The organism is Sulfitobacter sp. DSM 110093 (assembly GCF_022788715.1).
Classification (GTDB): Bacteria; Pseudomonadota; Alphaproteobacteria; order Rhodobacterales; family Rhodobacteraceae; genus Sulfitobacter.
In genome coordinates this window covers 1-57,671 of the sequence record NZ_CP085170.1, presented here as the reverse complement: position 1 = coordinate 57,671, position 57,671 = coordinate 1, and the positions used below count along the sequence as shown (strand labels likewise).

Here is a 57,671-nt window from a genome sequence, read left to right as displayed (position 1 = left end):
CAATGTCGACGCGGCCAAAGATCTGCCAGATGGTGCCGACCACGTTCCACGGGATCAGCAGCGGCAGCGACATGAGCACCAGACAAAAGCTGGCCCAGAACCCGTTTTTCGGCATGTTCAGCGCAACAAAGATGCCCAGCGGAATTTCGATCGCCAGAATGACACCCGAAAAGATCAACTGACGGCCAAGCGCATCCCACATCCGGTCGCTGTCGAGCATGTCGGAGAACCACTCAAGCCCGGCCCAGAAGAACTCATTCCGGCCAAAGGTGTCTTGCACCGAGTAGTTCACCACGGTCATCAGCGGGATCACAGCCGAAAAGGCCACGAGGATCAGAACGGGCAGGACAAGGAACCATGCCTTTTGGTTGACGGTCTTGTTCATGCGGCCTCTCCCTCTGCGCTGATGCGCCAATCGTCGGCATAGACATTGATGCCCGCCGGATCGAAACTGATCGCGGTGTTTTCACTAGGCACGGATGCGCCTTCTTCGGCGATGGCGCTGACCGGTTGGCCGGCCACATCAAGGCGGATGATCTTGTGGCGGCCCACGTCTTCGACGCGGGTTACCTTGGCAGGCAGGCCCAGCCCTTCGCCGTTGAGGCGGATAAACTCGGGCCGGACACCTAGCTGGGTTTTGCCGCCCTTAGGGGCGTAAGTTTTATTCAAGTTGATGCTTTTGCCCGCGACCTGCGCGGCATTGCCCGAGATCTGCGCATCAAACAGGTTCATCCCCGGCGAGCCGATGAAATAGCCCACGAAGGTATGCGCGGGCCGCTCGAACAACTCTTGCGGCGTGCCGATCTGCACCACCCGGCCATCATACATCACCACGACCTTATCGGCGAAGGTAAGCGCCTCGGTCTGGTCGTGGGTCACATAGATCATTGTGTGGCCAAACTCGTGGTGCAGCGATTTGAGCTGCGTGCGCAGCTCCCATTTCATATGCGGGTCGATCACGGTCAGCGGCTCATCGAACAACAGAGCGTTCACGTCTTCGCGTACCATGCCCCGGCCCAGCGAAATCTTCTGCTTGGCATCCGCCGTGAGGCCGCGTGCCTTGCGATTCAGCTCGTCTTCCATGCCGATCATCTGCGCGATCTGCTGCACGCGCTCTGCAACATAAGAGGCATCCGCGCCCCGGTTGCGCAGCGGAAAGGCGAGGTTATCGCGCACGGTCATCGTGTCGTAGACAACCGGGAACTGGAACACCTGTGCGATGTTGCGCTCTGCCGTCGGCGCGTGGGTCACGTCCACGTCGTTGAACAGAATGCGACCCTGCGAAGGCTGCAACAGGCCCGAGATGATGTTGAGCAGCGTGGACTTGCCGCAACCGGACGCACCCAAAAGCGCATAGGCTTCGCCGTCGATCCAATCGTGGTTCAATTCTTTGAGGGCGAAATCATCCTCACTGCTCGGATTGGGCAGATAGGAATGCGCGAGGTTATCAAGCGTGATCTTGGCCATTATGCCGCCTCCGCATAGGGCGCGGCAGAGACGAGCGCCCCGTTCGCGTCAAAGAGATAAATATGTGCCGGATCCAGATAGACCGGCAGCGGCTGGCCGGGTTGCAGATGCTGGATGCCATGCACCAGCCCGACCCATTTCGCGCCGTGATAGTCGAGGTGGACAAACGTCTCCGAGCCCGTGATCTCGGTCACATTCAGCACCGCGTCAAAGCCGATCGCCTCAGGAGCCTGCGCGCTTAGCGTCAGGTGGTTGGGGCGGAAACCGGCGGTATATTCACCGTCTTTCAGACTTGCCATCGTGGCAGGCGCGGGCATCTCACCGCCGTCAAACCGCAGCGTGTTGCCCGATTTGGTCATGCTAAGGAAGTTCATCGGCGGGTCGGAGAAGACCCGCGCCGTCGTGGCATTCTCAGGCCGACGGTAGACGCTTGGCGTCAGGCCGAATTGCGTGACGCGGCCCTCCCAAAGCGTCGCGGTGTTGCCGCCCAAAAGCAGCGCCTCTTCCGGCTCTGTCGTGGCATAGACAAAGATCGACCCGGCGCGTTCAAAGATGCGCGGAATCTCGGCGCGGAGTTCTTCGCGCAGCTTGTAGTCGAGGTTCGCCAACGGCTCATCCAGCAGCACGAGACCTGCGTTTTTCACCAGCGCCCGCGCCAAGGCGCAGCGCTGTTGCTGACCGCCCGAAAGCTCCAGCGGTTTGCGGTCGAGCATCGGGGTCAACTGCATCAGTTCAGCCGTCTCGCGCACGGCGCGGTCGATCTCGTCCTTTGACTTACCGACCAGCTTCATCGGCGAGGCGATGTTGTCGTAAACGGTCATCGAAGGGTAGTTGATGAACTGCTGGTAGACCATCGCCACCTTGCGGTCTTGGACGCGCATCCCGGTGACATCTTCGCCGTTCCAGATCACCTGCCCCGTATTGGGCACATCAAGCCCCGCCATCAGCCGCATCAACGACGTCTTGCCCGCAGATGTCGGCCCCAAAAGCACGTTCATCGTGCCCTTTTCCAAGGTCAGGTCGGTCGGGTGAATATGCGTTTGACCGCTCACCGTTTTCGACACGTTTTTTAGGATCAAACTCACGTTCGTCCTCCCCTCATTCCGCTGCAGAGGCGGCTTGTTTCGCCGCGCGCATCTGCATCCATTCATCAAGACGCGCGATCTGCGCCTCATCCATTCGCAGGCCCAGCTTGCTGCGGCGCCAAACGACGTCTTCTGCGCTGAGAGCATACTCTTTGTTCATCAGCCAAGCGACCTCACGCGCCGTGAGGGTCGCGCCGAAATGCTCCCCCATGTCCGCGAGCGTCTTGGACTCACCCAGCAGCACCCATGCATCTGTACCATAGGCCCGGATCAGCCGCGCTGCCCAGCTTTCATCTAGGAAGTCGTAGTCCGCTTTCAGGCGCGCGATCAGTTGCGCTACCCCATCCACCGGAAAATCACCGCCCGGCAAGGCAACGCCAGCGGTCCAATGGCCCGACAACTCGTCGAAATGCGGGGCGATCAGATCCAGCGCGTCTTCGGCCAGTTTGCGGTATGTGGTGATCTTGCCGCCAAAGACATTTAGGATCGGCGCGCCGCCCGTTTCGTCCACCTTGAGCGTATAGTCCCGCGTGGCCGCCGTGGCGCTGCTGGCCCCGTCATCATACAGCGGGCGGACGCCGGAGTAGGTCCAAACGATGTCAGCGCGGGTGATGTCCTGCTTGAGATAGCCGTTTACGAAGTTGATCAGGTAATCCTGCTCTTCGGGGGTGCATTCCGGGGTGACGGATGGATCGGGGTGGTCCGCATCCGTGGTGCCGATTAGGGTGAAATCCTGCTCATAGGGGATCGTGAAAATGATCCGCCCATCGGTGCCTTGGAAGAAGTAGCATTTGTCGTGATCGTAAAGCCGTTTGGTCACGATATGGCTGCCGCGCACCAGCCGCACCCCTTCGGAAGAGTTCAGCCGCGCGGTGTTGTGGATGATCTCGCCCACCCACGGGCCGCCCGCGTTGACCAGCATCTTCGCTTGGATCACCTCTTGGGGACCGTCTTGGCCATGCTCAACCGTCACGGCCCAGCAATCCGCTTCGCGTTGGGCCGAGATTACTTTGGTCTGCGTCATAATGCGTGCGCCGCGCAGTTCTGCGTCGCGGGCGTTCAGGACCACAAGGCGCGAATCCTCGATCCAGCAATCGGAATATTCGAACGCCTTTTCAAATCGGTCTTCCAGAGGCGCGCCCTCTGGAGTGCCCTGCAATGACAGGCTGCGCGTCGCCGGAAGAACCTCGCGTCCACCCAGATTGTCGTAAAGAAACAGACCCAAGCGGATAAGCCAAGCCGGACGGCGGCCCCGCATCCACGGCATGAACAACCGCAGCAGCTTGGAGGTCGGCGTGTCCCCTTCAAACCGCATGTCACGGTGATAGGGCAGCACAAACCGCATCGGCCAAGAGATATGCGGCATCGCTTTCAGCAGCACTTCACGCTCGGTCAGGGCGTGGCGTACGAGGCCAATCTCGAAATATTCAAGATACCGCAGACCGCCGTGGAACAGTTTGGTCGATGCCGATGATGTTGCAGACGCTAGATCGTTCATCTCGGCCAAGGTCACGCTAAGACCGCGACCCGCGGCGTCGCGGGCGATACCGGCACCGTTGATTCCGCCGCCGATGACGAAAAGATCGACCGGAGCCGTGGCCACATGGCTATCGGGCTGTTGGTTCACGATCCGGCCCTCCCCCAGCACAGATTGGTGTAATTCGCTGCCAGTGTTACGAAACGACTCTCAACTGCACAAGATTTATTTTCGTTTATGTTCGTTTTGACGATATACCGAACATGTTATGCGCAACAAGGCGCGCGATTGCTTGCGTTAGTCGAAACACTGGAGATAATGCACCGACAGCAGGCAGGAGCTACGCCATCTCACAGACATTCCGCCATCCAGACATACTTGAAATCGCCCGGCGCGAGGGCAAGGTCACCGTCGACGGGCTGGCCGAACATTTCGGCGTCACCCATCAAACCATCAGACGCGACCTCACCGAACTGGCAGATAGTGGCAAGTTAGAGCGGGTGCACGGCGGCGCGGTGCTGCCTTCGGGAGCAAGCAACATCGGCTATGCCGAGCGGCGCAACCTGCATGAAGACGCCAAAAACCGCATCGCCCGCGCCTGCGCCGAACATATTCCGGATGGCTGCTCGGTTTTCTTGAATATCGGGACAAGTACCGAGGCCGTGGCCCGTGCGCTGTTGCATCACCGCGATCTGATGGTGGTGACGAACAACATGAATGTGGCGAACATCCTTGTCGATAATCCCGAGTGTCGCATCGTATTGACGGGCGGTGCACTGCGCCGCGTCGACGGCGGGCTGGTTGGCAACCTGACGATTGAAACGATTCGACAGTTCAAATTCGATATCGCAGTAATTGGCTGTTCGGCGATGGATGCAGATGGAGATCTGCTCGACTTTGACATTGAAGAAGTGGGCGTAAGCCAATGCATCATCGCACAGTCGCGCAAGACGTTTTTGGTGACCGATCATTCAAAGTTCAAACGCTCTGCGCCTGCGCGCATCGCCTCTGCCCGAGAGGTCGATATGTTTTTTACCGACCTTCCCCTGCCCACGGGACTAATGGACAAATGCACGAGTTGGGAGACTGAGGTGATCTATGCGCCAGAGGTGTGATAAAGTTCGCTACGCCTCTGACCACTCTCGTACCGGAGGTTTCACGACCAGCATCGGTGCGCAGTTTTTCAACGCCTGAACATAGGTCTGGCTCCAGCGGTTCACATCCGTGGCGCGCACTTGTGCCATGCAACTTGCATGACGGCGTTTGCGTTCTTCCAGTGGAAGGGCCAGTGCCGTCTTTAGCGCCTCGCTCATATCTTCGATGTCATAGGGGTTGACCAAGATCGCATCGGTTAAATCTTCGGCGGCACCGGCCATATGCGAAAGGATCAGCACTCCGGGGTCTTCGGGGTCTTGCGCAGCGATATATTCCTTCGCCACAAGGTTCATCCCGTCGGCAAAAGGGGTGACGATCCCCACACGCGCGCGGCGGTAAAGCCGCGCCAGCAGGTCGCGATCAAGGTTCCGGTGAATATAGCGCAACGGGGTCCAGTCGATCTCTCCATGTTCGCCATTCACGCGGCCAACCAACTCTTCCAATTCGTAGCGAAGCTCACGATACGCTGCGACTTCTTCGCGGCTCGGTGGGGCGATCTGCACCATGCTCACGCGGCGCTCACGTTCATCGCGGGTTTCCAGATAGCGGCCGAAGGCACGGAACCGATTGGGCAAGCCTTTGGAATAGTCCAGCCGGTCAACGCCGATGACGATGTCACCCGCCATATCGTCTGCCAGCCGGTCTTGTTCGCTGCCGCCCTGCGCGGCTTGAACAAAGGTTTCCACGTCGATCCCGATGGGGAAAGACCGCACCGCCACTGCCCGCGCGCCGCATTTGATCGTGCCGTTCATCAGGAATTCGGAATCCGTCTCGGCGCGGAACATCTCAAGACAGCGCGCCACGTCAGCGCGGGTTTGCAGACCGACAAGATCATAATCCGCCAACCAATGCGCCAAATTGGCCTCACGCGGGAGGGCGCCCATATCACCCAAGGCGGGGAAGGGAATATGCAGGAAAAACCCGATCTTACCAGTAAAACCAAGCTTGCGCAGCTCAGTCGCCAAAGGGAAGAAATGATAGTCATGGACCCAGATCATATCTTCCGGTCCGGCGATCTTTATCACCTGCTGCGCAAGGCGCGCATTAACGGCGCTATATCCCCGTTCAAACCCTCGGTCGAGCTCGACCAGATCACCGCGGCGGTGGCAGACCGGCCAAAGTACGGAATTGGAAAAACCAAGGTAGAAGTTTTGGTAATCTTCTGGGCTTAGGCTGAAGCTGAACCGCGCGTATTCGCTTTGGTCGCCATATTTCGTCAGGCTTTCGGCTGGGTTATCTGTCGTCTCAGGGTGCGATCCAATCCAGACGCCGCCGATTTTGCGCAGGGTTTCGTGAAGCGCAAAGACCAATCCACCAGAAGGGGCGGCCTCTGAAGGGATGCGATTTGAGATTACAATTAATCTGCCAGCCATTTTTTGTGCCTCGGGAACAATCAATTTCGGCCGCCGAGCCTGAATAGACGGAACGCCGACCACCACTAACGGGTTAATGGTTCAGTTCGCTAAAGGTTCCCAGCTTGGACTGAGATGGTCAAACATTTTGCAGGCGCAGCATCGCAATGAGGGGTGATTATCTTTTCAGCGCCCAATAAAGAACCATGCAACACCCACAGGCAGCAGAGACATCAGGATCATTGCCAAGATCACCACCCTACCGTCACGCATAAGATAGCCCGCGGCGAATATGGCGATCATGGCCGATGCAATGGAACCCGACGTGGGGACGATCTCCATGAACGGCATGAACATAGTGAGCAACAGGACCATGATCAGTGGCAGGTAAATCCATGGGCGATGGAGCAGGAACGTCGTACGCTCGTGCAAAAACCGGTCAACAAATCTCACCGGACGGCGTAGCCATTTAACACCTTCGCGGAGCTTATCAGCCGCGATATCACGGCGCATGACAAACCCCGGCAGCCACAAACTATCGCGGCCCACGATCATCTGCACCACCAAGAACATGACCACCAGACCAACGAAAGCCGTAACTCCAGGTATGCCACTGGCGGGCGATGTAGAGATTAGGCTGAACGCAAGTATGGTCGAAGCAAAAGAATGTTTGCCAAGGCAGTTAATAATCTCTTCCACCGTGATCTGCCGATCATCGCCGCCGGAAAGATTTTCCATCTGGTCAAGCACACCGTCAAGAGTAGGCCCATCTGTGTCGCTCATGAAATTCTTTTCCTTCTGATACCGGGCCGCAGCACTGTTCATGTTAACAATGCGCGAGCGCGGTGAAAGTTCGAGCGCACCGATGAATTGCGCTCAGCCCCGCGCGCGCAAAAATGCCAGTAATCCGCGTTCGGCCTGGGTCATATCATCTATATCGGGTGGCTCAGGCAAGTCTTGAGGGTGCAGGCAGAGGTCAATCACCTGCGGATGGATATAGCTGTTACGCGCAATGGTGGGAGTGTTGTGCAATCTCTCTGCTGCCGCTTCGGCCATGCCCTTGATGGTAGGCTTTTCTTGGGCCTGCGCTACGCCGAATGCCGCGACCGATCCTGCCCAAGTGCGAAAGGTCTTGGCCGAGAACCCTTCTATGCCAGCGGCATCGGCGATGTAATCATTTAGGGCCGAGGAGGACAAACTGCGCGGCTCCCCCTCTTCATCAAGCCATGTCAGTAGATCAGCGCCCGGCAGGTCGCGGATCTTTTCCAATGCGCGCATGAGGGTTCGGTGAGCAATCTGTCGGCGCACCCGCTTGCCGCCCTTTGCGATGAAAGACGCCTGCAACTTGCCCTCCCGTAGCACCAGGTGTCGCCGTTTCAGCGTTAACGTGCCATACGTGCGGTTCGTTTTGGTATAGACCTGATTGCCCACCCGAAGCGACAGACGGTCAATCATCGCCACGGCGGCGGCCAGCGCGAAGTCACGCTCCCCCAACTCTCCATTCAGATCACGCCGCACGCGTCGGCGCAGGCGGGGCAGCGTCTCGGCGAAATCGGGCAGGCTCGCGTATTTCTCTTGTGCCTGCGCCTCTGACCAGAGCGGATGATAGCGGTACTGCTTACGTCCCCGTGCATCGAAACCTGTGGCCTGCAGATGGCCATTCACATGCGGGCTGATCCACACCTTTTCATAGGCCGGAGGCACCGCCAATTGTGTCAATCGATCGCGTTCAGCCTTGTCCTTGATGCAACGCCCATCGACCGCATGGTAGGAAAACCCCCGCCCACACCGCCGGCGGGCGATGCCGGGCTTGCTATCGGGGTAATACATTAGCGTGGATGGTGCGTTCATTTGCATTTCCGGGGAAGCGACATGTTTCGGTTAATGTGCAGCAAAGAGATCGGCGGCCCGAGGCGCTGTGCAGATTAACGCCCCTGCTTTACATGGGTTCCCAAGGCGTCCTGCGCACATCTCTGCGCAGTTGCAGCATAAATGCTTTGATTTCGCTGCGGTGACGCATAAGTTTCCTATTGAAATGCCCGTATAATGAGACGGATAGACCAGACCCTATGGAAAGCACCCCCTTGCCGCACCGCAGTCTGCCGCCGTTGATCACGGCCCGGCGCTACGCGTTTTTTCTGGACCTCGACGGCACCTTGGCCCCCATTGTCGACAACCCCGAAGATGCCTGCCTGCCCGAACGCACCCGGCACCTGTTAACCCGCCTTGTGGCCGCGACCGATGGCGCTGTTGCAGTAATCTCAGGCCGGGCGATGGCGGATGTGGACCGCATCTTGGGCGCGCTGCAACTTCCGGTTTCAGGGTCGCACGGGCTGGAACTGCGCGTTGGTCCCGCGACTGGAGAAACCTCGCAAGACATTCAAGGCATCCCCGCCACTGTGATAGACTGGGTTGAGGAATTCGCCGTGCTGCATGGCGTCACCTCAGAGCGCAAGCCGGGCGCGATTGCCCTGCATTATCGCAAATCCCCTGATCAAGGGGACGCGTGCCGCGCCTTTGTGGATACACTCACGGGCGAAGACCCAAGTCTGCGGGGCTTGCACGGCAAGATGGTCAGCGAAGTGGCGCTGAACGGGGTCGACAAAGGCGGGGCAGTTGAACGTTTCATGGCGTCCCCCGCTTTTGCAGACAGATTGCCCGTAATGGTGGGCGACGATGTGACAGACGAAGACGGTTTTCGTGCGGCACAGGCGCAGGGTGGTTTTGGCATCAAGATCGGCCAAGGCACCACGCTGGCGCAGCATCGGATCGACGATGTTGCAGGTTTTGCCGATTGGCTGGAAGAAATTTTGCGCTGAGCTGGCCCGCCCGGCAGGTGCAATAGAAATAGGAAAGAGGGACGTATGGAACTGGGTGTCATCGGGAACTGCGCAGTCGCGGCTTTGGTCAGTCGCGAAGGGGCGATCAACTGGTTTTGCCTACCGCGTTTTGACGGCGATCCGGTCTTTCACAGCTTAATGGGCCACGGCGCGGGCGAAGAGGGCGATGGTGAATTCGCCGTCGAAATCGAAGGGATGACCGAGAGCGAGCAGAGCTATCTGCCCAATACCGCGATCCTGCGCACGGTCCTGCGCAGCGCAAAGGGCGCGGTTGAAATTGTCGATTTCTGCCCCCGTTTCACCGCCTATGGCCGCAGTTTCCGCCCACAGATGTTGGTGCGCCAAATCCGGCGCATCGAAGGGTCGCCGCGGGTGCGACTGCGTCTGAAACCGCGCTTTCAATGGGGCGAAGTCGCGCCGACCCTGACCCGAGGGTCCAACCATGTCCGCTTTGTCGGGCCAGAGCAGAATATGCGGCTAACCACAGATGCGCCGATTGATCATGTTCTGGATGCACGGATGATCAACCTTGAAGGCGAAATGACGTTCATCCTTGGCCCCGATGAGACGCTATCAGACAGCGCCGAGCAGATCGGTGCAACCTTCCGTACTAAGACCACGCGCTATTGGCAGCGCTGGACGCAGCGCCTTGCGATCCCTTTTGAGTGGCAGGAGGCCGTGATCCGCGCGGCAATCACGTTGAAGCTTTGCAGCTATGAGGCCACGGGCGGGGTTATCGCCGCGATCACAACCTCGTTGCCCGAAGCGCCGGATTCGGGGCGTAACTGGGATTACCGCTATTGCTGGGTGCGCGATGCGTTCTTCACCGTGCGCGCGCTCAACAGTCTCGCCGCGACCCGCACCTTGGAGCATTATTTCCAATGGCTGATGAATGCCGTGGCGGATGCCGAAGGTGGGCATATCCAGCCCGTGCTGGGGCTGGGGCTTGAGACGGCGCTGATCGAGCGTATCTCACCCAGCTTGCAAGGGTTTCGCGGCATGGGACCGGTGAGGATCGGCAATCAGGCGCATGAGCATTTCCAGCATGACACCTATGGCAACATCATCCTCGGCGCAGCGCCCGCGTTCTTTGATCACCGCTTGCCGATGAATACCGGACGGACGGCCTTTGAACAGCTAGAGCCCTTGGGCGAACAGGCGTGGGAGTTGCACGACGAACCTGATGCGGGGATTTGGGAGCTGCGCAGCCGTGCCCGCATTCACACGTCTTCGTCGCTGATGTGCTGGGCCGCCTGCGACCGGCTGGGCAAGATCGCGCAGCATTTGGAATTGGACGACCGCGCCGCCCTCTGGGCCGAGCGCGCCGAGGTCATCCGTGACAAGATCCTCGACAACGCATGGTCAGAAGAACGCGGCGCCTTTGTCGAAAGCTTTGGCGGCAGCACCTTGGATGCCAGTGTCTTGCTGATGGGAGAGGTCGGTTTCCTGCCACCGAAAGACCCGCGGTTCATCGCCACAGTTGAACGCCTGTCCGAAGTGTTGGGCCGCGGCCCCTTTATGCTGCGCTATGAAGAGGCGGATGATTTCGGGGTGCCGGAGGTGGGCTTTAACGTCTGCGCCTTCTGGCGGATTGATGCGCTCGCCCGGATTGGTCGCGAAGATGAGGCGCGCCAGCTTTTCGAAGAACTGCTGGAAGCGCGCAACCATCTTGGCCTGATGTCTGAAGACACGGCATTTGCCACCGGCGAGGGCTGGGGCAACTTCCCGCAGACCTATTCGATGGTTGGTATCATCAACGGCGCGATGCGCCTGTCAAAACGTTGGGAAGCCGAGCTTTAGCGCGAGAAGAGCAGCCGCAGACCCAGAAGCCCCAGAACTGCCGACGCGGCACGGTCAAAATAGATTTTGGTGTGTAGGTAACTTTTGCTTACGGCGGGCCGGCTCATCCCAAAGGCAAGCGCGGTGTAGAACATCACTTCGATGATCAGGTGATTGCCGACGATCAATAGGTTCTCGGTCAGGCGCATCCCTTCGGGAAAGATCACCACCAGCACCGCCGCCGCAAAAAGCACCGATTTGGGGTTTAGAATGTTGATCATCATCCCCTGACGAAACGCGTGGCGCGCGGGCTTTACGGTGGTGGTGATCGGTTCTCGCGCACCGCGCCACATGCTATACGCGACGTATAGCAGATAGACCGCCCCAACCATTTTGACGATAGCGTAGGCCCAGGGGAACGCGAGGAAGACCGCCTCCAATCCCATAAGGGCTGCAAGCGTCCAGAAAGACGCGACAAGACCAAGGCCAAGCCCCACGGCAACGCCCGCCTGACGCCCAGAACTCAGCGTGGTTTTCAGCGCCACCAGAAAAGCGGGGCCGGGGCTGAGGATCGACGCGATAAGCGCGATGTTGAAGGCGATGAGATGCGAAAGCTCCATGGGTCTATCCTCGGTTATCCGATCTCAGCTATGCGCGCCTTCCCACAGCGGTCAACAACGATCGGTGGCTTCGCCGCGCAGCCTAGGCAAACCCAGCGGTTCCCGCACAAGAAATGCGCAGCCCTTTAGACGAAGGAACGCACCGTCGCGATTGCCCCATCGAGCGCTTTGCCTTCGGCATCTTGCAACGCCGCTTCGCGCAGGCGCGCGATCCACTGGGCCGCATCATCGCGCCCACGCAGCATTTCAGCGGCATCCATCACCTTGTCGAACTTACCCAAGCCCCGCGCATGAGTGTCAGAATAGCCTTTGATCAAACGGCGACATTTCACCAGTTCGACCGCGACATCATAATCAGCATCAACCTCAGCCAAGCTACGTGCGAGCCAATCCTCGAGATGCGCCGCCTCAATCGCGTGGCGATGGGTTTTCAGCCGGTAGCCTTTCAGTCCCCCCAGCACATGCAGCATCATGAAAGCCGGAAGTTTATCTGTGCGCAAGCGCCGGCCTTTGTCGAACCAACGGTTCAGCCGCGCCATCCACGTCTCGCTCGCCTCTACCTTCGCGCCAAGACGCGCGGGCATTAAGCCTGCGATCTCTTCGGCGCGCGGGTGAAAATACTCGGTCAACTGCATGAGGTTCGCGTCGCCTGCCCGCATCTCTTGCCGGATATGGGCAAAACGCGGAGCGCGGGTTTTCAGGTCAGCAACGCGGATGATGTCGTCATAGGCCATGGCGTTGGCAATATATTTCGCCGCTTCCGCCGAGAGCTGCCAGTCCTGCGCGGCGCTGTCGCGGGCCAGGACGGTATCGAGCCGATCCAGATAGAGCGTACCATAGGCGCAGTCTTGGAAATTCACAACTTTGGACAGGCCCGCGAATGCCAAATCATGCACCGCTTCGGGCAGCGCGTCGGCGCGGGCGACCAGGGCGTCCCATTGGCTTTGCAACGCCTCTGGTCCGGCGAGGCGGAAGGGCGTTTCCGGCTCGTCCATAGCGATAGGCGCGCTGGTGGGCAAACGGCCCTGCGCTGCATCAAAGCCCACGGCGAAGGCACGCAACGAAGGCTCGACCCCCTTGCCCCCTGCGCGGATCGCGTCCTCATAGGCCTCCCGCCGGAACGGCAGCGCCCCGGACCCGGCCAAAGCGCCAAAGAGCGAAGCGGAAATGACAGAGCCTGCGCCGACAGCCAGCCCTTCCATATCCTCCAACACCAGTTTCTGCGCCGCGATCTCAGCCGCCGCGCGCACTTCATCGGCATTGGCAATGCCGTCACCCGGCGCCATCTTCTCGCTCACCGCAAGGGCGCGGTGGGTCGAGCCGATCAGCGTGGTGCGGTCTGGCGTCACGAAACCGCGCATCACGGCGCGGCCAACCTCCATCATCTCAGCCGCAATCAACACATCGACATCGCCCGCCGCAGGGGCGAGCGCAAAGACCGGCTCCAACGCGCTTTTGCGGGCCATCTCAACATAATAGATCGTAGCCCCGGTACGCTGCGCCACCCCCGCGACCGAGGTCGCCTGACAGACATAGCCTTCGGCCCGGGCCATGGATTCGATCCACCCGGTCAAGACGCCGCCGCCCTGCCCGCCCACGGCCATGACCGCGAGCTTGATAATTTCACCGACACGCGCATCGGGTGTCTTTTGCGGCAGGACCAGATTCACGTCGTCACTCCTTCGCTGCGCAGCCGCTTTGCGTCGCGCCGTCTTTGTAGCCAAGCGATGATCTGGCTGGTTTTCTCGGCACGCCACCGCTCGAAACGGGTGGGGTTATGCACCACATCAGCCTGATAAAAGGACGGGCAGAGCACCGCCGTATCGGCCACTTCGCCGCAGTTGCCGCAGCCCACACAGGTCTGATCGATATGCGCCACCGGATCATCCCGCAGCGGATCGTCGAGGCGTTTGAGCGACAGCGACGGACAGCCCGAGAGCCGGATACATGCGTGATCCCCGGTGCAGACATCCGCATCGACGCCAAAACGCGGCACCTCCATGCGACGGCCTTCTTTGATCGCTTTGTTGCGGAGCGGCTTCTCGCGGCGCTGCTTGTTCAGCATGCATTCCGAGGAGGCCACGATCACCTTCGGCCCCTTGTAATCGGTGGTCAGGGCCTCGCGCAGCACCTCGCGCAGCTTGCCTACGTCATAGGTCCGGTCGATCTGGCGCACCCATTCCACGCCGACGCCCTTAAGCGCCTTGGAGATCGGATTGTTGGTGCTCTTGGTGTCGTTATGCGCCCGCGAGGACATTACGTCCTGCCCGCCGGTGGCGGCGGAATAGTAGTTGTCGACAATCACCGCGACGCTGTCGGATTTGTTGAACACCATGTTCCCGATCGAGGTCGACAACCCGTTATGCCAGAATCCGCCATCGCCAAGAATAGAGATCACGCGCTTGTCGCCGCCGCCGTCGAAGGCCGCATTTGACGCGGGGCCGAGGCCATAGCCCATGGTCGAGCCGCCGATCTCAAAGGGCGGCAGCACGCCGAAAAGGTGGCAGCCGATGTCGCCGGTAATCTGGTGCTTGCCCAGCTCTTGTTCGGTCAGTTTCATCGCGGCAAAGATCGGGCGTTCCGGGCAGCCGGTGCAGAAACCGGGCGGGCGGATCGGCACGGTGTCAGACAGATCGGGGATTGCGGGCGCTTCGGCGTTGGGGGCACGGACCTTGCCGGGCAGCATCTCGGGCGCGGCGACTTTGAGGAAATCCGTCACCCCGTCGAGTAGCACCTGACCGGTGTACTCGCCTGCCATCGGCAGCACATCTTTGCCGTGCAGCTTCACCTTACGTTCGAGTTTGTAGAGGTAGGAGCCGAGCTGCTGTTCGATATGATCCGGCTGGCCCTCTTCGACGACCAGCACGTGATCCTTACCTTTGCAGAAGTCGTCGAACTCATCGCGCAGCAGCGGATAGGTGACGTTCAGCACATAAAGCGGAACCTCGGTCTGGCCGTGGATATCCGCAAGGCCGAGCCGTTGCAGAGCACGGATGACAGAGTTGTACATGCCCCCCTGCACGACGATGCCGAGCGGGGCTTCCTTGGGGCCGAAGAACTCGTTCAGCTTATTTTCGCGGATGAATTTCTCCGCCGCAGGCCAGCGGTTCTCGATCTTGTCCTTCTCATGCAGATAGGACATTGGCGGCAGCACAACGCGGTTGAAATCAGAGCGCGGATTGGCGGCGGCTTCGGCCACGGTGAGTGGCGGACGCTGGTTGTCACGGGTCTCAAAGCTGCCCGTGACATGGCACGACCGGATGCGCACCATCAGCATCACCGGGGTGTTGCTGGCCTCCGAAAGCTCAAACCCATCCGTTACCGCCTTGGTGATGCAGGGCAGGTTTGGGCGCGGGTCGAGCATCCAAAACTGTGATTTCATAGCGAAGCCGTGGCTGCGCTCTTGCATAATCGAAGAGCCTTCGCCGTAGTCTTCGCCGACGATCACCAGCGCGCCACCGGTCACGCCTGAGGAGCTAAGGTTCGCCAACGCATCAGAGGCGACGTTCACGCCCACCGGCCCCTTGAAGGTCACGGCCCCACGAATGGGGTAATGCACACTCGCCGCCAACATCGCCGCCGCCGCCGCCTCAGACGCATTCGCCTCAAACCGTACGCCCAACTCGCCCATGAGCTCTTCGGCATCCGCCAGCACGTCCATCAGATGCGAGATCGGTGCACCCTGATAGCCGCCCACATAGCCGACCCCGTTTTCCAGAAGGGCTTTGGTAATCGCGAGGATACCCTCACCTGTGAAGACGTCACCGTCTCCTTTGCGCAGGTGTTCCACCTCTGCTTTGAACGAACGCTCGGCCATGAGACCCTCTTAAAAATCGTGTTTTCGGATGTTGCGCAGCATGGTGCGCAATGTGCCTACAAAGGCCTCTTTCTCATCGGCGTCGATGCCCTTGAACATCGCGCCATAAGCTTCGGCCATATGCGGCCAGAGCCTTGCATAGGCGTCTTGGCCTTTGTCGGTCAGATAAACGCGGGTGGCGCGGCTGTCATTTGCGTCAGTCTCACGGCGCACCATTCCGTCACGCACCAGTGCATCCAGCGCGCGGCTTAACGTAGATTGCTGCACAACCGCATAGACCGCCAATTCACGGATCAGAATACCGTCGATCACCGACAGAACGGCGAGAGAGCGCATCTGCGGCGTGGTCAGCCCGAGGGCCGCCATTTCCGTGGACAGGGCGGCATTATACCGCCCCATGATCCGGTTCATCAGATAAGGCGCAAAGTTTTCGAGCCCAAGCTGGTCCAACGGCGCGCTATCCGCATATGAGAGAGGTGGTTTCGCCACCGATCAGCCCTTTGGCACCAGTGCCAGCGCCCGTATTGGGCTGCCAGTGCCGTTTTTGATCTTGAGCGGCGCGGCAATCAGGATTGCCCCCTTGGGCGGCAGTTTGTCGAGATTGGCAAGGCTTGCCAGACCAAAGCAGTTATTCTTGTGCAGCAGGTTATGCGCCGGGTATGGCGGCTCCATCCCCCCAGCTTGGCCTGCATCTGTGCCGATGCATTGCGTGCCCCAACCGACAATCTTTTTGCTCATCAGATACTCGATCGCATCCGGGGTCGGGCCGGGGCTGTGGGGCCCGGTTTCATCCGCGTTGAGGAAACGTGCCTCGTCGTCCACACGGGAATCCCAATCAGTTCGCATGACGACCCACTCGCCCTCGGCGATCTCGCCATACTCGGCTTCCCATTCCTTGATGCCTTTGGCGTCGAGCAGGAAGTCGGGGTCTTCTTGGGATTGCTGCGAACAATCGATGACATTCACCGGTGCGACAAGGCGCTGCACATCAAGGCTATCGGTGAAACCGTCCTCATAATCTTTGCCGGTGATCCAGTGGTGCGGCGCGTCGAAATGCGTGCCGGAGTGCTCGCCCAGCACCATCCAGTTCCATGCGAAGAACGGGCCGTCTTGATCATATTCACTGATCTTATGAATCTCAACTTTGGGCGTCGGCTTGGCAAAGTCGGCTGGCAGTTGCAGGATCGGCGTATCCGGCCCCAGAACGCCGGAACAATCGACCACTTCGACCCCGCCCGAGGCCAGCATCGCCCCGAATTCGCGCATTACATCTGTCGCACTCATCTGTCTTTTTCTCCCTTGATAGACGCACCCTCTCCCGGTGCAATGATCCCTGAGAAGACGCTAGCCAAATTTATATGCGTTTGCAATTATCTTCTTCCAAAAAGGTCGCCTCACAACGCAAACGGCCCGCCGCAGAAGCGACGGGCCATCCAAACGAGAAGCGTTCGGGTGTGGTTTAGGCGGCGTATTTGGCGACCGCGCCACCCTGTTTGCACCAATCGGCGTACCAAGCACGGAAAAGGTTGTACTGCGCTTCGGCATAGCCGCGCTGGCTGTCCGACAACACGTCAGACTCATTAAAATGCAGCGCGTATTCGGCATGGCCTTCAAGCACCATGAGGTGCTTATAATAAAGCACTAGATCAGGACCCTCATCAAAGGAGGACAGAACACCAAGCGCCGCGTCGAGCTCTTGCGCCCGCTGACGTGCCTCTGCATCGCCCGCCGCTGCGGCCTGACTTAGCGCGACGAGATGCAGCACTTCGCGGGGCAGCACATTGCCAATCCCTGTGATCGCACCAGTCGCACCACAGTTGACGAAACCGTGGAAAACGGTGGTATCCACGCCAATCATCAGTGTGACGCCATCGTCACGGCTGGTGATGTTTTCTGCCGCATAGCGCAGGTCGTCGGCGCCGCCGAACTCTTTGAAGCCAACGAGATTTGCATGCTCTGCCCGCAGCGCAAAAAACAGGTCTGCACGGGTGGCGAACCCATAATAGGGGCTGTTGTAGATCACGGCAGGAAGCTCGGGCGCGGCGGAAAGAACTTCTTTGAAATGCGCTTTCTGCGCGGCAACCGATGTCCCACGCGACAGGATGCGGGGGATCAACATCAGACCTTTAGCGCCAACTTTCTGGGCATGGGCGGCGTGTTCAGCGGCCAGCTTGGTGTTTACTGCACCTGTGCCAACGACCACCGGCACGCCAGCGTCGACAAGGCGCTCAACGCCTTCCATCCGCTCAGCATCTGTCAACAATGGCCAATCGCCCATCGAGCCACAGTAAACAACCGCGCTCATTCCATCGGAGATGAGTTTTTTGCCCATACGCACCAGTGCGTCGAAGTCGGGTTTGCGGTCTTCGGTGCAGGGGGTCATCAAAGCCGGAATGCAGCCGGAAAAGATCGTCGGGGTCATTGGGTTCTCCATCATAGAAACCGGCTGCAATCTGCCGGGCTTGGCTATATTTTGCATATTGTATTTTGTTTGTCGACAATAAATCTACGCGCAAAAACATCTGCAGTTTCTGCAACTACTTTTCTGCAATTTATAGTTCGATATGCTGTCGACGATCTCGCGAAATCAGCGCTTGGATCTGCTGCACGATCTGGTCAGCATGCGTCCCGGCAAGGGAATCTGCACGGGCCACGTCGCGCGCTTCAATGGTGGCGACTAGGTCTTCGTGTTCTTGCACATATTCATTCGGAAGCTGGTCATCGAAGGATTGATAATACATCCGCAGCAACCGCCGTCCCTCATCCAAAAGCCTCAGGCACAACGATTCGTAGTAAGGGTTCCGACCCGCACGAGCGATCTCGGCATGAAACTCTCGGTTGGTCGCGATCATCGACAGCGCGTCTTGTGCGGCGACCGCTTTGGCGAACTCGGCCTGTCGGGCGCGGATAGCCGCCATATCTGCAGGTGTATGAAACTGCGCCGCGAGCCGTGTGGTGACGCGGTACATCAAGGTCATCGCATCAAAGAAGGTGTGCAGGTTCATGAAATCGATGTTCGATACCACGGTCGAGCGATTGGGTAACGTGGTCACCAGCCCTTCGCTGGCCAGCCGCACCAAAGCCTCGCGGATCGGGGTGCGGGACATCGACAACCGCTCAGACAGGCGAATCTCATCAATTGGGCTGCCCGGCAGCAGTGTAAGATCGAGAATCTCATCGCGCAGAATCGAATAGACAAATTGTGCCCCAGACCCGCGCTTGCGCTCTGCTGATTTAGGTTTGTTGGTCATGGGGCGGTATCGTCCTGCTCAAAGTTCTCTACTTCATTGTTGGTAAAGCAATATTTCAAGAATGCTACAATAGTGCCATAGCGTGCAAAGGCGAGCGTAGGCGTGAACACGCACGAAGATCAGCAAATATCGCTTTTCGATGTCGCACAAATTTTACGCAACTCTGATCAGATATCTGGCAAGAATTGCCGCAACCCGATGATCTGAAATGCCTATTTCAGAAACTCCAATCGCCGGATTGACAGTCGGAAAGTTGCAACCGCATACTCGACCAATCTTATATTGGTTCAAGAAAGCGATCCATTGCCCAGCCCTGACACCGGTTCCGACAAGGTTTTGCTCGAAGTGCGCGACTTCAGCCTGCGCTTTCGCGGCGCGCCGAGCGACCAAATCAATCACGTCAATTTCTCGGTCAGCCCGGGCAAAACCCTTTGCGTTGTCGGCGAAAGCGGATGCGGGAAAAGCGTGACGTCTTTGGCGATGATGGGGCTGTTGCCTGCGGGCGCCGCGACGATCGGGTCGGGCGAGATGATTTTTGAGGGGCAAAAGCTGGACCTCGCTGATCATACCGCGATGCGAAAACTGCGCGGCAGCCGGATGACGATGATCTTCCAAGAGCCGATGACCTCACTCAACCCCGCCTTCCGCATCGGCGATCAGATTGTTGAGGCCGTTCTGGCCCACAGTGATGCCAGCAAGTCGGAGGCCGAAGACAAGGCACTGGCAATCCTCAAGCGGGTCGGCATTCCGGCGGCAGAAAAGCGGATGCGGGATTACCCGCACCAACTGTCAGGCGGTATGCGCCAGCGGGTGATGATTGCGATGGCGCTGGTCAATGATCCGTCCTTACTGATCGCAGATGAGCCGACCACCGCGCTCGACGTGACCATTCAAGCGCAAATCCTCGAACTGATCCGCGACCTTCAGGCCGAGACAGACATGGGTACGATCATGATCACCCATGATTTGGGTGTCGTGGCCGAAATCGCCGATACCGTGGCGGTCATGTATGCGGGCACCATCGTCGAGACTGGTCCGGCGGAGCGTATTTTTAACGATCCGCAGCACCCTTACACGATCGGCCTCATGTCCTCGATCCCGCAGCTGAGCGGCCCGCGTGGGCGCTTAGCGACGGTGCCGGGCATGGTGCCGACGACGCAGAACATGCCCGAAGGCTGCCGCTTTGCCACGCGCTGCCCTTTTGCACAGCCGATCTGCGCCAAGGAGCCGCCGCTTGCCCCACTTGAGGGCGGGCACGCCGTGGCCTGTCACTTCGCCCCGCTGGAAACACATCTGGAGCAGAGCGCATGAGCGATACCATTCTCAAAGCGCACGCGCTGAAGAAACACTTCAAAACTGGCGACGGCATGATGCGCGCGAGCGGCACGGTTAAAGCCGTTGATGGCGTCTCCTTCGACGTGCGGCGCGGAGAGACATTTGCCATCGTCGGTGAATCCGGCTGCGGCAAATCCACCCTCGCGCGGCTTTTGATGCGGTTGCTGACCCCGACCGAAGGCGACGTGCAGTTTGACGGCAGCGATGTGCGCAGCCTTGCCGGGCGTGACCTCACGGCGCTGCGCCGCGACATGCAGTTTATCTTTCAGGACCCGTTCTCTTCGCTAAACCCGCGTATGGGTGTGGGCAAGCTGGTCGGTGAGCCGCTGGAAACGCATTTCCCCAAAATGTCCGCCACCGAACGGCGGGGCAAAGTGGCGGAACTGCTGGCGAAAGTCGGCCTGCGCCCCGAGCACGCCGAACGCTACCCGCATGAATTTTCGGGAGGCCAACGCCAGCGCATCGGCATCGCCCGCGCGTTGGCCTCGGCCCCGAAACTGGTGATCGGGGATGAACCTGTATCGGCCCTCGATGTTTCGGTGCAGGCGCAGGTGATTAACCTTTTGGGTGATCTGCGGGATGAGCTTGGGCTTACATTGGTAATCATCGCGCACGACCTTGCCGTGATCCGCCACATGAGCGACCGCGTCGCAGTGATGTATTTGGGCCAGATTGTCGAGCAGGGTGATGTCGACACGGTCTACAACCACCCGCGACACCCCTATACCCGCGCGTTGCTGTCGGCCATTCCAGTTGCGGCCCATGGCGTGCGCACGCCGCAGACCGCGCTTGAGGGCGAGATGCCGAGCCCCGCAAATCCACCTTCAGGCTGTCGCTTTCACACCCGATGCCCCTATTCCAAAGAGCGCTGCGCGAGCGAGCCGCCTGCCCTGCGGAAAACGGACCTTGCCGACGGCCATATCGCCGCCTGCCACTATTTCGAAGAGATCGCCGCCGCCCGGCCGGACCTTGGCCTTGCCGAGACACCGCAGCGGGCGCCGGGCGCCGCGGCGCGCTTTGCACTTTATCAAGATGCCATGCGGGACAGGACAACGCTCCGCCCCCGCCAAGACCAAGAATAACAGGCTGAAACAGACTTAATGAAACGACAGGAGAGTTCGACATGACACTGACCAAAATGACACTTGCGGCCGCGCTTTTGGGGGCCACGACCCTCGGCGCGCAGGCGGCTGACCTGCGCATCGCGCTGCAATCTGACGCCGATGTGCTGGACCCCGACCAGTCGCGCACCTTTGTGGGACGGATCGTCTATACCTCGATGTGCGACAAGCTGGTGGACATCACGCCTGACCTTGAGATCATCCCACAGTTGGCGACCGAATGGTCCTTTTCTGAGGACGGCAAGCAACTGACCATGAAGCTGCGCGATGATGCGGTTTTTCATGATGGCACGCCGTTTGATGCCGAAGCCGTGGCCGCCAACATCGACCGCAGCCAGAACCTTGAGACTTCGCGCCGCAAATCCGAGCTTTCCTCCATCACCGGTATCGAAGTGCTCGGCAGCCATGAAATCCGCTTTGATCTGGCCGATGCCGATGCCACGCTGATGGCGCAGTTCGCCGACCGCGCGGGCATGATGGTTTCCCCCACCGCTGCAGAAGCGGCGGGCGATGACTTCGGCCTGAACCCGGTCTGCTCCGGCCCCTACCAGTTCAAAGAGCGCGTGGCCCAAGACCGTATCGTGCTTGAGAAGTTTGCCGACTATTACAACGCCGACGACTTCCACTTTGACACGGTAACCTATTTGCCCATTCCAGATACAACTGTGCGTCTGGCCAACCTGCAATCTGGCGACGTGGACATGATCGAGCGCCTCGCAGCGACCGACCTTGCCCAAGCCGAAGGTGACGACGGCATCAATGTCGAAAGCGCCGTGTCGCTTGGCTATCAGGGCATCACGATCAACGTGGCAAATGGCGAAAAGGGTGATAACCCATGGGGCAACGATAAACGTCTGCGTCAAGCGCTGAGCTATGCGATTGACCGCGAAGCAATTAATCAGGTGGTCTTTAACGGTGCTTTTGCGGCTGGCAACCAGCCCTTCCCGCCGAACTCGCCTTGGTACAGCACAGACTTCCCCGTCCCGGAGCGTGACGTAGAAAAGGCCAAGGAACTGCTTGCCGAAGCAGGCTTTGCCGATGGGATCGACCTTGAAGTACAGGTCCCCAACACTACGATCCCGCTGCAACTGATGCAGGTCGTGCAGTCGATGGCGGCTGAGGCGGGGATCAACATCTCGATCACCTCCAAGGAATTTGCGACACTGCTGGCTGATCAATCGGCAGGCGACTATCAGGCGAGCCAAATCGGCTGGTCTGGTCGCGTGGACCCGGATGGCAACATCCACCAGTTCATGACCTCTGATGGCGGCATCAACGACTCAAAATTCGCGAACGAGGAAGTCGATGAGCTCCTGAACAAGGCGCGCAAGTCTAACGATCAGGACGTGCGCCGCGAAAGCTACACCGCCGCCCGTGCGATCCTGAACGAAGAGATGCCGATCGTGTATCTTTATCACCAGACATGGATCTGGGCACTGGACGCCGGCCTGACCGGCTTCACTGCCTATCCTGATGGCATGATCCGTCTAGACGGTGTGATGAAAGAAGAAGGCTAAGCCTTTTAAAAAAACACCGCCGGGCCAGTCCCGGCGGTGCCTCCCCTCTGAGCGAGACATACCCCCATGCTGTCCTTCATCCTGCGCCGTCTGGTGATCGCGATTCCCACGATCATCCTGATCTCGGTCTTTGTCTTCACCTTGCAAAAGCTGCTGCCGGGCGATCCGGTGCTGGCCATGGCCGGCGAAGAACGCGACCCGCAGGTGCTGGAGTTCCTGCGTGAGAAATACCAGCTCAACGATCCAATCCCGGTTCAATATTTCACTTGGATCGGCAATGCGCTGACCGGTGATCTGGGCATTTCTTTGCGTACCAACCAACCGGTGCTGGAGCTGATCGGTGAGAAGCTTCCCGTGACCATCCAGCTGGCGACGATGGCGATGATATTCGCCATGGTGATCGGTATTCCTGCGGGCATTTTCTCGGCCGTGAAAAAGGGCACAGTGACGGATTACGTCGCCAATGTTGTGGCGCTCTCGGGCCTGTCGATCCCAAACTTCTGGCTGGGGATCATGTTGATCCTACTGGTCTCGGTGAAATGGAAGCTGCTGCCCGCCTCTGGCTATGTGCCACTCAGCGAAGACCCCCTGCGCTCCATTACCGTCATGCTGATGCCCGCTTTCGTGCTCGGCACGGCGCTTGCTGCGACGCTGATGCGTCACACCCGTTCCGCCATGCTGAGCGTCATGAGCAGCGATTACGTCCGCACCGCCCGCGCCAAAGGTCTGGTCGAGCGGAAAGTCATCCTTAAACACGCCTTCCGCAACGCGTTGACGCCGATCGTCACCCTGACCGCGCTACTTTTCGGTGAGTTGATCGCGGGCGCGGTTTTGACCGAACAGATTTTCACTATCCCCGGCTTTGGCAAGCTTGTGGTCGATGCGGTGTTCAACCGAGATTACGCCGTGGTGCAGGGGATCGTGCTGGTCACCGCTGTCGGCTTCATCTTCATGAACCTGCTGGCCGATGTCGCCTATGTGCTGCTGAACCCCCGCCTGAGGAAGCAATAATGGCTCAACCTGCCACACCCATCACCATTGACGCCGAAAGCGCCGCCGATCCCGTTCTCTCGGCACGCCCCGAAAACCGGGTCTGGAAGAAATTCCGCCATCACCGCAGCGCCATGCTGGGCGGGGTGCTGGTGGTCTTTTTCTGCGCTATCGCATTGCTGGCGCCTATTCTCCCGATCCCCGACCCGGCTGCGACCGATTGGGGTGCGGTGCGCAAAGCGCCCTCGGCGGCGCATTGGTTGGGCACCGATGAATTGGGCCGCGATGTGTTGTCGCGTCTAATCTGGGGCGCGCAGGCATCTTTGCTGGCGGGTGTCGTTTCGGTCGCTATCGCGCTTGGCCTTGGCGTGCCTTTGGGCATCATCGCGGGGTATTTCGGCGGCTGGACCGATGCGGTGATTTCGCGCTGCACCGAAGCCCTGCTGGCCGCACCCTTCTTGATCCTTGCCATCGCGCTGGCGGCCTTTCTAGGGCCAAGCCTGACCAACGCCATGATCGCCATCGGCATCTCGGCCACGCCGGTATTTATCCGTCTGACGCGCGGCCAGGTGCTAAGTGTCGCCGCCGAAGATTACGTCGAAAGCGCGCGCGCCATTGGTCTCAGCACGCCGCGCATCTTGCGCCGTTATATCTTTCCCAATGTCCTGCCGCCCGTGCTGGTGCAGGCCACGCTAACAGTGGCGACAGCGATCATCGCCGAAGCGTCGCTGTCATTCCTTGGCCTTGGTCAACAGCCGCCGTCGCCTTCTTGGGGGTCGATGCTGAACACGGCGAAAAACTTCCTCAACCAAGCGCCATGGATGGCGCTCTGGCCCGGCATCGCGATCTTCTTGGTTGTGCTTGGCTTTAACCTTCTTGGCGATGGGCTGCGCGATGCGCTGGACCCGCGCGAACACTGACCGGAGACGACATGACCACCTTCACCACCCGCCCCGAGATCCGCGGCTCCTTTGGTGTCACCACCTCGACCCATTGGATCGCCTCGACCGTCGGCTTCGGCATTCTAGAAAAGGGCGGCAACGCCTTTGACGCTGCCGCCGCAGCGGGTTTCGTATTGCAGGTGGTCGAGCCGCATTTGAACGGCCCGGCGGGGGATCTGCCGATCATCTTTCACGACGCAGAAAAGAAAGAAACCAAGGTCGTCTGTGCTCAAGGGGTCAGCCCCGCAGGCGCCACGTTGGAGCATTTTGAGAAACTCGGTCTGAAATTGATCCCAGGTTCTGGTCTGTTGTCGACCGTTGTTCCCGGTGCATTCGACGGCTGGATGCTGATGCTGCGCGATCACGGCACCATGGGCCTGCGCGACGTGCTGCAACCGGCAATCGATTATGCCCGCGACGGCCATCCGGTGCTGCCGCGCGTGTCGAACACGATCAAAGGGCTGGCTGACTATTTCGCCGCCGAATGGCCAACCTCTGCCGCCGTATGGACACCGGGCGGCAAGGCACCAGAGCCGAACGCCAATTTCAAAAACCCCGATCTGGCCGCTACCTATGAACGATTGGTGAGCGAGGCCGAAGCCGCCGGAACTGACCGGGTGGCGCAGATTGATGCTGCGCGCCAGATTTGGGCCGAAGGTTTCGTGGCCGACGCGATCTTTGACTACCTCAAAGACGCCTGCGTGCATGATGTATCCGAGCAGAAAAATAGTGCCGTGCTGGCGCGCGAAGACATGGCCAAATGGCAGGCGACCTATGAGGACACGCTAAGCTACGAGTATTACGGCTGGACGGTTCACAAAACACAGGCATGGTCGCAAGGGCCAGTATTCCTGCAGACGCTGGCGATCCTCAAGCATTTCGACCTCGAAGCGATGGATCCGATGGGGGTTTCCTTTACCCATACGGTGATTGAGGCGATGAAGCTCGCCTTTGCCGACCGCGAGGCCTATTACGGCGATCCCGATCACAGCATCATCCCGATGGATCAACTGCTGTCGGACGGCTACAACGCCGAACGCGCCAAGCTCATCAACGGGCAAGCCTCCCTTGATCAACGCCCCGGTGTTATTGTGGGGCTGGAGCATCTGCCAGAGCGCTATATCGAACGCGCCGCCCGTGATTTCGGCGTCCAGAATGCCGCACCCCAAGAGCCCACCATGGCCCATCTGACCGAAAAACGCGGCGATACGGTGCACCTAGATGTGGTCGATCGCTGGGGGAACATGGTCTCGGCCACGCCCTCGGGCGGTTGGTTGCAGAGCAATCCGGTGGTGCCGGGACTTGGCTTTCCGCTGAACTCCCGCGCTCAGATGTTCTGGCTTGAACGCGGCTTGCCCACGTCGCTTGCCCCAGGTCGGCGCCCGCGCACCACGCTCACACCTTCTTATGCAGAACACAGCGATGGCCGGCAGTTGGTCTTTGGCACGCCGGGCGGCGACCAGCAGGACCAATGGCAATTGATCTGGTTCTTGCGGTTTGTGCACCACGGGATCGACTTGCAACAAGGCATGGACGCGCCGCTGTTCCATACGCTTCACTTCCAAAGCAGCTTTTTCCCCCGGCAGGCGCTGCCCGGTGAGATGATGATCGAACCCGATGTTGGGCCAGCCGTGATCGATGGGCTGCGCGCGCGCGGTCATATCGTCACTGTGGCAGAGCCGTGGTCGGTGGGTCGCCTGACGGCCGCGCTGCGCAATCCAGATGGCAGCCTTCAAGCCGCCGCGACCCCCCGCCTGATGCAGGCCTATGCGGTAGGACGCTGACCCATGACCTATTCCATCATCGCCCGTGACCCCGAAAGCAACGAAATCGGCATCGCCGTCGCCAGCCGCTTTTTCGCCTGCGGTGCTGCTGTGCCCTATATCGGTCGCCGGGTCGCTGTCGCAACGCAGGCCTTCGTCAATCCACTATGGGGAACAGAGGGCCGCCGCATGTTGGAAAGCGGCGACCCTGCTGAGGCGTTGTTAAAGGAATTCGCCACACGCGACGCAGGCCGCGATATCCGCCAATGTCACATGCTTGATGCGGCGGGAAATTTCGCCGCACATACCGGTGCGGATTGCGTCGATTGGGCCGGGCAACAGGTGGGCGATATCCATTCAGTTGCAGGCAATATGCTGACTGGACCCGAGGTGGTTGACGCCACATTCGACACCTATGCCGCACGCGGTGACCTGCCGATGGCCGAACGTCTGCTCGCCGCCATGCGCGCGGGCGAAGAAGCAGGCGGCGACAAACGAGGCCGTCAGGCCGCGGGTCTGGTCATTCACCGCGGACAAGACCATGCCTATCTTGATCTGCGCGTTGATGATCACCGCGATCCGCTAAGCGAACTTGACCGCCTGCTTGAAGTAGCGGGGGAACGTTACCTTCACGTGGCCGAGGCAATGCCGAGCCTTGATAATTTCTCAGGCACCTCTGACCGCGCGCCGATCGACGCGGCTATCACGCGGGCCGAAGAGGCGCGCAAGGCGGCAGGTAAAACCAGTCGCTCGCAAGCTACCGTTACAGTGACAGAGAAGGATTGACCTGATGAACGCGCTAGACCTTGGCCAGCTTCTGCCGCTTCTTGCCATTGCAGTCACCGCAGGTGTCTTTGGTGGTATCCTTGCCGGATTGTTGGGCGTCGGCGGCGGGATCGTCATTGTGCCCGCGCTGTACCTTGCCCTGTCAACGGCGGGCATGGATTCTGCAATCACCATGCAGGTGGCCGTGGGCACGTCGTTGGCGACCATTGTTTTCACCTCACTTTCGTCGGGCTATGGGCATTTCAAGCGCGGCGCCATTGATATGGACTTGCTCAAGCTTTGGGCGCCATCGCTGTTGGTCGGTGTGGTCATCGGGGCACTTTTGGGTGGCTATGTCTCGGGCCTGATCTTGGTCGCGGTTTTCGCTACGGTCGCGGCCCTTGTGGCCATAGACATGATCTTTCGTAAAACCAAAGACGATCCGACACCGCGAAGCTTTGCCAAACCAGTCTGGGCGATGCTGGGCGTTGTCACGGGCGGGCTGTCGGCGATGATGGGCATCGGCGGGGGCACCATCGGCGTGCCGCTGCTGAACTTCCTTGGCTATGACATCCGCCGCGCCGTCGGCACCTCGGCGGCGATTGGGTTCATCATTGGCCTACCCGGCGCTGTGGTCTATGCACTGACGGGCCTTGGTGCCGAAGGGCTACCGCCCTTCTCGCTTGGATATGTGAACCTTGCCGCTGCGGCCATCATCATTCCGCTGACCAGCAGCTTTGCCCATGTCGGGGTGAAATTGGCACATAGCATCCCACGGCGCGCGCTTAGGTTTGCCTTTGGAATCTTCCTGATGATAACCTCTCTACGCATGTTGTATGATTTATTTGAAGCGTTTACCACGTCATGACCCTAACCCCCCAGCCCGCCCCAAGAGACGACGAATTGGCTGAGCGGCTGCGCGGAGCGATCCGGCAGGGGGATATCTTGAACGACGGGCGCATGCCCCCCGAACGCGCATTGGCCGAACATTTCGGCGTGAGCCGCGCGCGGCTGCGGCTGGCGCTTGGTCTGCTGCAAGAGGATGGCACGATCTACCGCCGCCATGGCCAAGGCACCTTTGCCACACCACCCCCCGCCACCAATGCCGACAGCCTGCGCCACCTTGCGCGTCAGGTGACGCCAAGCGACGTGATGGAAGTGCGGCTTGAGGTCGAGCCCGCCCTTGCCGCCCTCGCCGCCGATCGCGCCCGCCCGCAAGAGATCGAGCGGCTGGATCAGTTGATGCGCGCCACGCTGAACCTCAGCGACCCGGACGCCTATGAGGCGGCGGATGACATGTTTCACTATAAGATTGCTGAAATGGCGCGGAATCCGTTGTTCCTCACGGTTTACGAATCCATCCGCGCAGTGCGGCGCGAAGTGGCTTGGACCTCCCGCCGCCGCAGCTCTCACGCGCCCGAAACGCTGCAGATCCTCGGCGAACAGCATATGACCCTGAACGACGCCATCGCCCGGCGCGATTCTTTGGGCGCGGCTTCGGCGATGGAGCAGCATTTGCTCACCGTTTCTAAGACACTGCTACGGGACCGGGTGCGCAAGATCGAGCTGGACCTCTAAACGCCGAACCGGCCCCTTCCTCACAATCGGCCGTCGGTGCCGCCCTTGCCCCCTTTGGGCGGGTATTGTTACAGTTATGTGACAAACGTGTTTGCCAGCGCGCCAGAACTGCTTGCAAACGAAACTGTTCGATGTTCGTATCTGCGCATTATTGTATTTCGCGCCAGATGCGCGGATTCTCAGGGAGGAGAACGCAATGTCTCATAAAAACCTATTCGCCGCTGGTCTCACCGCGGCCTTCACACTCACGGGCGGCCTTGCCTTCGCACAAGAAGACTGCGAGCGCGGCGCTTTGGACAAGATGTTCTGTGACGCCAATGGCGATCTGGTTGCAGATGCGCCCACTGATCCCGAAATGCTGAAAGACCCTTCGACACTGGTCTTTGCCTATACCCCCGTCGAAGACCCGGCGATCTACGAAGACATCTGGACCCCCTTCATTGACCATCTCGAAGAGGTAACCGGCAAGGATGTGCAGTTCTTCGCCGTGCAGTCGAACTCTGCCGAGGTCGAAGCCATGCGCTCGGGCCGTCTGCACATCGCGGGATTTTCCACCGGGCCCACCCCTTTCGCGGTGAACCTCGCGGGCGTCGAGCCCTTCGCGATCATGGGCGCGGATGACGGCCAGTTTGGTTACAAGCTTCAAGTCTACACGCAGGCCGACAGCGACATCAAAGAGATGAGCGACCTCGCGGGGAAGCGCATCGCGCATACCTCGCCCACATCGAACTCAGGCAACCAAGCGCCCCGCGCGCTGTTCCCCGATCTGGGCGTTGTGCCGGATGAGGACTACGAAGTGACCTATTCGGGCAGCCACGACCAGTCGATGCTGGGCGTCGTCGCGGGTGATTATGACGCGGCCCCAGTGGCCTCCGAAGTGGTGGACCGCATGGCCGAGCGTGGTCTCTATGATTCTGAAGACGTGCGCATCGTCTGGGAAAGCGATCCCTTCCCGACAACCTCTTACGGTGTCGCGCATGACCTCGCGCCCGAGCTGAAGGACAAGATCAAGGAAGCCTTCTTCTCCTTCGACTTCGAAGGCACCGCATTGGGTGAGGAATTCGCAGGCGTGAGCAAATTCATCCCGATCACCTACAAGGACCAGTGGGCGGTTATCCGTCAGATCCAAAAGGCGAACGGCGTCGAGTACACGCCCCAAGGTCTCGCTGCTGAATAATCGTCTAACGTCGGGGCCGGCGAACACGTCGGCCCTGCACACAAGGTATCCTACATGTTGAAAATTACCGACCTCGTGAAGCGCTATGGCAGCGGTGATCCGGTGCTGAAAAACCTCGACCTGACCATCGAGGGCGAAAGCGTCGTTTCGATCATCGGCTCCTCCGGCGCGGGCAAATCGACGCTGCTGCGTTGCATCAACCGATTGGTGGAGCCGACCTCGGGGTCGATCAACCTCAACGGCACCGAACTCACCAGCCTGCGCGGCAAGAACCTGCGCGCCGCGCGGCGCAAGATCGGGATGGTGTTTCAGGGGTTCAACCTCGTCGACCGTCTGACGGTGATGGAGAACGTGCAATCGGGCCGTTTGGGCTATATCTCGACATGGTCCGCCGTCACCCGACGCTATCCCAAGGCCGACATTCGCCGCGCCTATGAGTTGATGGAGCGCGTGGGCATCGCGCAATACGCCAACACCCGCGCCGACCAGTTGTCGGGCGGCGAACGCCAGCGTGTCGGCGTGGTCCGCGCCCTGATGCAAGACCCCGACATTCTGCTGGCGGACGAGCCGACAGCCTCGCTCGACCCCAAGACCTCCGAGCAGATCATGGGGCTTCTGCGCGATTTGGCCGGGGAGTTGAAACTGCCGGTGCTGATCAACATCCACAACGTGACCGAGGCCAAGGAATACACCGACCGCATCGTCGGCATGCGTTATGGCCGCATCATCTTTGATGATGTCCCCGCCAAACTGGACCAAGAGGCGATGGATCAAATTTACGCTGGCAGTCCCCATGCCGACCGCGCAAAAGACGGGGCCGCGGCATGAGCGCGCCACGGGACACTTGGAAAAAGCCGCCCTTTATCGCCAACCCGGTGCTTCGCTGGGCGGTGATCCTGGGCGCCGTCGCCTATTTCGGCTGGGTCGGCCTGACCATGCCCATCGACTGGAACCGCGTCTCGGAAGGATTAGGCCGCGCGGGCCGCATCTTTGGCGGGGCCTTTCCGCCCAGCTTTGAACGCTCTGGCCTGTTGATCGACGGCTTTCTCGAAAGCCTGAAGATCGCCATCCTTGCCACCGCGGGCGGCGTGCTATTGTCGATCCCCATCGCATTTATGTCGGCGCGCAATGTGGCCCCCAAACCGATCTTCTACCTCGGCCGCGCCATCATCATCGTCGCGCGCAGTTTTCACCCCGTTATCGTGGCGATCCTTTTCGTCAAAGCCGTGGGCTTTGGCCCCTTCGCCGGGGTGCTGACGCTGATTGTCTATTCCGTGGGCTTTGTCGCCAAGATGCTGGCCGAGCGGATTGAAGAGATCGACTTCGGCCAAGTCGAGGCCATGCGTGCCGCCGGTGCGCCTTACTTCTCGACGCTGATCTATGCGATTTTTCCGCAAATTATGCCGCGCCAGATCGGTCTGACAATCTATCAACTCGACAGCAACCTGCGCGCTTCGGCCGTGGTCGGCATCGTCGGTGCGGGCGGCATTGGGGCGACGCTCGCCAATGCCTTCGGGCGCTATGACTATGACTTCGCCCTCGCCATCACCATGGTCATCGTCGGCGTGATCCTTGTCTCCGAAGCCATCAGCGGCGTGATCAGAAAGCGCATCCAATGACGACCCTTGCAGAGAAATTCGGTCGCGACGACTGGACCCGCTTCACCCTCCGCCAGCGTATGACGCGCTACGGCGTAATCTTTGGCTGCGCGCTTGCCATCGCCTGGGCGCTGACCTCGATCGAGGTCATCTGGGCTTGGGTCTGGGGCGCGCCCGAGCAGATCGGCGACCTCTTTGGCCGCATGTATCCGCCTGACCCTACCAATCTTGAAACGATCCTTAAGGTGCTTTGGGACACGGTGAACATCGCCACCTTTGCCACCACATTTGCGGTGCTGCTGTCGCTTCCGGTGGCCTATATCGCCGCGCAAAACACCACGCCCAACCGCGCCACGCTCTGGCTCGGGCGGCTGATCCTTGTGACCTCACGCTCGGTCAACACGATCATCTGGGCGCTGCTCTTCGTGGCGATCTTTGGCCCCGGCGTCGTGGCGGGCATTTTGGCGATTATGTTCCGCTCCATCGGCTTTGTCGGCAAATTGCTGGGTGAGGCGATTGAGGAGATCGACCGCCGCCCCGTCGAGGCACTGGAGGCCACGGGCGCCTCGCGGTTCAAGGTCATCGCCTATGCCATCGTGCCACAGGTCATGCCGACCTTCTGGGCGGTTTCGATCCTGCGGTGGGACATCAACCTGCGTGAATCCACCGTTCTGGGCCTTGTCGGCGCGGGGGGTATCGGGATCATCCTGCAGGGCGCGATTGACACCTTCAACTGGCCCGAGGTCGCCACGATTCTCATCGCCATCATCGTGCTGGTGATTATTGGCGAGGTCATCTCGGCCTATCTGCGCCGTCGCATCCTGTGAGGCCCGGCATCGACCCTGCGCAGGCGCTGGCCGAATACCAGCGCCTGCGGCCCCGCCTGCCCGCCTGTGATCGGCAAGGTGCCGCGGCGGAGGCGGCATGTTTTCTGGATATCGTCGCCCCCTATGATCTGATCCTCTTTGATGCTTACGGCGTGCTGAACGTGGGCGAAACGGCTATTGAAGGCGCAGCACAGACCATCGCCACCCTGCGCGAAATGGGCAAAGCGGTATCGGTCGTGTCGAACTCTGCCGCCTACCCAAAAGCGCATATGATGCAACGCTACGCCCGATTGGGGTTTGATTTTAGTGTGGATGAGGTCATCACCAGCCGCGACGCACTGCTTGCTCGCGTGGCCCAAGAACCCGCGCGGCAGTGGGGCGTGATGCTGAACCCCGACAAGGATATGGGTGAAATTTCCGACCTTGGCGCGATCGCTTTGGCGGATGATCCAAGTGTCTATGACGACGTTGCAGGTTTTCTGCTTGTTGGTGCGGATGGCTGGACCGACGCGCGGCAGGCCCTACTCGAAACAAGCCTCGCGCGCCATCCTCGCCCCGTCTTTGTCGGAAACCCCGATCTCGTGGCTCCGCGTGAAGACGGGCTATCGCTTGAACCCGGTTGGTTCGCACATCGATTGATCGACGCGACCGGGGTTTCCGTGCATTTCTGCGGCAAGCCCTTTCCAGACATCTTTGAACTGGCGCTTGCACGCCGTGCGCCAATTGCCCCCGCCCGTGTGTTGATGGTGGGCGATACGCTCCACACCGATATTTTGGGTGGAGCTCAGGCGGGGTTCTCCACGGCCTTGGTCACTGGGCACGGCTCCCTTTTGGGGCTGGATGTGGCGGCGGCGACCAAGGGTTCGGACATAGCCCCCGATTATATCGTCGCGGAAATCTAATCCGAAACGCTGTGGAAACATTGTCCACAAAGCCCCATCACCCCATTGCCAATCCGTGCATCGCCCGCTAGCAGTTTTCGTGACCTTGTTAATAAGATCGCTGGAGGATACGAAATGTTCAAAATGATGCAGCCCACGGCAATTATCGCCACTCTCGCCGCGCTCACCGGAGGAGCCCTGAGCGCGGAAACCGAAGTCAAGATCGGCTACGCCCTTGCCCCTGACAGCCACTACGGCGTCGCGGCGCAGAAGTGGCAAGAAGTCGTTGAGGCCGAAACCGACGGCAAATTCAGCTTCCGGCACTTTCCTTCCTCCGGTCTGGGTGGGGAACGCGAAGTGGTCGAAGGCCTACAGTTTGGCACCGTTGAGGCGACCATCGTTTCCACCGGCACGCTTAGCAACTTTGTCCCCGCCACCGGCGTGACCGACGTCCCCTTCCTGTTCCGCAGCCTTGACCATGCGCGCCGCGTATTGGACGGTCCAATCGGTCAAGGCATCCTTGCTGAATTCGACAGCGCGGGCATGGTGGCACTGGCTTGGGGTGAGCAGGGTTTCCGCCACATCACCAACAACCGCAACGCGATTGAAACTCCCGAAGACATCGCGGGCATGAAGCTGCGTACCATGGAAAACCCGGTGCACCTTGACGCTTTCAACGCCGCCGGTGCCGCCCCCACGCCGATGGCATGGCCCGAGGTGATCAGCTCGCTCCAGCAGGGCACCATCGACGGGCAGGAAAACCCGCTGTCGGTGATCGTGTCGGTGAAACTTGATGAAGTGCAGAAGTACCTGACACTCTCCGGCCACGTCTATTCGCCCGCCATGCTGTTGGTCTCCAAGCCGTTTTGGGAAGGCCTGTCTGACGAAGACAAAGCCGCCTTTGAAAAGGGCGCGACCGAGGCCGTCACCGCCATGCGCGCTTTTGTGGATGACGTGGAGCAGAGCGGCGTCGCGACGCTGAAAGAGCGTGGCATGGAAGTCAACGAGCTGACCGAAGAGCAAAAAGCCACCTTCCGCGCCTCGATCGAGAGCGCGTATGAAGGCTACTATGAGACCTACGGTAAAGAGCTGATCGACCAGATCGCCGCGACTGAGTAATCACGTCGTTGAAAGAAAAGGCGGCCGGAAGCAGCGCTTCCGGCCGTTTTGCACGGGAGGGAAACCATGCGCAGATTGGAACAGCTATTCGTTAAGGTGAACGCCGCAGTGGTGATCGCCTGTCTGACGGGGATGGTCTTGGTCGTGGGGGCCAATGTCGCCCTACGGTTCAGCACCAATCATTCGCTGTCGTGGTCCGATGAATCCGCCCGTTACTTGATGATCTGGATGGCCTTTCTGGGGGCTGGCCTTGCCCTGCGTCAGGGCGGCCATGTGGCCATCACCAATCTGCACGACGTGATGAACACCCGGATGCAGCGCATCCTGCGCGGGGTCATCATTTTAATTTTGCTGTTCTTTTTCGCCTTCATGGTCAAAGTCGGCTGGGACTATATGCAGCGCGCGCAGTATCAGATGACCCCGGCGATGCGCCTGTCGTTCCGCTATGTTTATGCCGCCATGCCCGTTGGGTTCACGTTGCTGATCGTACATCTGTTGCTGATCGCGCGGCCTTTCATCATGGCGGGTCACTATCACCAGCCGGAAGGTCAGACCGAAAACATGCCGGGAGCCGCCAATGGCTGAGATCCTCTTCATCTCGCTTTTCGTGCTGATGGTGCTGGGCTTGCCCGTGGCCTTTGCCATGGCGATTTCGGTTTTTGCGGCAATTGGCTTGGGCAGTTCCTATCCGCAGATCGTCGTTGTCAAAGAGATGTTTTCCGGCCTCGACAGTTTCCCGCTTTTGGCGGTGCCCTTCTTCATCCTCGCCGCCGAGATCATGACTGGCGGCGCGATCACCCACACGCTTTTGCGCTTTGCGGCACAATTTGTGGGCCATCTGCGCGGGGGGCTGGGCTATGCCAATGTGATCTCCTCCACCATGTTCGCGGGCATCTCCGGCTCGGCGCTGGCCGATGCGGCGGGACCCGGGGCGATGATGATCCGCATGATGGAAAAAGGCGGTTATGACCGCTCCTACGCCGGGGCGCTTACGATTTCATCGGCTGTGGTTGGGCCTATCATTCCGCCGTCCATTGTGATGATCATCTATGCCTTGCAGGATCAGGAAGTCTCGGTCGGGTCGCTATTTATGGCCGGTGTCATTCCGGGGCTGTTGCTCGCTTTAGGGAGCCTCGCGGCCAACGGGTGGGTCAGTTGGAAACGCGACTATCGGAGCGCAGATGCACGCCCCGAGCGGGCGCAGATGTGGCGCAATACATTCATGGCGCTGCCAGCGCTTGGGCTGATCGTGCTAATCGTCGGCGGCATCCGGGGCGGTATTTTTACGCCGACCGAAGCCTCGGTCATCGCGGTCTTCTATGCACTTTTTTGCGGGTTTTTCGTCTACCGCGCGCTGCGCCTGCGGGATCTGCCGGGGCTGATCCTGCGCGCCGCGCTGATCTCTTCGGCGGTGCTGCTCATCCTCGGGGCGGCGCGGGCCTTTGCATGGGTGCTGGTGATCGAAGGCGTGCCGCAGTTTCTGGCTGAGACGATCATCGCATGGGAGCTGTCGCCGATCCTGTTTCTCTTGGCGGTCAATGTGCTGTTGCTGCTGTTCGGGCTGTTCATGGATCCGCTGCCGGGGGTGATGATCTTGGTGCCGATCTTGGCTCCCATCAGCCATGCGCTTGGCATCGCGCCGGATCATTTTGCGATTGTGGTGATCGTGAACCTGACACTCGGCCTGACGACGCCGCCGGTGGGAAGCCTGATCTTCGTGGTATCTTCGGCGGTAAACCTGCGCCCTGCGGCGCTGATCCGTGAGATGCCGCCGTTCTTTCTGGCGAATTTTGTCGTGTTGATGCTGCTGACTTTCGTGCCAGCAATTTCGACGTGGCTGCCGAAGGTCAGCGGTTTTTAACAGTTTGCCGCCCGGCATCAGTCCGGGCGGCGTTCCCGTCCGCGTTTCCCTACTCGGTCTGAATCCAAACCGCCTTGGTATCCAAATACGCCTGCAGGTGCTCTACACCACCTTCCTTGCCATAGCCCGACATCTTGAGCCCGCCGAACGGCACCGCCGGGTCGATCGCGTGGTACATGTTTACCCAGACCGAGCCTGCTTTTAGGCGCTTCACCGTGCGATGCGCCGTGCTTAGATCGCGGGTAAAGATGCCCGCCGCCAGCCCATAGGGCGTAGCATTTGCGCGCGCGGTCACCTCTTCCATCGTGTCGAAGGGCAGGACCGAGATCACGGGGCCGAAAATCTCCTCCCGCGCGATGGTCATGTCGTCGGTCACATCGGCAAAGATCACCGGTTCTAGGAAGTTACCACCGTCATAGCCCTCCCCTTCGGGTCGCGCCCCACCCGTGACCAGCCGGGCGCCTTCCGCCTTGCCCGCAGCGATATAGCCCTCGACCTTTTCAGTCTGCACGCGGTTGATCAGCGGGCCAAGGTCAGTGCCCTCATCCAAACCGTGCCCGATCTTCAGCCCGCGTGCGAAGGCGGCGAGCTTCTCGATGAACTCATCCTGAATTTCCCGCGCCACGAACAGCCGCGAACCTGCGATGCAGATCTGCCCCGAATGCGCGTAGACCGCCATCGCCGCCACCGGCACCGCCTTATCGATATCTGCGTCTTTGCAGATGATCAGCGGAGATTTCCCTCCCAGTTCCAATGTGATCCGCTTGAGGTTTTCAACGCCAGCGCGGGCGATGGTCTTGCCCGTGGCAGTCGAACCGGTGAAGACCACTTTGTTGACGTCCGGATGCTCCGCAAGACGCGCGCCTGCTTCGCGGCCCGTGCCGGTGACCACGTTGACCACCCCATCGGGCACGCCCGCCTCTTGCATCAACTTCGCGAGCATCAAGGGGGTCAGCGGCGCATCTTCGGAGGGCTTCAATACCACGGTGCAGCCCGTCGCCAAGGCAGGCGCGATTTTCCAGATCGACGCCGCCGTGGGCGCGTTCCAAGGGATGATCGCGCCGACCACGCCGACCGGCTCGCGCGTTGTGAAAGAGAACATCGATTGCGAGACCGAGTTCTCGATCACATCGCCATGCAGCGCCACCGCTTGCCCCGCATAGAACCGCAGCATCCCGATTACCCGACGCTTGTTGCCCATGGTCCGCACCAGCGGCAGACCCATGTCGGCGGTGTCCGACACGCAGAGTTTTTCCCAATCGCGCTCCATCACGTCAGCAATGCGCAAAAGCACCTCTTGCCGGTCGTATGGCGTGAATTTCGACCACTCCCCCTCGAATGCCCGACGCGCGGCAGCGACCGCAGCGTCGACATCTTCGGGCCCGCCGCGAGGGACTGTCGCCAGCGCCCGCCCCGAGGCGGGATCGACCACGTTCAGCACCTCACCCGAGAGCGCGGGCACGTCTTCGCCGTCAATGAACATCGGACAGAATTGCCCGTGATAGAGGGTCTCGGCGATCTGGTGGGGGTCGAAGGTCAAAGTCATATTAGCCTCATTCAATCAATGCGCCATTCCTATCAACCGTTGTGTCGGTTTCAAATATACAAAGCCCTGTTTGGCCGAGAAAATCCGCCCCACCCGCGTTGCGCCGTGGCGAGCCGCGCGGTAGAACTTGCCCCAAGGGAACCGCGCGCAAAAGCGGCGGTGGCAAGCGAAGGGAAATCCATGAAAATCGGTATGATCGGTGTCGGCCTGATGGGCCACGGAATTGCCCGCAACGTGATGCGGCGCGGAGGTTTTGCGCTTGGCTATTTCGACCATCCCGGCAATCAGCCCACAGATGAGCTGGACGGGCTTGGGGCAACAGCCTTCGACAGCCTATCGGACCTCGCGGCGGCCTCAGATGTGATCATCCTCTGCGTCACCGGCTCCCCGCAGGTCGAAGCGATCCTGACAGGCGAGGGCGGCGTGATCGCGGGGCTAAAGCCCGGCGCGGTTGTGGTCGATTGCTCCACCTCCCTGCCCGCCTCGACGCTGAAGATGGCCGAAGCGGTCAAAGCGGCGGGGGGCGGTTTCGTTGACGCGCCAATGACCCGGACCGCGCAATTCGCCCATGAGGGGAAGTTGAACTTGCTGGTCGGGGGCGACGCGGCGGTTGTTGAAAAGGTCTCTCCCGTCCTCGCCTCCTTCACCGAAGAGGTCAAACATGTGGGTGAGGTCAGCGCAGGCCACCGTCTGAAACTGCTGCACAATTACGTCTCGGTGGGGTTCATGTCCCTGCTCGCCGAAGCCGCCGCGCAATCGGCTGACGCGGGCATTGATCCTCAGAGCCTCGTGGATGTCTTGGCTGGGGGCGGCGGTGCCAGTGTCGCACTTGATCGGCTGTCGCCTTTCATCGTCAGCGGCGACCGCGAGGCGTTGCCCTTTGCGATCAGCAACGCACTGAAGGATTTCGACTATTACCGGCAGATGTCCGCCCAAGCCGGTGCGCAGGTTAAGATTGCCGATGGGGTTTATGGTGCTTTGTCCAAAGTCGTCGAGAAGGGCGCGGGCGATGCCTATGTCCCCGAATTGGTGCAGCATTTCCGCAAGGGGTAAGCCCGAGGGTCAGAGCGTCAGCGTCCCGATGCTCGACCCGCCACAGACGAAAAGCGTCTGGCCGGTGACGAAACCATTGGCCGGATCGCAAAAGAACAGGAAGGCATTGGTCACGTCCTCGACTTGCCCCAACCGGCCTACCGGGATGCGTTTGGCAAGCTCTGCTTCGCGTTCGCTTTCTTTCGGGATGATGCCCCAGAAATTATCTGTCTGCACCGGGCCGGGGGCCACGACGTTGACGGTGATCCCATGCGGTGCAAGCTCCAGCGCCCATGTGCGGGCCATGCCGATCATCCCCGCTTTGGACGCCGAATAGGCCGTGCGCGTCGGGGCGCCCAAGGCGGCGCGCGAGGCGTTGAACATCATCCGGCCAAAGCCGCGATCCTTCATGGCGGGCAGGAAGGCTTGCAGCAGCGTCAGGGCCGAGCCTAGGTGCAGTTGCGCAAGGCCGGTGATGTCTTCGGGCTTGGCCTTTTCGATCAGACTGGGCCAAATCAAACCGGCGTTATGCACCAGATGCGTCACGTCATAGCGTGCGGCGATATCGGCTGCCACGGCAGCGACGGAGGCGGGGTCCAGCAGGTCGGCTTCGATATGCTCACATCCTTCTGCCTCCCATTCCGGCTTGCCCCGCGCAATAGAGACGACGCGATAGCCGCGCTCCAGCAGACGCTGCGCCAGATCGGCGCCGATGCCCTTGCTGCCCCCGGTGATGACGGCGGTGTAATTGCTCATGGTCTCTCTCCCGGTATCAGCGCCAGCACCCGCAGGGGGCTGCCGGTGCCGCCTTTGATCTTGAGCGGCGGAGCGATCAGCATGGCCCCGGTGGGCGGTAGTTGGTCGAGGTTGCACAGGCATTGCAGCCCGTATTTGCCCGCCCCGTGCAGCAGGTAGTGCGCCGGGAAGGGCGGGTCGTAGTGCATCCCCTGCCCCGCGTCGGTGCCGACGGTCTCGGTGCCAAAGCCGCGAATGCCGCGCTCCAATAGAAGGGCGATCGCGGCGGGTGTGGGGCCGGGCGAATGGGCGCCGTCCTCGCGCATGTTGAGGTAGTCCGCGCCTCTGCGCTTTGACCAATCGGTGCGCATCAGCACCCAAACGTCTGCTGGGATCGCGCCGTGTTTGGCCTCCCAATCGCGGATGATCTCGGGCGTCAGTTCAAAGTCGTCGTCCTGACCTGCGCCGACGGAGCAATCAATCACCACGACCGGGCCGATGAAGGCCTCGGGCGGGATTTCATCCACCGCGCCGTTTGCCACGTCCTTGCCCGAGACCCAGTGAATCGGCGCGTCGAAATGGGTGCCAGTGTGTTCGTTCAGCGTGAGGTTATGCCACTTCCACGCCGGGCCGCGATGATCATAGGCCGAGACTTCCTCCATCCGGAACCGCGCGCATTGGCCGAACTCGGGCGGCAGCACGATGACGGGGAAATCGGGATCAAGCCGGTGCGTCAGATCGACGACCCGTGCCGCGCCGCTTGCCAGCGCATCGGCCAGTGCTGTGATTGCATCGCTCATGCGCCGCTCCCCCGCATCTCACGTTCCATCAGTGCCGGATCCTCCAGCCAGCGGGACAGAGCATCCTTGGCCACGTCACCGCAGGCGACCTCTTCCAACCCATCGACCAGCCCGCGCACCACTATCCGCGCCAGCGCGCGGGGGGCGACTTTGGGCGGCGGCAGGGGTTGGTGCCATTCATCGTCTACCGGGCCGGTGTAGACATTCATCACCCGCAGGCCGGACCCGGCAAATTCCGCCCGCAGCGTCTGGCTGAGCGACCGCGCCGCTGCCTGCGAGGCATCGAACCCGCCGAACCCTGCCTCGGGCGCCAAGGCCCCCGTCGACAGGATGTTCACCCAAGCCACTCCCGAGTTCACACCGTCCGCCGTGCGCGACGCCATCGCCGGGCCAAAGCCCTGCGCCAGTCGCATCAGGCCGAGCATATTGGTCTCCATCCCCTCGCGGGCAAAGATCGTATCATTGCCCAACACTCCGCCGGGGCGGATGAACTGTGCCGAGTTGATCAGGATATCGACCTTGCCGCCAATCTCTGCCGCGAGGCGCGAGACCGAGGCGGTGTCGGTCACGTCGAGCGGCATGAGGCTGACGTTTTCCATTCCGTCGAACCCCGCGCGCCCTTCCCACCGCCGCCAATGCTCCGGCTCGCCCAGAAAGACCTGCGCCGCACCAGCTTTCAAAAGCGCTTGGGTCAGCGGCAGCGCCAAGGGAGAGCGAGCATCGGTGATCAGCACCCGCCGGTGTTTCGGGTCGCTCGACATTGCGCGCAGCGTTGGATCATCTTGCATAAACTCGCTTCCCTCTCGCGGCAGGGCCACCATGACCCCCTGCCCAGCCCGGTCCAATTTGAGCGCCAGACAGACGTGATCCCCACGCCCGACATCGCCGTGCAGATGGCACACCGCAACCGGCCCCGCGGTGAGTTGCACCGTGCCAATGCGCCATGGCAGACGTTCGCGGAAGTAAGGGTCGGGCGAGACCCGGATCGTCGTTTCGGCCAGCACCTCGCCCGCCGGTTCAGTCTCGCGCCACTCAAGCTTCACTGACAGGCATTTGCCGCAGGCATCACGCGGAGGATATTGCACCGCGCCGCAATCCGCGCAGTGCTGGAGGGCGAACTGCCCGCGCCCTGCGGCAATCGCCAGCCCAAGCGCCGCGCGGGACCGTTGGGCAGGTGGCAGGGTCGGGACCGTGCTGCGCTTTTGCGGGTTCTTCTTTTGGGGCGGCATCAATGGTTCGGTCATGCCCCGCCCCCTTCGATGATCGCCGCCGCCGAACAGACGCCCCGGTCATAATTGATCATCCCAAAGCCCGAGACCAGCGCCCGTCGGGCGTTTGCTACCTGTGTGCCTTCGGCCTGCCCAGTCACCTGCCGGATCGCCTCGACCAGCCCCAGATAACCACCCGCCGCCCCCGCTTGACCCACCGACAATTGCCCACCCGAAGTGTTGTGCGGGAAATCACCATTGATCGTCAGATCACGCTGTCGGGCAAATTCCGCCCCTTCGCCCTTCGCGCAGAACCCGAGGTCTTCGAACTGCATCATCGAGATCACCGGGTAATCGTCATAGGTCTGCAGCAGGTCGACGCCCTCCGGGCCATGACCCGCCATGTCATAGAGCTCCCCAATATCCATGCCCCAGCCGCCGCGCAGTTGCATCGGGTCTTCGGGATAGGCGTTGTGCCGTTCAATCGTGCCGCTGATTTTGGCGAAGGGGAGGTTGCGGCGCAGGGCCTCGTCCTCGCGCATGACCACAAACGCCTCGGCCCCGGCGCAGGGCATGACGCAATCGAAAAGCGCGATGGGGTCTGAGATCATTCGCGCGTCGAGGTATTGGTCGAGGGTCAGCGGGGTCTTCATCAGTGCAGTGGGGTAGTGCCCGGCGTTCGCGCGTTGCGACACCGCAATATGGCCAAAGTCCTCTCGCGTGGCGCCGTATTCCTGCATGTAGCGGTCCATCAGCAGGGCGAAACTCGCGTTGGGGCCGCCGAACCCATAGGGAAAAGTCGCATCCATCGAAAAGCGCGAAAAGCCGCTAAGCAGGCTGCGAAAGCTATCGATCCGGTTCGCGTCCCCCGCCACGCAGGCGACCACGTCCACATCGCCCGCTTGCACCGCCCGCGCCGCACGGCGCAGCGCGATCACCCCGCTGGCGCCGCCTGTGGGCACAGTATCAAGCCAGCGCGGGGAAAGCCCCAGATGCTGGGTCAGCCCGACTGGCGTGTCTGGCGCGAGCGAGAAGCTGGAGACCGAGAACCCGTCCAACTCACTGGGCGCGATCTTGGCCTTGCCCAGCATCTCGCGCAGGGCGCGGGCAATCCACCAATGCGCCGTCTCGTTGCTGTAGCGCGCGTAGGGAACCGAGGTGGGTGCCGCGAGCACCACACCGTCATAGCCCTGACGCCTCATGCCGCTGTCCGTTTCTTCAGCCTGCGCATGTCTTGCGTGGCGGGGTCGTCGAGCAGGTCGGCGGCCAGCGTTTTCAACACCCCGCGTTGGAGTTTTTGGGTGGCGGTCAGGGGCAGCGTCTCGACAAAGGCTATGAAGCCGGGGGCTTTGTAATAGGCAAGTTGGTTGAGGCACCATCGGGTGATTTCCTGCGCCAAGTCGGCAGGATCAGCGCCTGCGTCTTTCGCGACGATACAGGCAAAGACCTCATCCCCGCGCACCGCGTCAGGCACGGCGGCGACGGCGGCGCTGGCCACGGCGGGATGCCGCATTAGGGTCGATTCTACCTCCACCGCCGCGATGTTTTCGCCCGAGCGGCGGATGACGTTTTTCTTGCGGTCGACAAAGAACATCGCCCCATCCGGTGCGCGGCGCACGATGTCTCCGGTGTGGAACCAGCCGCCTTGCCATGCTTCATCGGTGGCTTGGGGATTTTTGAAATAGCCCGCGAAAAACCCGCGCCGGGGGTCGCTGCCCGCGCGGCGCACCAGCAGTTCGCCCTGTTCCGCGTCTTGCCCGGCATCATCGATTAGCCGCACATCCAGCCCATCCTCGGGCGCACCAAGGCAGCTTTCGCCCACCCTGCGGGGTGTGCGGTTGGCGCAGATCACGGCGCCTGCCCCGGTTTCGGTCATGGCCCACGCCTCCACCAACGGAAAGCCAAAGCGTGCCTCAAACGCGGCGTGGAGTTTCGGGTCGACCCCTGCGCCGAAACCGAAACGCAGGGCGTGATCGCGGTCTGCTTCGTCTTCGTCAGCCCCCATCAGCATCGACGGCATCACGCCGAGATAGTGCAGGCAGGTCGCCCTTGAGGCGCGGACCGAGGCCCACCAGCTGCGCGGATGGAACCGATCAAGCGCGGTCAGGCAGCCGCCCACGGCAATCATCGCCATAAAGGAATAGGCCATCGCGTTCATATGGAAGATCGGCAGGGGCGTGATCATGCGCTCGCCGTCTTGCGACAGTGCGCAGAGCCCGCCCGTGTCGGCGTACCACCGCCCGGCGTCGAGGAAATAGGTGTTGGTGAGGATGCAGCCTTTGGGCTGGCCCGTGGTGCCGGAGGTGTAGAGAAGTGCGGCTTCCGCGTCCTCCGCGCCGCCATTACGCGCCGCGATGGCCGTGAACGTAACCGGCGATGGGAGTGAATCGCCCGGTGCAATCACCGGCATGTCGCGCCCCGCTTGCCGCGCTGCCGCGCGCAGATCATCGCTACGTGAAGGGATCGCCACGGCCAAGACAGGCTCGGCGTGGTCGATCATATAGCTGAGCTCTGCCGTGCGCAAATCGGGGTTCACCGGCACGACCGACAGACCCAGACCGTTCAGCGCCAGCCACCAAAGGAAAAACGCCGGGCGGTTCTCCATCAGCAGCATGACCCGCTGGCCGGGTAGGTAGCCTGCGCCCCTGATGTCCTCCCGCAGAGCAGCGACTTCGCGCGCGGCTTCGGCGTAGGTCACCTCTCCCGCCGCGATGCCGTAGATTTCCGCCGTTTCTGGCAAGACATTGAGAAAGGCGCGGTTGGGATGCCGCGCGGCGGTGTCCTGAAAGGCCGCGTAAACCGTTGCGATCTCTGGCGCGATCATGGCAGCAACTGAATGTTGCGAAAGGCCGCATCGCAATTGACGATATCGACCCGTTTGTTGGCAATCCGCAGCGCGCCATCGACCATGGCCAACTCATGCCGCGCGGTGACGGCGAGCAGTTGCTGCTCATCAAGCCGCGTCTCAACATAGTGCATGAAGGTGGTCGTGACGAAGCGCCCCGCCTCCCTGTCCATCTCGTCCACGAAGGGACGCTGGATCACATGATGGCAGCGGCTTTTGGGCTTTTGGCTGAAGGTCCGCGCGCCGTTGAGCCGTTCGACGCGCAATTTTAGCATGAACATATCCTCATACATCAACGATGTTTCGTTGATCGGATCGGTCTGCTGATAGTCCAGCGGCATCCAGTAATGCCCATCCGCCAGCCAGAGGTTCAGCCATTCGGTATAGCGCCCCTCGTCCAACATGCGCACTTCGTCATAGATGAAGTCGATCAGGGTTTCGCGGGTCACGCTCATTCCGCAGCCTCCGCTGTTTGGCCTATGGTCATGAACTTGACCCAAGCGTGGAATTGGTTGCGCATCTGGCGTTCGGTTGTGCCGTTTTCGACCGCCTCCACCTCGAAGTCTTCGTCGTCCTCGATCAGGCGTTGAATGTTCACCCATTCCATCCCGTCGACCATCAGCCCTTCCTGCGCACGCTCGTACATCTCTAGGTCGTCGTGGCCGACGATGGAGGTCGGCGCGTTGATCATGCGGTTGTACATCGCGGTGCGGGCGGTCAGCTCATCCGGGGCGTCGACGAGGCGGTAGATGTAGCTTTCCACCACCGTGCGGTCCGCCGCGATGGGGATGAAAACGCGCAGCTGCTGGATCGGGCCTTTGATCATGATGTTGGGGAAATAGACCGTGTTGTGGCGGTTTTCGTCCAGGATCGCCTTGGCTTTTTCTTCCCCGTAGCTTTCGCAGAGCGCCTCGAAATAGCCGGGAATGGCGGAATAATCCGAGTGGATAGAGTGGTTTACCCCCGTGTGCCCATGGCCGTTTGGCCAAGTGCGGATGCCCATGCCTTCGAAAAATTCGTACGGCGACATGAAGGGGGCGATGATCTCCATCGCGGGGGGTTTGGGGGCGCCTTCGGGGAGGCCCAGTTCCTCGTAGAGCTTCACCGCCGTCCCGGCGGAGCTTTCGTGCGCCACCATCGGGTGGCAGGTGTCGGTCTGGTTTTCGACCAGCATCTTCCAGTTGCAATGATGCATGTAGCGCAGCGGCGGGCCGACGACTTCGAGCCGTCCGGCGGGGGAGCGGTCCACCATATTATCAAGCGAGGTTAGGCTCTCGCCAAAGAACTCTTCGAAGCTCATGCCCTCTTCCGCGAGGCGGGCAAAGATGAAGCCGCGGTAGTTCTTCACATTGCCGACACTGCGCATGCCCTTGCCGCTGTCTGTCTCTTCCAGCCCGGTATCTTGGTAGCCTTTTTTGAGCGGGATCGCCAAAAGGCAGCCGTCAGTTTTGAAGCTCCATGCATGATAGGGGCAGCGGAAGAACTTGCCGGTGTTGCCCTGCCGGTCGATGACGATTTTCGTGCCCTTATGCGGGCAGCGGTTCAGCAGCACATGGATGTCGCCGGTGGAATGACGCACCTGAATGACCGGCTGAGTGCCGATATGGGTGCTGAAATAATCGCCCTTGTTCGGCGTCTGGCTTTCATGGCCGACAAAGACCCATGCATTGGCGAATAGGTGCATCATCTCTTGCTGGAACACCTCCGGGTCGGTGTAGATATCGCGGTGCACCTGATGTGGCTGCACCAGGGCGGCCAGTGCCGCCGGGCTGTCATAACGTCCCATGAGTTCCTCCCTCAGATGTCGAGTACTAAACGTGGCGACTTGGCGCGGCTGACGCAGATTTGCATGACATTGCCTGCCGCGCGTTCGGCCTCGGACAGAACCACGTCGCGGTGATCGGGCGTGCCGCTGAGCACGTCGCATTGGCAAATGCCGCAATCGCCGCGCTGGCAGTCGTACATGACGTCGACACCGCCCGCTTCCAGCACGTCGATGATGGATTGGCCGGGGGGGATGGTGAAAACCTCCCCGCTTGAGGCCAACTCGACCTCAAAGGCGCTGTCGCCCTGCTGGTCTTGGGGTGCGTCGAAGAGCTCAAAATGGATGCGGTCTGCTGCGATCCCCGCCGCTTCGGCCTTGGCCTTTACTGCTTCGATCAGCCCCTTAGGGCCACAGACATAGAGATGCGCGTCGACGCCCGCAGAGGCAATCACCGCATCAAGGTCCAGCGCGCTGTCGTCATCGTCACAATGCAGATACAAGGCATCGCCGAAGGTATCGCGCAGGGTATCGTGATAGGCCATGAACGGCGCGCTGCGGCCAGAGTAGTGAAAGTCGAACGCCTGACCAGCCACCTTAAGTGTCGTCGCCATCGAGATCATCGGCGTGATGCCAATCCCCCCGGCCAGCAGCACAGCAGGCGCGTCCGGGGTCAGGGCAAAGTCGTTCTTTGGGACGGCACAGGTGATCGCAGCGCCCGGTTTCAGCCCGTGCATATGGGTGGAACCGCCCTTGCCCTCAGGCTCACGCTGGACTGCGATGCGGTAGCTTTTGGGGTCCTCGGGAATCAGATCGAAAGCAATTAGGGAATAGGCGCGGGTGTCGCCGTCGGGCAAGTCGAAAAGCACATGCGCGCCCGCCTCCCATGCCGGCAGCGCGCTGCCGTCTGCTGCCTCAATCTGGAATTCGCTAATGCGATCGGTCAGCGCTGTGACCTCGCGCACAATGGCATCGATCTTCGACATGTGACATCCTCCCGTGGTAAACAATATGATTTTTCATATAGTTTCGGTCAAGGGTTTTCTTGCCAAGCGCGAATTTGCCCGCCATTTAGGGGTGCCGAGGCGCAAGGAGCCCTCTTTCCATCAAAGGCTTAACAGGTGTGACGCAGCAAAAGACCGACGTAACCTCTGACACAGACACGGGTCCTGAGGGGGGATTCGTCTCCGATTACCTGCTCTATTTGTTGGCGGCGGCCAGTGATGTGGCGAGCGCCCAGTTCCACGCGCAGGTGCGCAAAGCCGGGCTGCGGGTGCCGGAATGGCGCGTGCTGGCCTGCCTTTCAGACACTGATGGCGCGATGATCACGCAATTGGCGCGTCAGGCACTGGCCGAACAATCACGCCTCACGCGAATCATCGCCCAGATGGAGGAACGCGGGCTTTTGATCCGCCGCAGTGACCCCGCCGATGGCCGTCGCGTGCGGGTCTATCTGACTAATGCGGGCCGCGCGCTGGCCGCTGAACTGGTGCCACAAGCGCGGCGTCATGAGGCCGCTTTGATGGAAATGCTCAGGGGCAATGAGGGGGCGCAATTGAAACCAGCCCTCAAATCTTTGCTTGCGGCGCTGGATGGGTCAACCGACCAGAAGGGTTGAACACGCTCTTGCTCTGGCCATAAAAAACGGTTCCAATCGTGCTCTAAATGTGAATACATGAAAAAGCATATACTTGGCGACACGGGTTTGGGAGAACCCCGCCGAGGCATATCGAACGATATGGGGAGGAGCCCAAAATGACCAAATTCACCAAGTTTTTCACGACCAGTGCGCTTGCGCTCTGCACCGCGACCGGCGCATTTGCTGCCGAGACGCTGACCATTTCCACATGGCTGCCGCCGAGCCACCCAGTCAACACCGGCATGTTCACGCAGCTGACCGATATGATGTCCGAAGCCAGCGATGGGCTGATCGAGACTGAGTTGAAAAATGGTCTCGCCCCGCCACCTGCGCAGATGGACCTGCTGCTGGACGGTGCCGCCGATATCGCGATCCTGTTTCATGGCTACACGCCCGGTCGTTTCGTCGGCACCAAGCTGGTGGAAATCCCCGGATATGAGGGCAATGCCGAGGCCGCATCGGTCGCCCATTGGCGGGTGCATGAAGCGATGTTGGCCGATTTGGACGAGCATCGCGGCGTTAAGGTAATCGCGCTGACGACCCATGGTCCGGGCCAAATCCACTCCAATAAGGAAGTGAACACCCTCGACGATCTTCAAGGTCTGAAGACTCGACTTGGTGGTGGTGTATCGGCAGATGTGGGGGCCGAACTTGGCCTTGTTGGTATTCAGGTGCCCGCGCCCAAAGTCTATGAGACACTCGATTCTGGTGCCGCAGATGCCGTGGCGATGAACATGGGCGAGCGGATCAGCTTTAGGCTGAACGAAGTCGCCAAGAACGTCTATGAAATGCCCGGTGGTTTCTATCGCGGCTCTTTCTCGGTCATCATGAGCCAAGAGACCTTTGATGGCTTGCCTGAAGACGTGCAGCAAAAACTCGACAGCGACGTCTTTGGCGAAACCGCAAGCCGCATGATGGGCGCGGTCTGGGATCAAAGCGACGTTGATGCGCGCGAAGCCACTGAGGGAGCAGGCGACAACAAGATCGTCACCGCCTCCGAAGAGGATCAGGCCCGCTTTGCCGCGATGGCTGCCAAGGTGCGTGACAAGGTGATCGCGGAGCTCGACGAAGCGGGCGTTGATGGGCAAGCTGCCTATGAGATGATGCGTGAAGAAATGGCGAACGCCAGCCAGTAACCCCCACCGCCAAAGGGGCCGGTTGCAGAAGCAACCGGCCCCCAGCTAGGGAACCGCCATGCGCAGTTTAATCCGACTAACCACCAGCCTTGCCGCGCTGCCGATGACGATGGCCTCGCTTGCGCTGTTTGCGCTGATGGTCTTGACCTTTGCCGACGTTATCATGCGCTCGGTCTTCAACGCCCCCATCGAAGCCGCGACCGAGCTAATCCGCATCGGCATCGCGCTGATCGTTTTCTCTGCTTTGCCTGTCCTGTCGGGCCGCGAAGGACATATCGCCGCCGACCTGCTGGATGGCCCGTTTGAAAGCTGGGGTCTGCAACGCTGGCGTGACGGGCTAGTGACATTGGCCTGTGGCGCGATGCTGTGGTTTCCTGCCGGGCGAGTGGTTGACCTAGCCTATCGCGCGCTGAGCTATGGCGACGTGACCGAATACCTTGAAATCCCGACTTTTTACATCGGCATGTTTATCGCGGTGATGACCTATCTCACCGCTGTCGTGCTGATCCTGCGCGGGCTTTTGCGCCTTTTTGCGCCGCAACTTCTGGACCCTGCCACATGATCGCATCTGCCATCGGCTTTGCCGCCGTTTTCGTCCTTGTTCTGCTGCGCCTGCCGATTGCCTTTGCCATGGGCATCGTGGGGATGATCGGGCTGGTCTACGAGACCAGCTACCGCGCCTCAATCTCTATGGTGTCGCGGCTGATCATCGACACCAGCCAAGACTATGGGCTGTCGGTGATCCCGCTGTTCATCCTCATGGGGCTCTTCGTCAACAAAGGCGGCATCAGCCGCGAGCTTTACCAAGTCTCCAACGCCTTTTTGGGCCACTTTCGGGGCGGTTTGGCGATGGCCACCATCGTCGCTTGCGGCGGCTTTGCGGCGATCTGTGGATCGTCTTTGGCCACGGCGGCGACCATGTCCAAAGTCGCCATGCCTGAGATGCGCAAATACGGGTATTCTGACAGTCTCTCGACCGCGTCCATCGCGGCGGGCGGCACGCTCGGCATCCTGATCCCGCCTTCGGTGATCCTTGTCATCTATGGGCTGCTGACTGAGACCTCTATCGGTGCGCTGTTCATCGCGGGCATCGTGCCCGGCGCGCTTGGCATCCTGCTCTACCTCTGCGCGGTCCGCTTTTCCGTCGCCATGAACCCCGAGGCAGGCCCCGCTGGCCCCCGCGCCACATGGGGTGAGCGGCTGCGCGCACTGAACCACGTTTGGTCGGTGCTGGCGCTCTTTGCGCTGGTGATCGGCGGGCTTTACGGTGTGCTTGATTTCTGGCCCATCCACCTCGCCTTCTCCCCGACAGAGGCGGCGGGTATGGGCGCTGCAGGTGCGTTCCTGATCGCTTGGGCGCGTGGCGGGCTCAGCTGGGCTGGACTGCGTGAGGTGCTCGAGGAAACCACGCTCACGTCCGCCTCGCTTTTCTCGGTGCTGATCGGCGCGTGGATTTTCTCAAACTTCGTGAACCTCGCGGGCCTGCCCGAAGGGCTGCTGGCGACCGTCACGGCGCTGGACCTCGGCCCATGGGTGGTCATGGGGCTGATCCTTTTGATTTACATCGCGCTTGGTTGCATTTTCGAGAGCATGTCGATGCTGCTGCTGACCGTTCCGATCTTTTTTCCCCTGGTAACCAGCCTTGGGTTTGATCCGGTGTGGTTCGGTATCATCGTCGTCGTGGTGACAGAGATCAGCCTGATCACACCGCCCGTGGGTCTGAACGTCTTCGTGCTCAAGGGCGTGGTTGGCGATGTCTCGACCGGGACAATCTTTCGCGGCGTCACCCCATTCTGGCTGGTCGACATCCTGCGGCTGATCCTGCTGCTGATCTTTCCGGCGCTGGTGCTGTTCCTACCGGGACAAATGTAACCCCCCTACCCTACCGCCGCGCCTGTTTGCACTTCGGCGGGCGCGGCGCGATAGTGCGGCCAAATCACCAAGGATGAGGCCAGCATGAACATCGACCTACTCAAAGACCTTTGCGAAACCCCCGGCGTTCCGGGGCGCGAGCATCGTGTGCGCGATCTGATCACCCGCGAGATCGAAGGGTTGTTCGACCACGTAGAGACCGACGCGATGGGCTCCCTGCTCTGCCGCCGTGATGCGGATGCGGGTGCCGACAAAGCCCCGCGCATCATGCTGCTGTGCCATATGGACGAGATCGGATTCCTGGTCAGCCATGTGTCGAAAGACGGGTTCCTTTACCTTCAGCCGGTGGGAGGGTTCGATCCGCGCAACCTCTTCTCGCGCCGTGTGTTGGTCTGTACTGATCAAGGCGATCTGAAGGGCGTGATGAACCCCGGCGGCAAGCCCATTCACATCTCTTCTGCCGAAGACCGCAAGAAAATCCCCGAAGTGTCGGAGTTCTTCGTCGATCTGGGGCTGGGCGAAAAAGCCAAGGATATCGTGAAGGTCGGTGACTTCGTGGTAATGGACGAACCGTTCCTAGGGATGGGCGATCAGTTCGTGTCCAAAGCGCTCGACAACCGGGTGGCTTGCTGGCTCGGGATCGAGGCGATCCGCAAACTAGCCGACAAGGGGCGCGGGGCGGAGATTCACGTGGCCTTCACCTGTCAGGAAGAAGTCGGCCTGCGCGGGGCGCGCACCGCGGCCTATAAGGTGCAGCCCGACATCGGCATTGGCATCGATACGACGTTGGCCTGCGACACCCCCGGTGTGCCAGACCATCTGGCGACAACCCGACTTGGCAAAGGCTTTGGCCTGCACGTCCGAGACAGCAGTTTCATCGCAGATTTGGACCTTGTGAATGAGGTTGAAAAACTGGCCGAAGCACGCGACATCCCCTTCCAACGCACAATGCTTGCTGCTGGCGGACAAGACGGCGCCGCCGCACAACAAGCCGCCGCAGGCGCGCGGGCTGTGGGGATCGTGGTGGGCACCCGCTACATCCACACTGTGACTGAAATGGTGTCTAAAAGTGACCTACAGGCGGCGCTGGATATCCTTGTAGCCTATCTCGAGGGGTTCGACGGCAAAGCCGCCTGAAGCCCTCCCCCCTGAGCGCTATGCTGCGCTCAGGGTTCCACCCCGTCCTCCGAAGTCTGCGGCAGCCAAACGGTAAAGGCCGCCCCCCCCTTGGCCCGGTTGCGGACCGTGATGATCCCCCCGGCCCGCTGAATCAGCGTCTGCGAGATCGACAAGCCCAAGCCCGTCCCCTCTCCCGGTTTGGTGGTAAAAAACGGATCAAAGAGCGACGTCAGCAAATCCTCTGGCACCCCAGGTCCGCTGTCGTGAACCGAAAGCGCCACGCCCAGCAACCCATCACGCGCCGCTGGTGCCAGGTGCAACTCCAACCGCCCTGCCCCCTGCATCGCCTGCACGGCGTTGACCACGAGGTTCACCACCACCTGCTGCACCTCGCCTGAATCTGCGCGGACGGTTGGCACGTCCTCAAACACGCATTCCACCTCGATCCCGCCGCGATTGATCAGGTGATCGACCAGAACAAGACAGTCCTGCACCAAGGGGCGCAGGGAAATATTATGTTCAATGTCGGAATATTCCGAAGGGGCCGCGAACTTTAACAATTTGCCGACGATCACTTCAATTCGCGAGACCTGCCTATCAATCAACCCAAGCTCTGTCGCCACAGGCCCGGCATTCTCGCCCAATGTTTGACGGATGACATCGACGTTGCCCATGATCACCGCGACCGGGTTGTTGATCTCATGCGCGACCCCGGCGGTGATTTCGCCGATAGAGGCGAGTTTCTCGCTCATCACCAACTGCCGGAATGTCTGCTCCAATTTCTCGTTCGCCTCGCGCAGTTCGACCGTGCGCTGATCCACCCGCTGGTTCAACTCATCATTCCAACTGCGCAATTGACGGTCGCGCTCTTGGACCTGTTCCAACAACCAATCAAGGTGATGTGCCACCGCGCCAATCTCATCTCGCGCGGGCACCCGCCCGATCCGCGCGGAGAGTTCTCCCTTGCCAACGCGGTTCATGACTTTTGTCATCCGTTCAAGCGGTGAAAAGATACCGCGCGCCAGCCAGAGAAACACTGGCGCAGACAACGCAAGCACTGCAAAGAATGCCGTCAACATCCACCAGAATGCCTCTCGTTTGGCCTGCGCAAAGGGCGCTTCGAGGAAGCCGACATATAGCATTCCTACCCGTTCGCCAAAACTATCGGTGATCGGCTGATAGCCGGAGATATACCAATCGTTCACCACAAATGCGCGATCTAGCCACGTCCGCCCGTCGATCAACACGGCCTCCCGCACCTCAGCCGAAACACGGGTGCCAAGGGCGCGTACATCCTCAAAAAGGCGCACGTTGGTAGAGATGCGTAGATCATCGAGGAAAAGCGTGGCAGTGCCCTGTCGGTCCCCCCCGGTCACGGCGTTGACGTAAACGAGATCATTGATCGTATCAATAAAATCGAGGTTACGGTTCAAAAGCATCCCGCCCACCAACACGCCCTGCGTACCGGACAAATTAACCGGGCTTGCTGCGTGAACCACCATTCCGCGATCCTCAATCTCGCGGTTTGTGGGCTCGGCTGCGGGTGTGTCGATTAGGGTTACTTTGGCCCGAACTGCCAAAGCGTCATCCAAAGTTGCCAGCCGTGCATTGCTGAACACGTCGATCTCTGCACCGCTGATGCCACGTGTGGCTTGCGCGATCACGGGCCAATTTTCCCCGGCCCCGATTGCGGTTTCCATTGGAAGAAATTCCAAGAAATCCAAACCTAGCCGTTCACGGGTGTCCGCAAAGAACGCGACTTGGTCTGCTCCGGGGAGGTTCAACAAGCGGCTAAATTCGACTGATCTTGCAACGGCATCCAATTGATTTCCCGTCTGCCCAAGTAACCGTGAAAGGTATTGGCTTGCGATCTTAAGTTCGCTTTCGACATTCGCGATCAGAACCTTGTCGTAATCCGCCGTCCAGCGCGACATGCCCAAGATAAGCAGCATGGGCATCAGCACGATGAGCGGCGTCAAAGCAAGAATCAGCAAGCGAAGGCGAACGGAAGTCATGGGCTATCCCGGAAAACTCTGTCCAACTTAGCTGCGGATCCTCTGATGGTGAAGGATAAGGGCCGAATTCCATTGAAACCAACGCCAAAATCTTAATTGGTCAGACGTAGGTTACCTTAACCACATGAAATATAATATCTTTTCAGATTGTCAGCTGACAATCGCGCCGATTTTTCAGTGCTGATAGCATGGGGGCAAGAGAAAATGCGCCATCTCGCGCCATTTGTGTCAGCCGCCGTAGATAGGCACCAGGGCTTCTGATCGTTCCGACCCTCTCCAGCAAACAAAGAACGGTCACCGCAGCGCTTTCAGCGCCCATATCCCGTTTTGCCTCATTCAGGACGGGTGGGTCAATCCCCAGCATAGGCGCAACTTGATCCCCGATGCGCATAAGGTCTGTCCAATTGCGTAAAGCCTCAGGGAAAAAGCTACGAACCTCTGTGCAGGCAGCCATTACTTCCGCCAATGTGATAGCCTTATTCTCAGCAACCTCTGTTTTCTCATTGTCAGCCGTATGCGTTTGAGAGGGTTGCATCGGATGGAGCTCTTCAGAGTCAAAATAGGGTTTAATTGAATCCTGTATGTGCCGCTCATTTTGGCTGTCACTGGCGATCATTTGCTCTGTTGCCGGGGCAGGGGAGGCGGTTTCATAATCGATGGACGCTTCGCCATCTGCATTGTTTTGAAGCGCTTCTTGCAATGCGCCCTCTACCGAAGCTAGCGCCGTTTCATCGGGCTTGCGCCGTAACACCCGACCGACTTCCTCTGCAATCTCTTCTGCGCCACCTTGACGGATCAGAGCATGCCTGAGGAGCAGAATTCTGTCACGCAAAGCCAGCAGCCTCTCATGTTCAGCCTCAGCCTCTCGTGCCGCCAGCTCAATCATTTCGGCTTGGATCACAAGCGGTGATAGGTCGAAACCAAAGGCGAGGGCAATCGCACCGCCTCTATTCCGCGCAAAGCGCTTCCGGTTAGGGCTGTCGTGCCGCGCAATTAGGCCAAGTCGCACGAGTTGTGCGAGATGGCGCCTTAAAGTGCTTTCTGGCATCCCATGTAACCGTTCGGAAAGCCGGGCGTTGGATGCAAAAACAATACCAGCAGCCCCATCGGGAATATCCCTGCGCGGCAGAAATGTTAACAAGGCCTTCAATACGGTGAGGGTACGGTGCGATAGCTCAAACCGATCCGCCGCAATTGTCAGCCGGTCGAGCAGTGCCCATTTATCCGGCCCCTCGCATGATAGTTGGGAAGCCTTCTCCGGCCGCCCGAACGCAGTTCGGAACGTGTTTTCCATGTAAAAATCACGAAAGACAACAAAATACCGGCCCTATCCCATTGGGTAGAGTTGACATTGATAAATCTTTGGGGCTATCTCGAAGGTGCAAAGTTTGAGAAGGGCCTTCCGGGATTTATCTTGGGGGGCTTTTCTTTTGTGGTCCTGATGTGCCTCCTGTTGCTACTTCCTCAATGTCTCACGCGCGGGTCTTTTGCCAGCGGTCGTGAATCTCTTGCATGAGCTCTTCTGCGTGTGCATCAAGCCATGTATCGAACCCTTCTGCCGCCCGCGCGGGCACGGTGACGGTAACGCCCCGTTTGCCGCTGCGGATATCGGCCAATGCCTTGCCGTCACGATTTCGCAAAGTGCGCGGCTTGGCCGATGGGGCAGGGGGGGCAGTTTTCTTTTGTGGCTGGGTCGCTGCTTCGGCAAAGATCGCCTCAAACCGCTCGTCGGATGTTAACCCGCCCCAATCGGAGTGTTCCATATGGCCAATGGCCCGCGCCCTTGCCTCCGGTACGTCGAAAAGTTTGACCAGCGCCATCCAGCGGTCCCGGCCAATTGAAGGCGCAGATCCCACTTGCCGTAAGAAGGGCAGATCAAAAGCATGACCAACCTTAAGCATCCGACTGACCATTGGCAGATCAATTGACAGCGCGTCTGCAATTGTCTGCCGATCATGTCCGCCTGTATCCAACTGCGCGGCAAAGCTTGCCTTTTCAATGAAAGACAGGTCTTGGCGCGCAGTGTTCTCCTGACCCTGGGCCATGACAAGCGCGTGGTCATCAAGCTGACGCACCATCGCCTTTACGGGCAACCCGAGAGACTTCAACGCCTGCAATCGCCGACGCCCATACACAATTTCAAAACGGCCAGCGGTTCTGGTGTGAGGTCGGACAAGAACAGGTACCTGCTGCCCGTAAGTTTTGAGGCTATCCAAAAGCTGTTTTTGAGCCTGTATATCAGTCCCTAGCCGGTCCTCGACCCCGGCCATATCGATCAAATCCCCATCCAACTCCTGAACTGCATTCTCCTGCATCCGGTTCAAAGAGGACTGAAGCGCTCCGACTGCGCCCCGAGGCATCAGACGTGCCTTTGGATTGGATTGAGCAGGCTCTACAGTAGGCTTTTTGGGCCTACTATCAGCCTTCTGACTGGTGTCTGGGCCTGTGGATAAAATGCCTTTACGTGCCATTACCGCCCCCATGCTTTCTGGATCATGGTTTCGATCTCGTCATTGACAAGATTAAGTGAATCTACCGCGCGATCGTATGTCGTGCGGTGAAACTGCGACCGATCTACTTCATAGATCGTCTGGTGGGTGAGCCCTGCATCGGAAATCGCAGTAGATTTCAGCATCGGCGCCACCATGACTTCTTCGTCGAAGAGTTGCCGCAGGAAAGATAAAACCTGTTGTTGCGGCCCGTCATTCGGCTCATAGCGGTTGATCAGGAAGCGTAGAAAATCAAATTCCATACTCGCGCCCGCGTTAGAGACGACATCTAACAGGTCAGCACTCATTTGCAGAAATTGCGACATCGACGCGACATCAAGCATATTGGGTACAACAGTGATCAAGACGCCTGTAGAGGCGCAGAGTGCCGACATAGTCAGATACCCCAATTGCGGCGGACAATCGAAGATGACCACGTCATAGTCCTGCTCAACGTCCTGCAGGGAGGTAGCAAGGCGCGCAAAAAAAGCAGGTTGCGTGTTGTTTAGCAATGCTTGGGGCGTTTCGTGTTCAAATTCCTGAAGCATGAGCCCGCCGGGAGCCAGATCAATACCGGTGAAATAAGTCTTCTGAATCACGTCGGCCAAAGGCACCGGATCGTCGTACTGAATGGCATCGTAGATTGTACCTGAATTCAGAAAATCATACTCTGGCCTATAGCCAAATAGCGTTGTTAGAGACGCTTGCGGGTCGATATCTACACAGAGGACACGGTACCCTTTAAGCGCCAAACGCTGCGCTGCGTGGATCGCACTTGTGGTCTTCCCGCTGCCGCCTTTGAAGTTCAAAAACGACAATACTTGCAGCTTATCGCCCTCACGGCGGCCACGTTGATAGGCACCGCGAGATTTTGCCGTTGCCTCTAACGTCCGTCGGATATTTAGCAAATCATCCGCACTATAGTGCCGACGTCCCCCGGGGCTGGTTTGCACCTCAACGATCTTATCATCGAAATGCAGTTTGCGAAGGAAACTAGTGGAAATCCCAAGCAATTCAGCAGCTTCTCCTGCGGAAAAGCGGCGCAGCTCTTTACGTGCATCGGGCGCAAAGACCTTCAGCATGTGGCTTTCCAACGCCTCGGAAAGCGTTTCCGCATTCCGGCGGATCCGTGTATTGATGTGTACTATATCGACCAC

General features: G+C 60.0%; 53 protein-coding genes (1 of these 53 running past the window's edge). 26 read left to right on the top strand and 27 right to left on the bottom strand.

All coding sequences use genetic code 11. The annotated features are described in order from the left end of the window. The 4 genes in view from DSM110093_RS19760 to glpD are tightly spaced (at most 13 nt apart) and all read right to left on the bottom strand, a layout consistent with a single transcriptional unit that may run on beyond the window. Positions 1-385, bottom strand: the 5' portion of a protein-coding gene (locus tag DSM110093_RS19760) for a sugar ABC transporter permease (RefSeq protein ID WP_067628794.1). The gene continues 488 nt to the left of window position 1, outside the view; 385 of the gene's 873 nt are visible here — the first part of the coding sequence; its start codon is at positions 383-385; its stop codon lies off the left edge, out of view. Next, on the bottom strand, positions 382-1,467 hold the full coding sequence (locus tag DSM110093_RS19755) for an ABC transporter ATP-binding protein (protein ID WP_243268399.1): 1,086 nt from the start codon (positions 1,465-1,467) through the stop codon (positions 382-384). The genes DSM110093_RS19760 and DSM110093_RS19755 overlap by 4 nt, the downstream gene beginning before the upstream one ends. Continuing rightward, positions 1,467-2,552 (bottom strand): ABC transporter ATP-binding protein, encoded by a 1,086-nt coding sequence (locus tag DSM110093_RS19750; RefSeq protein WP_243268397.1) that lies wholly within the window; start codon positions 2,550-2,552, stop codon positions 1,467-1,469. The genes DSM110093_RS19755 and DSM110093_RS19750 overlap by 1 nt, the downstream gene beginning before the upstream one ends. A 13-nt stretch (positions 2,553-2,565) precedes the next feature. Then, positions 2,566-4,179 (bottom strand): glycerol-3-phosphate dehydrogenase, encoded by a 1,614-nt coding sequence (gene glpD, locus DSM110093_RS19745; protein WP_243268395.1) that lies wholly within the window; start codon positions 4,177-4,179, stop codon positions 2,566-2,568. Positions 4,180-4,376: 197 nt separating this feature from the next. On the opposite strand from glpD, the gene DSM110093_RS19740 reads away from it, so the two are divergent. Further along, positions 4,377-5,144 carry a DeoR/GlpR family DNA-binding transcription regulator gene (locus DSM110093_RS19740; RefSeq protein WP_243268512.1) on the top strand — a complete coding sequence of 256 codons (768 nt, stop codon included), beginning with the start codon at positions 4,377-4,379 and terminating at the stop codon, positions 5,142-5,144. A gap of 9 nt (positions 5,145-5,153) precedes the next feature. Here the strand turns inward: DSM110093_RS19740 and DSM110093_RS19735 are convergent, their stop codons facing one another. The 3 genes from DSM110093_RS19735 to DSM110093_RS19725 all read right to left on the bottom strand — a co-directional run bounded on the left by DSM110093_RS19735 (position 5,154) and on the right by DSM110093_RS19725 (position 8,387). After that, on the bottom strand, positions 5,154-6,557 hold the full coding sequence (locus DSM110093_RS19735; protein ID WP_243268393.1) for a trehalose-6-phosphate synthase: 1,404 nt from the start codon (positions 6,555-6,557) through the stop codon (positions 5,154-5,156). Positions 6,558-6,722: 165 nt separating this feature from the next. Beyond that, positions 6,723-7,319, bottom strand: coding sequence for an exopolysaccharide biosynthesis protein (locus DSM110093_RS19730; protein WP_243268391.1), 597 nt, complete (start codon positions 7,317-7,319; stop codon positions 6,723-6,725). A 93-nt stretch (positions 7,320-7,412) separates the two neighbouring features. Next, positions 7,413-8,387, bottom strand: a complete 975-nt coding sequence (locus DSM110093_RS19725; RefSeq protein WP_243268389.1) for a DNA topoisomerase IB — start codon at positions 8,385-8,387, stop codon at positions 7,413-7,415. Positions 8,388-8,605: 218 nt separating this feature from the next. On the opposite strand from DSM110093_RS19725, the gene otsB reads away from it, so the two are divergent. Together otsB and DSM110093_RS19715 are read left to right on the top strand one after the other, a co-directional pair. Continuing rightward, positions 8,606-9,355, top strand: coding sequence for a trehalose-phosphatase (otsB, locus tag DSM110093_RS19720; RefSeq protein ID WP_243268388.1), 750 nt, complete (start codon positions 8,606-8,608; stop codon positions 9,353-9,355). A 45-nt stretch (positions 9,356-9,400) separates the two neighbouring features. Next, on the top strand, positions 9,401-11,176 hold the full coding sequence (locus tag DSM110093_RS19715; protein WP_243268386.1) for a glycoside hydrolase family 15 protein: 1,776 nt from the start codon (positions 9,401-9,403) through the stop codon (positions 11,174-11,176). Here the strand turns inward: DSM110093_RS19715 and DSM110093_RS19710 are convergent. The 7 genes from DSM110093_RS19710 to DSM110093_RS19680 form a co-directional block, all read right to left on the bottom strand. After that, a complete protein-coding gene (locus tag DSM110093_RS19710; protein ID WP_243268384.1) occupies positions 11,173-11,775 on the bottom strand; it encodes a LysE family translocator in 603 nt (200 codons plus the stop codon). The two genes, DSM110093_RS19715 and DSM110093_RS19710, sit on opposite strands and share 4 nt — an antisense overlap. A 125-nt stretch (positions 11,776-11,900) precedes the next feature. Further along, entirely contained in the window at positions 11,901-13,445 is a 1,545-nt protein-coding gene (locus tag DSM110093_RS19705; protein ID WP_279290868.1) for an indolepyruvate oxidoreductase subunit beta family protein, read from the bottom strand. Next, complete coding sequence (locus tag DSM110093_RS19700; protein ID WP_243268383.1) at positions 13,442-15,592, bottom strand: indolepyruvate ferredoxin oxidoreductase subunit alpha; 2,151 nt, start codon at positions 15,590-15,592, stop codon at positions 13,442-13,444. The genes DSM110093_RS19705 and DSM110093_RS19700 overlap by 4 nt, the downstream gene beginning before the upstream one ends. A gap of 9 nt (positions 15,593-15,601) precedes the next feature. Further along, entirely contained in the window at positions 15,602-16,081 is a 480-nt protein-coding gene (locus DSM110093_RS19695) for a MarR family transcriptional regulator (protein WP_243268381.1), read from the bottom strand. Positions 16,082-16,084: 3 nt separating this feature from the next. Further along, positions 16,085-16,876 (bottom strand): cyclase family protein, encoded by a 792-nt coding sequence (locus DSM110093_RS19690; protein WP_243268379.1) that lies wholly within the window; start codon positions 16,874-16,876, stop codon positions 16,085-16,087. A 175-nt stretch (positions 16,877-17,051) separates the two neighbouring features. Further along, on the bottom strand, positions 17,052-18,014 hold the full coding sequence (locus tag DSM110093_RS19685; protein WP_243268377.1) for a dihydrodipicolinate synthase family protein: 963 nt from the start codon (positions 18,012-18,014) through the stop codon (positions 17,052-17,054). A gap of 130 nt (positions 18,015-18,144) precedes the next feature. Beyond that, entirely contained in the window at positions 18,145-18,843 is a 699-nt protein-coding gene (locus tag DSM110093_RS19680) for a GntR family transcriptional regulator (RefSeq protein ID WP_093928784.1), read from the bottom strand. Positions 18,844-19,146: 303 nt separating this feature from the next. Between DSM110093_RS19680 and DSM110093_RS19675 the strand changes: the two genes are divergently transcribed. The 17 genes from DSM110093_RS19675 to DSM110093_RS19595 all read left to right on the top strand — a co-directional run bounded on the left by DSM110093_RS19675 (position 19,147) and on the right by DSM110093_RS19595 (position 36,316). Then, positions 19,147-20,154 (top strand): ABC transporter ATP-binding protein, encoded by a 1,008-nt coding sequence (locus DSM110093_RS19675; RefSeq protein WP_093928845.1) that lies wholly within the window; start codon positions 19,147-19,149, stop codon positions 20,152-20,154. Beyond that, entirely contained in the window at positions 20,151-21,260 is a 1,110-nt protein-coding gene (locus DSM110093_RS19670; protein WP_243268374.1) for a dipeptide ABC transporter ATP-binding protein, read from the top strand. The genes DSM110093_RS19675 and DSM110093_RS19670 overlap by 4 nt, the downstream gene beginning before the upstream one ends. A gap of 41 nt (positions 21,261-21,301) precedes the next feature. After that, positions 21,302-22,816 (top strand): ABC transporter substrate-binding protein, encoded by a 1,515-nt coding sequence (locus tag DSM110093_RS19665; RefSeq protein ID WP_243268373.1) that lies wholly within the window; start codon positions 21,302-21,304, stop codon positions 22,814-22,816. A 66-nt stretch (positions 22,817-22,882) separates the two neighbouring features. Next, positions 22,883-23,827 carry an ABC transporter permease gene (locus DSM110093_RS19660; RefSeq protein ID WP_243268371.1) on the top strand — a complete coding sequence of 315 codons (945 nt, stop codon included), beginning with the start codon at positions 22,883-22,885 and terminating at the stop codon, positions 23,825-23,827. After that, positions 23,827-24,726 (top strand): ABC transporter permease, encoded by a 900-nt coding sequence (locus DSM110093_RS19655; protein WP_243263679.1) that lies wholly within the window; start codon positions 23,827-23,829, stop codon positions 24,724-24,726. The genes DSM110093_RS19660 and DSM110093_RS19655 overlap by 1 nt, the downstream gene beginning before the upstream one ends. 11 nt (positions 24,727-24,737) lie before the next feature. Then, positions 24,738-26,531, top strand: a complete 1,794-nt coding sequence (locus tag DSM110093_RS19650; RefSeq protein ID WP_243268369.1) for a gamma-glutamyltransferase family protein — start codon at positions 24,738-24,740, stop codon at positions 26,529-26,531. A 3-nt stretch (positions 26,532-26,534) separates the two neighbouring features. Further along, on the top strand, positions 26,535-27,296 hold the full coding sequence (locus DSM110093_RS19645) for a DUF1028 domain-containing protein (RefSeq protein ID WP_243268368.1): 762 nt from the start codon (positions 26,535-26,537) through the stop codon (positions 27,294-27,296). A gap of 4 nt (positions 27,297-27,300) precedes the next feature. Next, positions 27,301-28,143 (top strand): sulfite exporter TauE/SafE family protein, encoded by an 843-nt coding sequence (locus DSM110093_RS19640; protein ID WP_243268367.1) that lies wholly within the window; start codon positions 27,301-27,303, stop codon positions 28,141-28,143. Further along, positions 28,140-28,853 carry an FCD domain-containing protein gene (locus DSM110093_RS19635; RefSeq protein ID WP_243268365.1) on the top strand — a complete coding sequence of 238 codons (714 nt, stop codon included), beginning with the start codon at positions 28,140-28,142 and terminating at the stop codon, positions 28,851-28,853. The genes DSM110093_RS19640 and DSM110093_RS19635 overlap by 4 nt, the downstream gene beginning before the upstream one ends. A 196-nt stretch (positions 28,854-29,049) precedes the next feature. Next, positions 29,050-30,030, top strand: coding sequence for a phosphate/phosphite/phosphonate ABC transporter substrate-binding protein (gene phnD / locus DSM110093_RS19630; RefSeq protein ID WP_243268363.1), 981 nt, complete (start codon positions 29,050-29,052; stop codon positions 30,028-30,030). 54 nt (positions 30,031-30,084) lie between these two features. Next, positions 30,085-30,858 (top strand): phosphonate ABC transporter ATP-binding protein, encoded by a 774-nt coding sequence (phnC, locus tag DSM110093_RS19625; protein ID WP_093928775.1) that lies wholly within the window; start codon positions 30,085-30,087, stop codon positions 30,856-30,858. Further along, positions 30,855-31,649, top strand: coding sequence for a phosphonate ABC transporter, permease protein PhnE (phnE, locus tag DSM110093_RS19620; RefSeq protein WP_243268361.1), 795 nt, complete (start codon positions 30,855-30,857; stop codon positions 31,647-31,649). Before phnC ends, phnE (DSM110093_RS19620) begins: the two co-directional genes overlap by 4 nt. After that, a complete protein-coding gene (gene phnE, locus DSM110093_RS19615) occupies positions 31,646-32,455 on the top strand; it encodes a phosphonate ABC transporter, permease protein PhnE (protein WP_093928773.1) in 810 nt (269 codons plus the stop codon). Before phnE (DSM110093_RS19620) ends, phnE (DSM110093_RS19615) begins: the two co-directional genes overlap by 4 nt. Beyond that, positions 32,452-33,357, top strand: a complete 906-nt coding sequence (locus DSM110093_RS19610) for an HAD hydrolase-like protein (RefSeq protein ID WP_243268360.1) — start codon at positions 32,452-32,454, stop codon at positions 33,355-33,357. The genes phnE (DSM110093_RS19615) and DSM110093_RS19610 overlap by 4 nt, the downstream gene beginning before the upstream one ends. Positions 33,358-33,480: 123 nt before the next feature. Beyond that, positions 33,481-34,455: a TRAP transporter substrate-binding protein gene (locus DSM110093_RS19605; RefSeq protein ID WP_243268507.1), complete on the top strand. Its 975-nt coding sequence runs from the start codon at positions 33,481-33,483 to the stop codon at positions 34,453-34,455. A 66-nt stretch (positions 34,456-34,521) separates the two neighbouring features. Beyond that, on the top strand, positions 34,522-35,040 hold the full coding sequence (locus DSM110093_RS19600) for a TRAP transporter small permease (protein ID WP_243268359.1): 519 nt from the start codon (positions 34,522-34,524) through the stop codon (positions 35,038-35,040). After that, positions 35,033-36,316 carry a TRAP transporter large permease gene (locus tag DSM110093_RS19595; RefSeq protein ID WP_243268358.1) on the top strand — a complete coding sequence of 428 codons (1,284 nt, stop codon included), beginning with the start codon at positions 35,033-35,035 and terminating at the stop codon, positions 36,314-36,316. Before DSM110093_RS19600 ends, DSM110093_RS19595 begins: the two co-directional genes overlap by 8 nt. A 49-nt stretch (positions 36,317-36,365) precedes the next feature. Here the strand turns inward: DSM110093_RS19595 and DSM110093_RS19590 are convergent, their stop codons facing one another. Continuing rightward, a complete protein-coding gene (locus tag DSM110093_RS19590) occupies positions 36,366-37,862 on the bottom strand; it encodes an aldehyde dehydrogenase family protein (protein ID WP_243268357.1) in 1,497 nt (498 codons plus the stop codon). A 180-nt stretch (positions 37,863-38,042) separates the two neighbouring features. Between DSM110093_RS19590 and DSM110093_RS19585 the strand changes: the two genes are divergently transcribed. Beyond that, positions 38,043-38,915, top strand: a complete 873-nt coding sequence (locus tag DSM110093_RS19585) for an NAD(P)-dependent oxidoreductase (protein ID WP_243268355.1) — start codon at positions 38,043-38,045, stop codon at positions 38,913-38,915. A gap of 9 nt (positions 38,916-38,924) precedes the next feature. Here DSM110093_RS19585 and DSM110093_RS19580 read toward each other — a convergent pair whose 3' ends face one another. From DSM110093_RS19580 to DSM110093_RS19545, 8 genes are read right to left on the bottom strand one after another with little or no spacing between them, the layout of a single operon-like run. Continuing rightward, entirely contained in the window at positions 38,925-39,650 is a 726-nt protein-coding gene (locus tag DSM110093_RS19580; RefSeq protein ID WP_243268353.1) for an SDR family oxidoreductase, read from the bottom strand. Further along, a complete protein-coding gene (locus DSM110093_RS19575) occupies positions 39,647-40,429 on the bottom strand; it encodes a cyclase family protein (RefSeq protein ID WP_243268351.1) in 783 nt (260 codons plus the stop codon). The genes DSM110093_RS19580 and DSM110093_RS19575 overlap by 4 nt, the downstream gene beginning before the upstream one ends. Beyond that, complete coding sequence (locus DSM110093_RS19570) at positions 40,426-41,673, bottom strand: SDR family NAD(P)-dependent oxidoreductase (protein WP_243268332.1); 1,248 nt, start codon at positions 41,671-41,673, stop codon at positions 40,426-40,428. The genes DSM110093_RS19575 and DSM110093_RS19570 overlap by 4 nt, the downstream gene beginning before the upstream one ends. Then, the gene (locus DSM110093_RS19565; RefSeq protein ID WP_243268330.1) at positions 41,670-42,839 is read right to left on the bottom strand and encodes a thiolase family protein; all 1,170 of its coding nucleotides are present in this window, start codon (positions 42,837-42,839) and stop codon (positions 41,670-41,672) included. The genes DSM110093_RS19570 and DSM110093_RS19565 overlap by 4 nt, the downstream gene beginning before the upstream one ends. Then, the gene (locus DSM110093_RS19560) at positions 42,836-44,461 is read right to left on the bottom strand and encodes an AMP-binding protein (RefSeq protein WP_243268329.1); all 1,626 of its coding nucleotides are present in this window, start codon (positions 44,459-44,461) and stop codon (positions 42,836-42,838) included. Before DSM110093_RS19560 ends, DSM110093_RS19565 begins: the two co-directional genes overlap by 4 nt. Further along, a complete protein-coding gene (locus DSM110093_RS19555; RefSeq protein WP_243268327.1) occupies positions 44,458-44,937 on the bottom strand; it encodes an aromatic-ring-hydroxylating dioxygenase subunit beta in 480 nt (159 codons plus the stop codon). The genes DSM110093_RS19560 and DSM110093_RS19555 overlap by 4 nt, the downstream gene beginning before the upstream one ends. Beyond that, positions 44,934-46,268 (bottom strand): aromatic ring-hydroxylating dioxygenase subunit alpha, encoded by a 1,335-nt coding sequence (locus DSM110093_RS19550; protein ID WP_243268326.1) that lies wholly within the window; start codon positions 46,266-46,268, stop codon positions 44,934-44,936. Before DSM110093_RS19550 ends, DSM110093_RS19555 begins: the two co-directional genes overlap by 4 nt. An 11-nt stretch (positions 46,269-46,279) precedes the next feature. Beyond that, on the bottom strand, positions 46,280-47,230 hold the full coding sequence (locus DSM110093_RS19545) for a 2Fe-2S iron-sulfur cluster-binding protein (protein WP_243268324.1): 951 nt from the start codon (positions 47,228-47,230) through the stop codon (positions 46,280-46,282). Positions 47,231-47,367: 137 nt separating this feature from the next. Here DSM110093_RS19545 and DSM110093_RS19540 point away from each other — a divergent pair, with 137 nt between their 5' ends. From DSM110093_RS19540 to DSM110093_RS19520, 5 genes are all read left to right on the top strand, one after another. Beyond that, on the top strand, positions 47,368-47,862 hold the full coding sequence (locus tag DSM110093_RS19540) for a MarR family transcriptional regulator (RefSeq protein WP_243268323.1): 495 nt from the start codon (positions 47,368-47,370) through the stop codon (positions 47,860-47,862). A gap of 137 nt (positions 47,863-47,999) precedes the next feature. Then, complete coding sequence (locus DSM110093_RS19535; RefSeq protein WP_243268321.1) at positions 48,000-49,019, top strand: TRAP transporter substrate-binding protein; 1,020 nt, start codon at positions 48,000-48,002, stop codon at positions 49,017-49,019. A gap of 58 nt (positions 49,020-49,077) precedes the next feature. Next, positions 49,078-49,581 carry a TRAP transporter small permease subunit gene (locus DSM110093_RS19530; RefSeq protein WP_243268320.1) on the top strand — a complete coding sequence of 168 codons (504 nt, stop codon included), beginning with the start codon at positions 49,078-49,080 and terminating at the stop codon, positions 49,579-49,581. Beyond that, complete coding sequence (locus DSM110093_RS19525; RefSeq protein ID WP_243268319.1) at positions 49,578-50,891, top strand: TRAP transporter large permease; 1,314 nt, start codon at positions 49,578-49,580, stop codon at positions 50,889-50,891. The genes DSM110093_RS19530 and DSM110093_RS19525 overlap by 4 nt, the downstream gene beginning before the upstream one ends. 84 nt (positions 50,892-50,975) lie before the next feature. Next, complete coding sequence (locus DSM110093_RS19520) at positions 50,976-52,028, top strand: M20/M25/M40 family metallo-hydrolase (RefSeq protein ID WP_243268318.1); 1,053 nt, start codon at positions 50,976-50,978, stop codon at positions 52,026-52,028. Positions 52,029-52,057: 29 nt separating this feature from the next. Here DSM110093_RS19520 and DSM110093_RS19515 read toward each other — a convergent pair whose 3' ends face one another. The 4 genes from DSM110093_RS19515 to repA form a co-directional block, all read right to left on the bottom strand. Further along, positions 52,058-54,025, bottom strand: a complete 1,968-nt coding sequence (locus tag DSM110093_RS19515; RefSeq protein ID WP_243268317.1) for a cache domain-containing protein — start codon at positions 54,023-54,025, stop codon at positions 52,058-52,060. A gap of 142 nt (positions 54,026-54,167) precedes the next feature. Then, entirely contained in the window at positions 54,168-55,319 is a 1,152-nt protein-coding gene (gene repC, locus DSM110093_RS19510) for a plasmid replication protein RepC (RefSeq protein ID WP_243268316.1), read from the bottom strand. A 178-nt stretch (positions 55,320-55,497) separates the two neighbouring features. Beyond that, on the bottom strand, positions 55,498-56,496 hold the full coding sequence (repB, locus tag DSM110093_RS19505) for a plasmid partitioning protein RepB (protein ID WP_243268315.1): 999 nt from the start codon (positions 56,494-56,496) through the stop codon (positions 55,498-55,500). Continuing rightward, positions 56,496-57,671 carry a plasmid partitioning protein RepA gene (gene repA, locus DSM110093_RS19500; RefSeq protein ID WP_243268314.1) on the bottom strand — a complete coding sequence of 392 codons (1,176 nt, stop codon included), beginning with the start codon at positions 57,669-57,671 and terminating at the stop codon, positions 56,496-56,498. The genes repB and repA overlap by 1 nt, the downstream gene beginning before the upstream one ends.

Coding starts and splice junctions, on each gene's coding strand:
- phnC (WP_093928775.1), top strand. CDS start 30,085: ATGTTGAAAATTACCGACCTCGTGAAGCGCTATGGCAGCGGTGATCCG.
- DSM110093_RS19670 (WP_243268374.1), top strand. CDS start 20,151: ATGAGCGATACCATTCTCAAAGCGCACGCGCTGAAGAAACACTTCAAA.
- DSM110093_RS19590 (WP_243268357.1), bottom strand. CDS start 37,862: ATGACTTTGACCTTCGACCCCCACCAGATCGCCGAGACCCTCTATCAC.
- DSM110093_RS19690 (WP_243268379.1), bottom strand. CDS start 16,876: ATGAGTGCGACAGATGTAATGCGCGAATTCGGGGCGATGCTGGCCTCG.
- repC (WP_243268316.1), bottom strand. CDS start 55,319: ATGGAAAACACGTTCCGAACTGCGTTCGGGCGGCCGGAGAAGGCTTCC.
- DSM110093_RS19635 (WP_243268365.1), top strand. CDS start 28,140: ATGACCCTAACCCCCCAGCCCGCCCCAAGAGACGACGAATTGGCTGAG.
- DSM110093_RS19565 (WP_243268330.1), bottom strand. CDS start 42,839: ATGAGGCGTCAGGGCTATGACGGTGTGGTGCTCGCGGCACCCACCTCG.
- DSM110093_RS19580 (WP_243268353.1), bottom strand. CDS start 39,650: ATGAGCAATTACACCGCCGTCATCACCGGGGGCAGCAAGGGCATCGGC.
- DSM110093_RS19680 (WP_093928784.1), bottom strand. CDS start 18,843: ATGACCAACAAACCTAAATCAGCAGAGCGCAAGCGCGGGTCTGGGGCA.
- DSM110093_RS19665 (WP_243268373.1), top strand. CDS start 21,302: ATGACACTGACCAAAATGACACTTGCGGCCGCGCTTTTGGGGGCCACG.
- otsB (WP_243268388.1), top strand. CDS start 8,606: ATGGAAAGCACCCCCTTGCCGCACCGCAGTCTGCCGCCGTTGATCACG.
- DSM110093_RS19710 (WP_243268384.1), bottom strand. CDS start 11,775: ATGGAGCTTTCGCATCTCATCGCCTTCAACATCGCGCTTATCGCGTCG.
- DSM110093_RS19735 (WP_243268393.1), bottom strand. CDS start 6,557: ATGGCTGGCAGATTAATTGTAATCTCAAATCGCATCCCTTCAGAGGCC.
- DSM110093_RS19725 (WP_243268389.1), bottom strand. CDS start 8,387: ATGAACGCACCATCCACGCTAATGTATTACCCCGATAGCAAGCCCGGC.
- DSM110093_RS19520 (WP_243268318.1), top strand. CDS start 50,976: ATGAACATCGACCTACTCAAAGACCTTTGCGAAACCCCCGGCGTTCCG.
- DSM110093_RS19595 (WP_243268358.1), top strand. CDS start 35,033: ATGGCTGAGATCCTCTTCATCTCGCTTTTCGTGCTGATGGTGCTGGGC.
- DSM110093_RS19530 (WP_243268320.1), top strand. CDS start 49,078: ATGCGCAGTTTAATCCGACTAACCACCAGCCTTGCCGCGCTGCCGATG.
- DSM110093_RS19570 (WP_243268332.1), bottom strand. CDS start 41,673: ATGACCGAACCATTGATGCCGCCCCAAAAGAAGAACCCGCAAAAGCGC.
- DSM110093_RS19585 (WP_243268355.1), top strand. CDS start 38,043: ATGAAAATCGGTATGATCGGTGTCGGCCTGATGGGCCACGGAATTGCC.
- DSM110093_RS19605 (WP_243268507.1), top strand. CDS start 33,481: ATGATGCAGCCCACGGCAATTATCGCCACTCTCGCCGCGCTCACCGGA.
- DSM110093_RS19700 (WP_243268383.1), bottom strand. CDS start 15,592: ATGGCCGAGCGTTCGTTCAAAGCAGAGGTGGAACACCTGCGCAAAGGA.
- DSM110093_RS19575 (WP_243268351.1), bottom strand. CDS start 40,429: ATGAGCGATGCAATCACAGCACTGGCCGATGCGCTGGCAAGCGGCGCG.
- DSM110093_RS19755 (WP_243268399.1), bottom strand. CDS start 1,467: ATGGCCAAGATCACGCTTGATAACCTCGCGCATTCCTATCTGCCCAAT.
- DSM110093_RS19650 (WP_243268369.1), top strand. CDS start 24,738: ATGACCACCTTCACCACCCGCCCCGAGATCCGCGGCTCCTTTGGTGTC.
- DSM110093_RS19660 (WP_243268371.1), top strand. CDS start 22,883: ATGCTGTCCTTCATCCTGCGCCGTCTGGTGATCGCGATTCCCACGATC.
- DSM110093_RS19600 (WP_243268359.1), top strand. CDS start 34,522: ATGCGCAGATTGGAACAGCTATTCGTTAAGGTGAACGCCGCAGTGGTG.
- DSM110093_RS19555 (WP_243268327.1), bottom strand. CDS start 44,937: ATGAGCGTGACCCGCGAAACCCTGATCGACTTCATCTATGACGAAGTG.
- DSM110093_RS19715 (WP_243268386.1), top strand. CDS start 9,401: ATGGAACTGGGTGTCATCGGGAACTGCGCAGTCGCGGCTTTGGTCAGT.
- phnE (WP_243268361.1), top strand. CDS start 30,855: ATGAGCGCGCCACGGGACACTTGGAAAAAGCCGCCCTTTATCGCCAAC.
- DSM110093_RS19560 (WP_243268329.1), bottom strand. CDS start 44,461: ATGATCGCGCCAGAGATCGCAACGGTTTACGCGGCCTTTCAGGACACC.
- DSM110093_RS19545 (WP_243268324.1), bottom strand. CDS start 47,230: ATGTCGAAGATCGATGCCATTGTGCGCGAGGTCACAGCGCTGACCGAT.
- DSM110093_RS19645 (WP_243268368.1), top strand. CDS start 26,535: ATGACCTATTCCATCATCGCCCGTGACCCCGAAAGCAACGAAATCGGC.
- repB (WP_243268315.1), bottom strand. CDS start 56,496: ATGGCACGTAAAGGCATTTTATCCACAGGCCCAGACACCAGTCAGAAG.
- DSM110093_RS19535 (WP_243268321.1), top strand. CDS start 48,000: ATGACCAAATTCACCAAGTTTTTCACGACCAGTGCGCTTGCGCTCTGC.
- DSM110093_RS19655 (WP_243263679.1), top strand. CDS start 23,827: ATGGCTCAACCTGCCACACCCATCACCATTGACGCCGAAAGCGCCGCC.
- DSM110093_RS19685 (WP_243268377.1), bottom strand. CDS start 18,014: ATGACCCCGACGATCTTTTCCGGCTGCATTCCGGCTTTGATGACCCCC.
- phnD (WP_243268363.1), top strand. CDS start 29,050: ATGTCTCATAAAAACCTATTCGCCGCTGGTCTCACCGCGGCCTTCACA.
- DSM110093_RS19525 (WP_243268319.1), top strand. CDS start 49,578: ATGATCGCATCTGCCATCGGCTTTGCCGCCGTTTTCGTCCTTGTTCTG.
- DSM110093_RS19640 (WP_243268367.1), top strand. CDS start 27,301: ATGAACGCGCTAGACCTTGGCCAGCTTCTGCCGCTTCTTGCCATTGCA.
- DSM110093_RS19550 (WP_243268326.1), bottom strand. CDS start 46,268: ATGGGACGTTATGACAGCCCGGCGGCACTGGCCGCCCTGGTGCAGCCA.
- DSM110093_RS19515 (WP_243268317.1), bottom strand. CDS start 54,025: ATGACTTCCGTTCGCCTTCGCTTGCTGATTCTTGCTTTGACGCCGCTC.
- DSM110093_RS19730 (WP_243268391.1), bottom strand. CDS start 7,319: ATGAGCGACACAGATGGGCCTACTCTTGACGGTGTGCTTGACCAGATG.
- phnE (WP_093928773.1), top strand. CDS start 31,646: ATGACGACCCTTGCAGAGAAATTCGGTCGCGACGACTGGACCCGCTTC.